Annotated in this window: 58 protein-coding genes, 1 other RNA gene and 1 riboswitch (2 of these 60 cut by a window edge); of the genes, 33 read left to right on the top strand and 26 right to left on the bottom strand. The window is 59.9% G+C overall.

The genetic code is table 11. The features are described from left to right. On the top strand, positions 1-390 hold the 3' portion of the coding sequence (gene dapA / locus ACR0JW_RS09980) for a 4-hydroxy-tetrahydrodipicolinate synthase (protein ID WP_170679499.1). The gene continues 483 nt to the left of window position 1, outside the view; the window shows 390 of its 873 coding nt (coding positions 484-873); the start codon falls outside the window, past its left edge; its stop codon occupies positions 388-390. 139 nt (positions 391-529) lie between these two features. Here dapA and ACR0JW_RS09975 read toward each other — a convergent pair whose 3' ends face one another. The 6 genes from ACR0JW_RS09975 to pdxR form a co-directional block, all read right to left on the bottom strand. Further along, positions 530-1,402 carry a DmsC/YnfH family molybdoenzyme membrane anchor subunit gene (locus ACR0JW_RS09975; RefSeq protein WP_170679501.1) on the bottom strand — a complete coding sequence of 291 codons (873 nt, stop codon included), beginning with the start codon at positions 1,400-1,402 and terminating at the stop codon, positions 530-532. Further along, a complete protein-coding gene (locus ACR0JW_RS09970; RefSeq protein WP_170679503.1) occupies positions 1,402-2,151 on the bottom strand; it encodes a 4Fe-4S dicluster domain-containing protein in 750 nt (249 codons plus the stop codon). The genes ACR0JW_RS09975 and ACR0JW_RS09970 overlap by 1 nt, the downstream gene beginning before the upstream one ends. A gap of 102 nt (positions 2,152-2,253) precedes the next feature. Then, positions 2,254-5,076: a molybdopterin oxidoreductase family protein gene (locus ACR0JW_RS09965; RefSeq protein ID WP_170679505.1), complete on the bottom strand. Its 2,823-nt coding sequence runs from the start codon at positions 5,074-5,076 to the stop codon at positions 2,254-2,256. A gap of 89 nt (positions 5,077-5,165) precedes the next feature. Continuing rightward, positions 5,166-6,173 (bottom strand): phosphate acetyltransferase, encoded by a 1,008-nt coding sequence (gene pta, locus ACR0JW_RS09960; RefSeq protein WP_170679507.1) that lies wholly within the window; start codon positions 6,171-6,173, stop codon positions 5,166-5,168. Between the two features lie 22 nt (positions 6,174-6,195). Continuing rightward, positions 6,196-7,971, bottom strand: coding sequence for a sulfoacetaldehyde acetyltransferase (xsc, locus tag ACR0JW_RS09955; RefSeq protein ID WP_170614289.1), 1,776 nt, complete (start codon positions 7,969-7,971; stop codon positions 6,196-6,198). Positions 7,972-8,200: 229 nt separating this feature from the next. After that, positions 8,201-9,661: a MocR-like pyridoxine biosynthesis transcription factor PdxR gene (pdxR, locus tag ACR0JW_RS09950; protein ID WP_170679509.1), complete on the bottom strand. Its 1,461-nt coding sequence runs from the start codon at positions 9,659-9,661 to the stop codon at positions 8,201-8,203. Positions 9,662-9,797: 136 nt separating this feature from the next. On the opposite strand from pdxR, the gene ACR0JW_RS09945 reads away from it, so the two are divergent. After that, positions 9,798-10,106, top strand: coding sequence for an ArsR/SmtB family transcription factor (locus ACR0JW_RS09945; protein ID WP_480713891.1), 309 nt, complete (start codon positions 9,798-9,800; stop codon positions 10,104-10,106). Next, a complete protein-coding gene (locus tag ACR0JW_RS09940) occupies positions 10,099-11,130 on the top strand; it encodes a permease (RefSeq protein ID WP_480713861.1) in 1,032 nt (343 codons plus the stop codon). Before ACR0JW_RS09945 ends, ACR0JW_RS09940 begins: the two co-directional genes overlap by 8 nt. A 55-nt stretch (positions 11,131-11,185) precedes the next feature. On the opposite strand, the gene ACR0JW_RS09935 is transcribed toward ACR0JW_RS09940, so the two are convergent. Together ACR0JW_RS09935 and ACR0JW_RS09930 are read right to left on the bottom strand one after the other, a co-directional pair. Further along, positions 11,186-11,575 carry a hypothetical protein gene (locus tag ACR0JW_RS09935; protein WP_170824899.1) on the bottom strand — a complete coding sequence of 130 codons (390 nt, stop codon included), beginning with the start codon at positions 11,573-11,575 and terminating at the stop codon, positions 11,186-11,188. Between the two features lie 52 nt (positions 11,576-11,627). Next, positions 11,628-12,389, bottom strand: coding sequence for a DUF1013 domain-containing protein (locus ACR0JW_RS09930; protein WP_480713860.1), 762 nt, complete (start codon positions 12,387-12,389; stop codon positions 11,628-11,630). Between the two features lie 129 nt (positions 12,390-12,518). Here ACR0JW_RS09930 and ACR0JW_RS09925 point away from each other — a divergent pair, with 129 nt between their 5' ends. Continuing rightward, a complete protein-coding gene (locus tag ACR0JW_RS09925; RefSeq protein ID WP_480713859.1) occupies positions 12,519-13,160 on the top strand; it encodes a ribonuclease T2 family protein in 642 nt (213 codons plus the stop codon). On the opposite strand, the gene ACR0JW_RS09920 is transcribed toward ACR0JW_RS09925, so the two are convergent. The 5 genes from ACR0JW_RS09920 to ACR0JW_RS09900 form a co-directional block, all read right to left on the bottom strand. Further along, positions 13,157-13,645, bottom strand: a complete 489-nt coding sequence (locus tag ACR0JW_RS09920) for a hypothetical protein (protein WP_170679519.1) — start codon at positions 13,643-13,645, stop codon at positions 13,157-13,159. The two genes, ACR0JW_RS09925 and ACR0JW_RS09920, sit on opposite strands and share 4 nt — an antisense overlap. Before the next feature lie 121 nt (positions 13,646-13,766). After that, complete coding sequence (locus tag ACR0JW_RS09915) at positions 13,767-14,330, bottom strand: histidine phosphatase family protein (protein ID WP_170679521.1); 564 nt, start codon at positions 14,328-14,330, stop codon at positions 13,767-13,769. Between the two features lie 66 nt (positions 14,331-14,396). Further along, positions 14,397-14,990: a recombination mediator RecR gene (gene recR, locus ACR0JW_RS09910; RefSeq protein WP_170614298.1), complete on the bottom strand. Its 594-nt coding sequence runs from the start codon at positions 14,988-14,990 to the stop codon at positions 14,397-14,399. 61 nt (positions 14,991-15,051) lie between these two features. Next, entirely contained in the window at positions 15,052-15,396 is a 345-nt protein-coding gene (locus tag ACR0JW_RS09905; protein ID WP_170328851.1) for a YbaB/EbfC family nucleoid-associated protein, read from the bottom strand. 95 nt (positions 15,397-15,491) lie between these two features. Next, positions 15,492-17,252, bottom strand: coding sequence for a DNA polymerase III subunit gamma/tau (locus tag ACR0JW_RS09900; RefSeq protein ID WP_170679522.1), 1,761 nt, complete (start codon positions 17,250-17,252; stop codon positions 15,492-15,494). Between the two features lie 170 nt (positions 17,253-17,422). On the opposite strand from ACR0JW_RS09900, the gene ACR0JW_RS09895 reads away from it, so the two are divergent. Beyond that, positions 17,423-17,926, top strand: a complete 504-nt coding sequence (locus ACR0JW_RS09895; RefSeq protein ID WP_170679524.1) for a phosphatase domain-containing protein — start codon at positions 17,423-17,425, stop codon at positions 17,924-17,926. Position 17,927: 1 nt separating this feature from the next. On the opposite strand, the gene ACR0JW_RS09890 is transcribed toward ACR0JW_RS09895, so the two are convergent. Continuing rightward, positions 17,928-18,254 (bottom strand): hypothetical protein, encoded by a 327-nt coding sequence (locus tag ACR0JW_RS09890; protein ID WP_480713858.1) that lies wholly within the window; start codon positions 18,252-18,254, stop codon positions 17,928-17,930. Further along, complete coding sequence (locus tag ACR0JW_RS09885; RefSeq protein WP_480713857.1) at positions 18,187-18,465, bottom strand: hypothetical protein; 279 nt, start codon at positions 18,463-18,465, stop codon at positions 18,187-18,189. The genes ACR0JW_RS09890 and ACR0JW_RS09885 overlap by 68 nt, the downstream gene beginning before the upstream one ends. Then, positions 18,423-18,643: riboswitch (cobalamin riboswitch) on the bottom strand. Its footprint overlaps the gene before it by 43 nt. 165 nt (positions 18,644-18,808) lie before the next feature. Between ACR0JW_RS09885 and ACR0JW_RS09880 the strand changes: the two genes are divergently transcribed. Next, the gene (locus ACR0JW_RS09880) at positions 18,809-19,717 is read left to right on the top strand and encodes an alpha/beta fold hydrolase (protein WP_170679528.1); all 909 of its coding nucleotides are present in this window, start codon (positions 18,809-18,811) and stop codon (positions 19,715-19,717) included. Here ACR0JW_RS09880 and ffs read toward each other — a convergent pair. Continuing rightward, positions 19,717-19,815, bottom strand: an RNA gene (gene ffs / locus ACR0JW_RS09875) — signal recognition particle sRNA small type. The two genes, ACR0JW_RS09880 and ffs, sit on opposite strands and share 1 nt — an antisense overlap. Before the next feature lie 39 nt (positions 19,816-19,854). Then, positions 19,855-21,735: a bifunctional 2',3'-cyclic-nucleotide 2'-phosphodiesterase/3'-nucleotidase gene (locus ACR0JW_RS09870; RefSeq protein ID WP_480713856.1), complete on the bottom strand. Its 1,881-nt coding sequence runs from the start codon at positions 21,733-21,735 to the stop codon at positions 19,855-19,857. Positions 21,736-21,912: 177 nt separating this feature from the next. Here ACR0JW_RS09870 and nudC point away from each other — a divergent pair, with 177 nt between their 5' ends. Genes nudC through ACR0JW_RS09855 form a run of 3 tightly spaced genes read left to right on the top strand, consistent with a single transcriptional unit; the run spans position 21,913 to position 23,912 of the window. Beyond that, positions 21,913-22,896 carry an NAD(+) diphosphatase gene (gene nudC, locus ACR0JW_RS09865; protein WP_170679532.1) on the top strand — a complete coding sequence of 328 codons (984 nt, stop codon included), beginning with the start codon at positions 21,913-21,915 and terminating at the stop codon, positions 22,894-22,896. Positions 22,897-22,934: 38 nt separating this feature from the next. Beyond that, positions 22,935-23,402, top strand: coding sequence for an SRPBCC family protein (locus tag ACR0JW_RS09860; RefSeq protein ID WP_170679533.1), 468 nt, complete (start codon positions 22,935-22,937; stop codon positions 23,400-23,402). Positions 23,403-23,423: 21 nt separating this feature from the next. Then, positions 23,424-23,912 carry a GNAT family N-acetyltransferase gene (locus tag ACR0JW_RS09855; protein WP_170679535.1) on the top strand — a complete coding sequence of 163 codons (489 nt, stop codon included), beginning with the start codon at positions 23,424-23,426 and terminating at the stop codon, positions 23,910-23,912. A gap of 248 nt (positions 23,913-24,160) precedes the next feature. Here ACR0JW_RS09855 and hemC read toward each other — a convergent pair whose 3' ends face one another. Beyond that, positions 24,161-25,120, bottom strand: coding sequence for a hydroxymethylbilane synthase (gene hemC, locus ACR0JW_RS09850; RefSeq protein ID WP_170614306.1), 960 nt, complete (start codon positions 25,118-25,120; stop codon positions 24,161-24,163). A 107-nt stretch (positions 25,121-25,227) separates the two neighbouring features. Between hemC and hemE the strand changes: the two genes are divergently transcribed. Continuing rightward, the gene (hemE, locus tag ACR0JW_RS09845) at positions 25,228-26,262 is read left to right on the top strand and encodes a uroporphyrinogen decarboxylase (protein WP_170679537.1); all 1,035 of its coding nucleotides are present in this window, start codon (positions 25,228-25,230) and stop codon (positions 26,260-26,262) included. 83 nt (positions 26,263-26,345) lie between these two features. Here hemE and ACR0JW_RS09840 read toward each other — a convergent pair whose 3' ends face one another. Further along, entirely contained in the window at positions 26,346-27,434 is a 1,089-nt protein-coding gene (locus ACR0JW_RS09840; protein WP_170679539.1) for a CaiB/BaiF CoA transferase family protein, read from the bottom strand. A gap of 160 nt (positions 27,435-27,594) precedes the next feature. On the opposite strand from ACR0JW_RS09840, the gene ACR0JW_RS09835 reads away from it, so the two are divergent. The 7 genes from ACR0JW_RS09835 to uvrC all read left to right on the top strand — a co-directional run bounded on the left by ACR0JW_RS09835 (position 27,595) and on the right by uvrC (position 34,869). Then, positions 27,595-28,113 (top strand): SRPBCC family protein, encoded by a 519-nt coding sequence (locus tag ACR0JW_RS09835; RefSeq protein WP_170679541.1) that lies wholly within the window; start codon positions 27,595-27,597, stop codon positions 28,111-28,113. A 69-nt stretch (positions 28,114-28,182) separates the two neighbouring features. After that, positions 28,183-29,112: an ABC transporter ATP-binding protein gene (locus tag ACR0JW_RS09830; protein ID WP_170679543.1), complete on the top strand. Its 930-nt coding sequence runs from the start codon at positions 28,183-28,185 to the stop codon at positions 29,110-29,112. Next, on the top strand, positions 29,109-29,870 hold the full coding sequence (locus ACR0JW_RS09825; RefSeq protein WP_170614311.1) for an ABC transporter permease: 762 nt from the start codon (positions 29,109-29,111) through the stop codon (positions 29,868-29,870). The genes ACR0JW_RS09830 and ACR0JW_RS09825 overlap by 4 nt, the downstream gene beginning before the upstream one ends. A 104-nt stretch (positions 29,871-29,974) precedes the next feature. Continuing rightward, entirely contained in the window at positions 29,975-30,772 is a 798-nt protein-coding gene (locus ACR0JW_RS09820; protein WP_170679545.1) for a S49 family peptidase, read from the top strand. A 168-nt stretch (positions 30,773-30,940) separates the two neighbouring features. Further along, the gene (locus tag ACR0JW_RS09815; RefSeq protein WP_170679547.1) at positions 30,941-31,903 is read left to right on the top strand and encodes a calcium/sodium antiporter; all 963 of its coding nucleotides are present in this window, start codon (positions 30,941-30,943) and stop codon (positions 31,901-31,903) included. A 21-nt stretch (positions 31,904-31,924) separates the two neighbouring features. Continuing rightward, positions 31,925-32,704 carry an SDR family oxidoreductase gene (locus tag ACR0JW_RS09810; RefSeq protein ID WP_170679549.1) on the top strand — a complete coding sequence of 260 codons (780 nt, stop codon included), beginning with the start codon at positions 31,925-31,927 and terminating at the stop codon, positions 32,702-32,704. Between the two features lie 290 nt (positions 32,705-32,994). After that, entirely contained in the window at positions 32,995-34,869 is a 1,875-nt protein-coding gene (gene uvrC / locus ACR0JW_RS09805) for an excinuclease ABC subunit UvrC (RefSeq protein WP_170679551.1), read from the top strand. Here the strand turns inward: uvrC and ACR0JW_RS09800 are convergent. Together ACR0JW_RS09800 and ACR0JW_RS09795 are read right to left on the bottom strand one after the other, a co-directional pair. After that, positions 34,866-35,750: a DMT family transporter gene (locus ACR0JW_RS09800; protein ID WP_170824902.1), complete on the bottom strand. Its 885-nt coding sequence runs from the start codon at positions 35,748-35,750 to the stop codon at positions 34,866-34,868. The genes uvrC and ACR0JW_RS09800 overlap by 4 nt on opposite strands. Continuing rightward, a complete protein-coding gene (locus ACR0JW_RS09795; protein WP_170679554.1) occupies positions 35,747-35,938 on the bottom strand; it encodes a hypothetical protein in 192 nt (63 codons plus the stop codon). The genes ACR0JW_RS09800 and ACR0JW_RS09795 overlap by 4 nt, the downstream gene beginning before the upstream one ends. Between ACR0JW_RS09795 and pgsA the strand changes: the two genes are divergently transcribed. Genes pgsA through ACR0JW_RS09780 form a run of 3 tightly spaced genes read left to right on the top strand, consistent with a single transcriptional unit; the run spans position 35,937 to position 37,302 of the window. After that, on the top strand, positions 35,937-36,605 hold the full coding sequence (pgsA, locus tag ACR0JW_RS09790; RefSeq protein ID WP_170679556.1) for a CDP-diacylglycerol--glycerol-3-phosphate 3-phosphatidyltransferase: 669 nt from the start codon (positions 35,937-35,939) through the stop codon (positions 36,603-36,605). The genes ACR0JW_RS09795 and pgsA overlap by 2 nt on opposite strands. A 3-nt stretch (positions 36,606-36,608) precedes the next feature. Then, a complete protein-coding gene (gene moaD / locus ACR0JW_RS09785; protein ID WP_058281820.1) occupies positions 36,609-36,854 on the top strand; it encodes a molybdopterin converting factor subunit 1 in 246 nt (81 codons plus the stop codon). Between the two features lie 4 nt (positions 36,855-36,858). Next, on the top strand, positions 36,859-37,302 hold the full coding sequence (locus ACR0JW_RS09780) for a molybdopterin synthase catalytic subunit (RefSeq protein ID WP_170679558.1): 444 nt from the start codon (positions 36,859-36,861) through the stop codon (positions 37,300-37,302). Positions 37,303-37,351: 49 nt separating this feature from the next. On the opposite strand, the gene ACR0JW_RS09775 is transcribed toward ACR0JW_RS09780, so the two are convergent. From ACR0JW_RS09775 to ubiA, 4 genes are all read right to left on the bottom strand, one after another. Further along, a complete protein-coding gene (locus tag ACR0JW_RS09775; protein WP_480713855.1) occupies positions 37,352-37,882 on the bottom strand; it encodes a hypothetical protein in 531 nt (176 codons plus the stop codon). A 177-nt stretch (positions 37,883-38,059) separates the two neighbouring features. Continuing rightward, the gene (locus ACR0JW_RS09770; RefSeq protein ID WP_170614320.1) at positions 38,060-38,380 is read right to left on the bottom strand and encodes a hypothetical protein; all 321 of its coding nucleotides are present in this window, start codon (positions 38,378-38,380) and stop codon (positions 38,060-38,062) included. Position 38,381: 1 nt separating this feature from the next. Continuing rightward, on the bottom strand, positions 38,382-40,295 hold the full coding sequence (locus ACR0JW_RS09765) for an OmpA family protein (RefSeq protein WP_480713854.1): 1,914 nt from the start codon (positions 40,293-40,295) through the stop codon (positions 38,382-38,384). Between the two features lie 65 nt (positions 40,296-40,360). Beyond that, positions 40,361-41,323 (bottom strand): 4-hydroxybenzoate octaprenyltransferase, encoded by a 963-nt coding sequence (gene ubiA / locus ACR0JW_RS09760; RefSeq protein ID WP_170679566.1) that lies wholly within the window; start codon positions 41,321-41,323, stop codon positions 40,361-40,363. 12 nt (positions 41,324-41,335) lie between these two features. Here ubiA and ACR0JW_RS09755 point away from each other — a divergent pair, with 12 nt between their 5' ends. The 12 genes from ACR0JW_RS09755 to ACR0JW_RS09700 all read left to right on the top strand — a co-directional run bounded on the left by ACR0JW_RS09755 (position 41,336) and on the right by ACR0JW_RS09700 (position 53,487). Continuing rightward, complete coding sequence (locus tag ACR0JW_RS09755) at positions 41,336-42,061, top strand: 16S rRNA (uracil(1498)-N(3))-methyltransferase (protein ID WP_170679568.1); 726 nt, start codon at positions 41,336-41,338, stop codon at positions 42,059-42,061. After that, positions 42,058-42,909, top strand: a complete 852-nt coding sequence (locus ACR0JW_RS09750) for a GNAT family N-acetyltransferase (protein ID WP_170679570.1) — start codon at positions 42,058-42,060, stop codon at positions 42,907-42,909. The genes ACR0JW_RS09755 and ACR0JW_RS09750 overlap by 4 nt, the downstream gene beginning before the upstream one ends. Next, the gene (locus ACR0JW_RS09745) at positions 42,906-43,433 is read left to right on the top strand and encodes a hypothetical protein (RefSeq protein WP_170679572.1); all 528 of its coding nucleotides are present in this window, start codon (positions 42,906-42,908) and stop codon (positions 43,431-43,433) included. Before ACR0JW_RS09750 ends, ACR0JW_RS09745 begins: the two co-directional genes overlap by 4 nt. 64 nt (positions 43,434-43,497) lie before the next feature. Further along, positions 43,498-44,868: a glutamate--cysteine ligase gene (locus ACR0JW_RS09740; protein ID WP_170679574.1), complete on the top strand. Its 1,371-nt coding sequence runs from the start codon at positions 43,498-43,500 to the stop codon at positions 44,866-44,868. Positions 44,869-44,972: 104 nt separating this feature from the next. Next, positions 44,973-46,040 (top strand): Hint domain-containing protein, encoded by a 1,068-nt coding sequence (locus ACR0JW_RS09735; protein WP_170679576.1) that lies wholly within the window; start codon positions 44,973-44,975, stop codon positions 46,038-46,040. Positions 46,041-46,121: 81 nt separating this feature from the next. Then, positions 46,122-47,195: a phenylalanine--tRNA ligase subunit alpha gene (gene pheS / locus ACR0JW_RS09730; protein ID WP_170415244.1), complete on the top strand. Its 1,074-nt coding sequence runs from the start codon at positions 46,122-46,124 to the stop codon at positions 47,193-47,195. Between the two features lie 8 nt (positions 47,196-47,203). Then, positions 47,204-47,515, top strand: coding sequence for a hypothetical protein (locus ACR0JW_RS09725; RefSeq protein ID WP_170679578.1), 312 nt, complete (start codon positions 47,204-47,206; stop codon positions 47,513-47,515). 361 nt (positions 47,516-47,876) lie between these two features. Continuing rightward, positions 47,877-48,347: a hypothetical protein gene (locus tag ACR0JW_RS09720; RefSeq protein WP_170824905.1), complete on the top strand. Its 471-nt coding sequence runs from the start codon at positions 47,877-47,879 to the stop codon at positions 48,345-48,347. Between the two features lie 61 nt (positions 48,348-48,408). Then, positions 48,409-49,215: an alpha/beta hydrolase family protein gene (locus tag ACR0JW_RS09715; RefSeq protein WP_170824906.1), complete on the top strand. Its 807-nt coding sequence runs from the start codon at positions 48,409-48,411 to the stop codon at positions 49,213-49,215. Positions 49,216-49,293: 78 nt separating this feature from the next. Then, positions 49,294-51,690: a phenylalanine--tRNA ligase subunit beta gene (gene pheT / locus ACR0JW_RS09710; protein ID WP_170679584.1), complete on the top strand. Its 2,397-nt coding sequence runs from the start codon at positions 49,294-49,296 to the stop codon at positions 51,688-51,690. 81 nt (positions 51,691-51,771) lie between these two features. Continuing rightward, complete coding sequence (locus ACR0JW_RS09705) at positions 51,772-52,218, top strand: YtoQ family protein (protein WP_170679586.1); 447 nt, start codon at positions 51,772-51,774, stop codon at positions 52,216-52,218. Positions 52,219-52,680: 462 nt separating this feature from the next. Further along, positions 52,681-53,487, top strand: a complete 807-nt coding sequence (locus ACR0JW_RS09700; protein ID WP_480713853.1) for a mechanosensitive ion channel family protein — start codon at positions 52,681-52,683, stop codon at positions 53,485-53,487. Positions 53,488-53,679: 192 nt separating this feature from the next. Here ACR0JW_RS09700 and ald read toward each other — a convergent pair whose 3' ends face one another. Beyond that, the gene (ald, locus tag ACR0JW_RS09695; protein ID WP_170614334.1) at positions 53,680-54,798 is read right to left on the bottom strand and encodes an alanine dehydrogenase; all 1,119 of its coding nucleotides are present in this window, start codon (positions 54,796-54,798) and stop codon (positions 53,680-53,682) included. A gap of 137 nt (positions 54,799-54,935) precedes the next feature. Between ald and ACR0JW_RS09690 the strand changes: the two genes are divergently transcribed. Then, positions 54,936-55,046, top strand: the start of a protein-coding gene (locus ACR0JW_RS09690; RefSeq protein ID WP_170679588.1) for an Lrp/AsnC family transcriptional regulator. It continues 348 nt past the right edge of the window; only the first 111 of its 459 coding nucleotides appear in the window; its start codon is at positions 54,936-54,938; the stop codon falls past the right edge of the window.

Genomic DNA, 55,046 nt, shown 5'->3' with positions numbered 1-55,046 from the left:
GCAACCGGCGATCTGGCGCGGGTCAGCCAGCAGCGGGCAAGCTGCGGTACCGATTTCTGCCAATTGTCCGGGGAAGATGCGACCGCTCTTGGCTTCAACGCGCATGGCGGGGTCGGATGCATCTCGGTGACGGCAAACGTGGCCCCGCGCCTGTGCGCCGAATTCCAGCAGGCGACCCTTGCCGGTGATTACGCCAAGGCGCTGGCCTATCAGGACCGTCTGATGCCCCTGCACGAAGCGATCTTCATTGAACCCGGCCTTGTCGGCGCCAAATACGCGCTCAGCAAACTGAACCGTTGCAGTGAAGACGTGCGCTCGCCCCTGACCGGGCTGGACAGCAGCACAAAATCCGCCATCGACGCGGCAATGGTCCACGCCGGACTTCTCTGAACGCGTTCGACGCGAAAAAAGGGCGGCATTCACCGGGTGAAGCCGCCCTGTTTCTTTCCGGTATCCGGACTTCTTTTGTTCGAAATTCCGCCGGTGGTGGACTGAGCCTAAGGTTCAGGAGGGGGCTGACCCCCTCGTTTCAGCGCTTGCCGTAATACAGTCCGACCACATGCTCGGCCTGAGCGAAGAACAGCCAGCGTGATACGGCAACGCCAGCCAGGTGCGACAGCACGGCCAACAGCACAAAGAAATGGCTGAACGGCAATACCAGCAACACAACGGGGACAAGGAAGGCCAGCGTGAACGAAATGATCCGCAGTTTCTCGGCGTGTTTGCGTCCGACCACATGCACGAATTCGCGCAACAGGTAGTTGGTCCCGGTATGCGGTGGTTCAAACGCCCGGACGGCCCCCCTCGACCCAAGCCCGGTTGCGGTGCCCAGATCGGTCCCTGAAACCGCAAGGGCTTTGTCGCCCCGCACCCAGTACAGAATCTGAACCAACGCGGCAATCATCAGCAGGGGACGGGCCAATCCCGTCTGTCCGGCCAGCAAGGCGCCGCCGGCCAGGCTGAAGGTAAGAAACATGAGCGGGGTCAGTTTCATGTTCCAGCGTGGAATGGTCTTCAGCTGGGTATAGATCATCGAGGTGGTAAACACGGTCGCCAGTGAAAACAGCGCCCCCAATGCGCCCAGAACGCTCCAGCTTTGGCCCAGAAAGACCGCGCCAAAGGCATAGAGGCCCATAAGAACCAATGCGATGACCGCGCACCAGCCCTCACGCGAAAGCCAGCTTGATCGCCATTGGGTGAACGCCTTCAGCGCGCGTTCGGGGTGGCCCAGATGGAAGGTCGACGCCATCAGGCCGCCAACGGCCAGACCATAAGCGATTGCGTAGAAAGCAAAAGCCACCCAGCCGGTGACGTCCGGGCTGCCGAGGCCAAGAAAGAACAGCAGGCCAAAACCAAGGCCGGACAGCGTGGTGAAGATGATAACGGAAGGTGCCGGATGCATCAGAGCTTCTCCAGTGTTTTGTCGAGCCAGCCCAGAAAGCCCTTAGGTTCTTCGGCGACGGGTGCCAGAAGCGGTGCAAGGATGTCGATCTGGTCTTCGACGGTGTCCTTCGGGCGCGGCGGCAGGTATTTGTTGACGGGCTTGGTGCCCATTTCCGGCATCAGATCCATGCCATCCCGTTCGGCGACCAGTTTTGATACATCGCTGTTTGGGTCGCCCAGATCGCCGAAATGCCGGGCCCCGGCGGGGCAGGTACGCACACATGACGGGATGCGATCCACCTCGGGCAGGTTGTCGTTGTAAATCCGGTCGACGCAGAGGGTGCATTTTTTCATCACGCCTTCTGCCTGATCCAGTTCGCGGGCACCGTAAGGGCAGGACCACGCACAGAGGCCGCAACCGATGCAGTCGCTTTCATTGACCAGGACGATTCCGTCCTCGACCCGCTTGTAGCTGGCTCCGGTCGGGCAGACGGTGACACAGGGCGCGTCTTCGCAGTGCAGGCAGGATTTGGGGAAGTGGATCAACTGGGCGTGCCCTTCGGTCGGCTGCACCTCGTAGGAATGCACGCGGTTCAGGAAAGTGCCCGACGGGTTGCCGCCGTAAGCGTCCTGATCCGACAAAGGCGCGCCATAGTTTTCGGTGTTCCAGCCTTTGCAGGAAATCACGCAGGCGTGGCAGCCGACACAGGTGTCCAGGTCGATCACCAGACCCATCTTGCGCTCGGTTGACGGAGGGAGTTGGGTCATGTCATTGGATCTCCGCTGCCGGGAAGGGGGCCAGCCCCCTCTTGAGCCTGTGGCTCAATTCACCCCCGGGATATTTCTGGCCAGATGAAGTTTGGATCCCGGTCATTTGCCCACCTTCCATGCCAGATTGGTCGGGCCGGTTCCGACAGGTGACTTGATCGGTGGGAAGGCCGGCTGGCTTTCCGTCATTTCCTGCGGCGCGGCTGCTTTTTCGATTTTGACTTTCAGATCGAACCATGCGGCCTGTCCGGTGATCGGATCGGAGTTTGCCCAACGCAGCCCGTCACCTTTCGGGGGCAAAAGCTCGTGGATCAGGTGGTTCAGCAGGAAGCCCTTGGTGGCCTCGGGGGCGTCCTCCTGCAGGGCCCACGCGCCTTTGCGTTTGCCAATGGCGTTCCAGGTCCAGACAGTATTGTCGTTCAGCGCCGCCATTTCCATCACAGGCACGGTGATTTCACCATGCGGAGACGTGACTTTGGCCCAGTCGCCGTCCGACAGGTTGTGTTCCCGCATCAGTTTGGTCGGCACATAGAGCGGGTTGCGTCCGTGCAACTGGCGCAGCCACGCATTCTGGGTGCCCCAGCTGTGATACATTGCCATGGGCCGCTGGGTCAGGGCGTTGACGGTGAACCCCTCGTTCCCGGTCTGATCGGTTTCGTACCAGATCGGCAAAGGATCCATCGTGTCCTTGATGCGCTGGCGCAGATGATCGGGCGGTTGGCGCTCGCCATGCCCTTCGGCTGCCAGTTGGAATTTCCGCATCGGCTCGGAGTAGAGCTGGAACAGGTATGGTTGCGGACTGTCATAGAGGCCCAGATTGACGGCCCAGTCCTGATAGGCGCTGTTCCAGGGTTTGTAGTACAGCGCCTCATCCGGGACATGTTCGACGTAGAACCCGCCATTTTCAATGTAGCGGTTCAACTGATCCGGGTTCACCTCGCCGCGCCCGGCCTGATCGCCGTTCTCGCCGCGGAAGCCGGCCAGTGGGCCAATGCCCGGCTTGCGCTGGTGATTGACCATATAGTCGGCGTAATCGGTGTACTTGGCGGCGCCGTCTTCGTTCGTAAAGCCGGGCAGGCCCAGCTTGTTGGCAAGCTGGATCAGAACCGTCTGGAACCCGCGCACATCCCTGTCAGGCTCGATCACCGGCCAGCGGATGGCGTCTGCGGCGCCGTCCGCCTCGCAGATCGGGCGGTCAAGCAGCGAAATGCAATCGTGCCGCTCCAGATACGTGGTGTCGGGCAGGATAAGATCGGCATAGGCGACCATTTCCGAGGAATAGGCGTCGGAATAGATGATATGCGGGATCACATAGTCGCCGTTTTCATCCTTGTCCGTCAGCATGTCCATGACACCCTTGGTGTTCATGGTCGAGTTCCAGGACATGTTGGCCATGTACATGAACAGCGTGTCGATCTTGTAGGGATCGCCGGCATGTGCGTTTGAGATCACCATATGCATCAGACCATGGCTGGACATCGGGTTTTCCCAGGTGAACGCCTTGTCGATCCGCGCTGCGCTGCCGTCGGCCTTGAGCGCCAGATCATCCGGACCGCGTACAAAGCCCAGATGCGGGCCGTCCAGCGGTGAGTTCGGTGTGACCTTGCAGTGTGGCGTCGGGTGTGCCTCGACCGGTTTGGGGTAGGGCGGTTTGAACCGGAAACCGCCGGGAACCTCGACCGTGCCCAGAATGATCTGCAGCACATGCAGCGCCCGGCAGGTCTGGAATCCGTTGGCATGGGCCGAGACGCCGCGCATCGAGTGCATGGCGACGGGGCGGCCGATCATCTTGTCATGTTTCTCGCCCCGGAAATCGGTCCATTCCTGATCGATCTCGAAGGCCTCGTCAAAGGCGACGCGGGCGAGTTCCGCTGCAATGGCGCGGATGCGCTTGGCGGGGATGCCGCACTTTTCGGCGATGGCTTCGGGGGCGTATTCCTCGCTGAGGTATTTCTCGGCCATCAGGTGGAAGACCGGGCGGTGGGTGACGCCGTCTTTTTCGTAGGTGGCCGACAGGTCTGGGCGCACGCCGGGTTTGTCAAAAGCGGTCAGTTCGCCGGTTGCACGATCAATGACCAGCGGTTTGCCGTCTGTATCGCGCAGGAACAGGCCCTGTTCCGGCCCGTCCGAGGCGTTTACCAGCACAGGCGCGTTGGTGTAGCGGCTGAGATAGTCCAGATCGATCTTGCCGGCCTTCATCAGCACATGGATCATCGACAGGATGAACAGGCCATCGGTGCCGGGCGTGATCCCGACCCAGTCATCGGCCACTGCATTATACCCCGAACGGATCGGGTTCACGCCGATCACCCGCGCGCCACGCGCCTTGATTTTGCCGATGCCCATCTTGATCGGGTTGCTGTCATGGTCTTCAGCCACGCCGAACAGCATGAACAGCTTGGTGTGATCCCAGTCGGGCTGTCCGAATTCCCAGAATGCGCCGCCCATCGTGTAGATGCCGCCAGCCGCCATGTTGACCGAGCAGAACCCGCCATGGGCCGCATAGTTACAGGTGCCGAAATTCTGCGCCCAGAAGCTGGTGAAGGATTGCGACTGGTCGCGGCCGGTGAAGAACGCCAGCTTCTCGGGGTTGTCTTCACGCAGGGGCTTCAGCCAGCCGACGGCGATGTCCAGCGCTTCGTCCCAGCTAATTTCTTCGAATTCGCCCGAGCCGCGCGGCCCAACCCGTTTCAACGGTGCGCGCAGCCGTGACGGCGCGTTGACTTGCATGATCCCGGCACTGCCCTTGGCGCACAGGACGCCCTTGTTCACCGGGTGATCGCGGTTGCCTTCGATATAGGCGACCTTGCCGTCTTTCATGTGCACATTAATGCCGCAACGGCAGGCGCACATATAGCAGGTGGTCCGCCTGATCTCGTCCGAGACCTTGGGAGAAGTGTCTAGGATCGGCTGCTGATGCGTCATTGGCGGGTCCTGTCGGTTGTGTCGGGATGAACTTGTCACTTTCATTCCGAATTGAGAACACCGTTCTGCGAACGGCGCAAATATAAGTTCTATGTTCCGGCGGCCTGCAGGGCGGTCACGGCGATCATCTGAGTCACATCCTCGGCGCTGCAGCCGCGTGACAGGTCGTTGGCCGGCTGGGCCAGCCCCTGCAAAACCGGGCCGATGGCAGAATATCCGCCAAGGCGCTGGGTGATTTTGTAGCCGATATTGCCGGCGTCGAGATTGGGGAAGATCATGACGTTGGCCTGACCGGCCACAGACGATCCGGGGGATTTGCGATCTCCGACCGATGGTACGAAGGCCGCATCGAACTGCAATTCGCCGTCGACCTCAAGATCTGGTGCCGTCTGCCACAGGGTTTCAGTGGCTTCGATGACCTTGTCCACAGCGGCGTGTTTCGCACTGCCCTTGGTTGAAAAGCTGAGCATGGCGATTTTGGGATCAACACACAGCAATGCCCGCGCGGAGTTGGATGATGCGAGTGCGATCCTACCCAGCTCTGAAGCGCTGGGGTCGATCACAAGGCCGCAATCGGAATACAGCATTGCCCGCGCGCCCGGCATTGCGTTTTCTGGCGGGTACATCAGGAAGAATGAGGACACCATTCCCGCGTCCGGCGCCATGCCGATCACCTGAATGGCCGTCCGCACGATATCACCGGTGGTATGGATGGCGCCGCCGACCGTTCCGGTGGCGCGCCCGCTGCGAACCAGCATGGCGGCATAGACCAGAGGAGATTCGGCGGCTTTTCGGGCTTTGGCCTGATCCACGCCCTTGTGCTGGCGCAGTTCGAAATAGGCTTGGGCAAACTCTTCAGTCAGATCCGAAGTTGCAGGGTCGTGTATCGTCACGCCAACTGATGCGGAAGCGCCCAGGTCTTTCAGAGTGCCTTCGACGTCGGCGTGTACGCCGACCAGAATGATATCGGCCAGTTCAGCCGCATGGGCGGCAAGCGCCCCCGCAACAATGCGGGGGTCACTGCCTTCGCATAAGGAAATTACAGGTCGGGTTGCCGGGGCGCGCTGACGCAACAGCTCGATGGGTGTCAGGGTCATGCGCTCCGGCTCCGTCCTGCAATTACACGATCTGTTCGCGCATGTCGTCCGCGGACACACCGGCAACGGCTACGGGTTTCTTCATCGCGTCACGGCGGAACGGTTCGCCCAGTTCCTGGTTGATCAAGGCTTCGATCAGGGTGGTGATGCCGTTCTTCTGATCTTCGATCGCCTGGTTCAACGCTGCGGTCAGCTCGTCCTGGGTGCGGGCAACGACGCCCTTCAGACCACAGGCCTGTGCGATTCCGGCATAGGAGACCTTGGTGTCCAGCTCGGTGCCGACGAAGTTGTCGTCGAACCACAGGGTCGAGTTCCGCTTTTCCGCACCCCACTGGTAGTTGCGGAAGACGATCTGGGTCACGGCGGGCCATTCGTCACGACCGATGGCGGTCAGTTCGGTCACGGCAATGCCGAAGGCACCGTCGCCCGAGAAGCCAACGACCGGAGTGTCCGGGCAGCCGATTTTGGCGCCGATCACCGATGGCAGGCCATAGCCGCAGGGGCCGAACAGGCCGGGGGCCAGGTATTTGCGGCCTGCCTCAAACGACGGGTAGGCGTTGCCGATGGCGCAGTTGTTGCCGATGTCGGACGAGATGATCGCCTCTTTCGGCAGTGCGGCCTGAATGGCGCGCCACGCCATGCGGGGGCTCATCCAGTCGGGCTTGGCAGCACGGGCGCGTTCGTTCCAGGTGGTGCCCGGATCGTCCTGCTCGTGATCCATCGAGGTCAGTTCCTGTGCCCAGCGGGACTTGGTTTCCGCGATTTTCGCCTTGCGCGCATCGCGTCCTTCGTCGCCTGCGGTGTCCGACAGCTGCGCCAGGATGTTGGTTGCAACGGTGGCCGCGTCGCCCACGATGCCGACCGAGACCTTCTTGGTCAGGCCAATACGGTCGGGGTTGATGTCAACCTGGATGATCTTGGCGTTTGTGGGCCAGTACTCCATGCCATAGCCGGGCAGAGTCGAGAACGGGTTCAGACGGGTGCCAAGGCACAGAACGACGTCAGCTTCTTTGATCAGCTCCATACCCGCTTTCGAACCGTTGTAGCCCAGAGGGCCGGCAAACAGCGGATGGGAGCCGGGGAAAGCGTCATTGTGCTGGTAGCCAACGCAAACCGGCGCGTCCAGACGCTCGGCCAATGCCTTGGATGCCTCGATTCCGCCCTTGGACAGAACAGTACCGGCGCCGTTCAGAATGACCGGGTTCTTGGCCTCCGACAGCAGGGCGGCCGCTTCGGTGACGGCAGATGCGCCGCCCGACGGCAGTTCGAATTCGACGACGGCGGGCAGGTCGATATCAACAACCTGGGTGAAGAAGTCGCGCGGTACGTTGATCTGTGCCGGTGCCGAGGCGCGCTTGGCTTTGGTGATCACGCGGCTCAGGACTTCGGCCATCCGCGAGGGGTCGCGCACTTCTTCCTGATAGCAGACGCAGTCCGCGAACATGCGCATTTGTTCCATTTCCTGGAAGCCGCCCTGACCCATGGTCTTGTTCGCGGCCTGCGGGGTGACCAGCAGCAGCGGGGTGTGGTTCCAGTAGGCGGTTTTGACGGCGGTGACAAAGTTGGTGATGCCGGGGCCGTTCTGCGCGATCATCATCGACATCTTGCCGGTGGCGCGGGTGTAGCCGTCGGCCATCATGCCGCCCGAGCCTTCGTGTGCGCAATCCCAGAAAGTGATGCCAGCTTTTCCAAAAATGTCGGAGATCGGCATCATAGCCGACCCGATGATCCCGAACGCGTGTTCGATTCCGTGCATTTGCAGGACCTTAACAAAGGCCTCTTCCGTGGTCATTTTCATGTGTGCGCTCTCCAAGCAAAGGTGGAACGGGCCAGGCACCTTGCCTTGCCTTTGCATATGGTTTTGGCGCAAGGGTGGCAGCTGCGTTAGGGCCAGAACGCGCGGCGGAATATGTCCAGAGTCGGGCCGGATCACTCGCCAATAAATGTTACCGCCGGTCCCCTGTCGCGCCGTTGGCGTCCTTGGGACGTTGGAGGTACAGGGGGATTCTGCTTGAAAACCCGGCGTTCTAATACGCGCGGATTGCGTCGGCAATCAGCTTGATGCCCGGGGCTATGCGATCCGATGTGATTGACGAATATCCGAGGCGGTAAAAGTTCCGCGGGCGATCCGGTCCGGAAAAGAATGGCTCGCCCGGTTCGATATGCACGCTCTGGCTTTGCAGGTTGCGCGCAAGCTGTGTCGCATCCACATGATCGGGTGCCGACATCCATATCGATGATCCGCCCAACATACCGCGACCGGCGACCGTCAGGCCGTATTGTTCAACGGCTTTTTCAAGGGCATCCCGCCTTTGGGCAAGCGCGTTCGACATGCGCCGGATCTGCGCGTCATAGTGCCCGAGCGACAAGAAATAGGCGGCCGTGCGCTGGATATGGCCGGGCGGGTGGCGCAGAACCAGCGATCTCAGGGCGCGGGCTTCGCGAATGAAGGGCTCGGACCCGACCATGTAGCCCAGGCGTAAGCCGGGAAACAAAGATTTCGAGAAGCTGCCGACATAGATTACGCGCCCGTCCCGGTCCATGGATTTCAAAGCGGGTGAAGGTGCGCCCAGAAAGGACATCTCGAATTCGTAATCGTCTTCGACGATCATCGCGTTTAGGTGGCGCGCCCTGTTCAGCAGTTCGCCCCTTCGGGACACCGGCATGGTCGCGGTGGTCGGGCTTTGGTGACTTGGCGTAGTGAAGATGACGTCCGTATCGTCGGGGATGATGTCCGGCGAAAGGCCGTCCCGGTCGACCTTCAGCGGTGTGAGCTGACACTCGGAGTGGCTCAAAAGTTCGCGGAGGGCGTAATAGCAGGGGTCCTCGATCGCGGCCTTGCGAGTTTTGTTCAGCAGTATACGCGAGGCCAGCCAAAGCGCGTTCTGGGCGCCCAGCGTGATCAGAATCTCTTCTGGCCGCGCCGCGATTCCCCGGCGCGGCAAGGTATGGCGAGCGATGAACTCGATCAGCAGCGGATCATCCTGATCCACATAGTCGCCGGTCAGCGAGGCAAAATCCTTGTGACCCAGCGCCCGCACGGCGCACAGACGCCAGTTTGCGTGATCGAACAGGGTTCGGTCTGCCTGGCCGTAGATGAAAGGATACCGGTAATCGCGCCAGTCGCTGGGCTTGGGAAGGACATCGCCTTCGGAGAACCGGCGCGCCAGCGCGGTATTCCAGTCAACATTTTCAGCCCCACGCTGAACCGGAGTGTATTTTGGCGGCACCGGCGCGTTGTTTGAGACGTAATACCCGGACCGCCCTTTGGCAGTCAGGTAGTCATTTGCCAGAAGTTCGGTGTAGGCCAAAGTCACCGTGATCCGGCTGACCCCCAGATGCGCGGCCAGTTTGCGGGACGAGGGCAGTTTTTCCCCGACGTGAAACCGCCCTGACAAGATGCCTTCGGCTATCATCTGCTGGATTTGCGCCTGCAGCGTGCCCTGTCCGTTCAGCTCAAGAAAGAATGTGTCGACCGATATCCCCATAGGGCCTTATAGAGTGGACTTAATCGCGGGGCAATCTGGACTTAACCTCTTGTGGCGCGATTTGGCAAAAAACTGTTGACACGATGAAACCATAAACCTAAATAGCTAGAAAATTAGTTTAATAGAGGTGATGAAAATGTGGGAAACCGCTGCTGCAGGGTTTTCAGCCATGGGGTCCGAGGCCCGGCTGAAAGTTCTTAAGACCCTGGTCCGCGCTGGGCAGGCGGGGCTGACCGTGGGCGAAATCCAAAGTCGCACGGGCATTGCGCCATCGACGTTGGCCCATCATCTGCGGTTCCTTGCCGCCGGTGGTGTCGTGGAACAGGAAAAAGTCGGGCGCACCACGATTAACCGTGCCTGTTTCGATGAGCTTCGGGATCTTGCCCAGTTCATTCTGAGTGAGTGTTGCATGGACGAAGTGGGAAAGGCCGCGAACGATGGCTGAGCTGACACAAAATCCGAAGGTATCGACCAGATCCGTCGCCGATCTGATTAAAACGCCCTGGGCAGTGATCGTGGCGCTTCTTGCAGCCATCGCTGTTCTGGATCCCGGAAACTGGACCGAGGTGGTAACGTTTGCCGGCACGGCGCTGGCCCATACCGGTCAATACATCCTGTTTGCCGTGTTGCTGCTGTCCTATCTCAAGGCAACAGGGGCCGAGGTCATGGTGGCACGGGCCTTTGAGGGGCGCGAGACCCGAATGATCTTTCTGGCCGCCTTGTTTGGTGGTCTGGCTCCGTTCTGCTCGTGCGAGGTCATCCCGTTTATCGCCGGACTTCTGGCCCTGGGCGCGCCTTTGTCGGCCGTTATGGCCTTCTGGCTCAGCTCACCCCTGATCGATCCGCCAACGCTGTTGATTACGGCCGCGGCACTGGGGTGGCCGTTCGCTGTAGGCAAAGCCGTTGCGGCAGTGGCGCTTGGGCTGTTCGGCGGGTTCGTAGTGCGCGCCCTGATGCGCAACGGCGCCTTCTCGCAGCCTCTGCGCGAATACAAACCCGCCGGTTGCTGCGGCTGCGGCCCGAAGAAAGACGACAAACCGGTCTGGCGTTTCTGGCAGGACCCGGATCGCCGCGTGCGCTTCCGGTCCGAGTTTGTGTATAATGGTGTGTTCCTGCTCAAATGGCTTGCGCTGGCCTATGTGCTCGAGGCGCTTCTGGTCAGCTATGTACCGGCTGACATGATCGCCCGGGTTGTCGGTGGTGACGGTGTTCTGCCGATCGTGATCGCGGCGCTGGTTGGCATGCCTGCCTATCTGAATTCCTACGTCGCACCGCCGTTGCTGGCCGGCCTGACCGAACAGGGGATGAGCGCGGGTGCCGCCATGTCCTTCATGGTCGCAGGCGCAGTCAGCTCGATCCCGGCAATGGCCGCGGTCTGGTCGTTGGTCAAACCCCGTGTCTTTGCCACCTATCTGGGTCTGGGGATCAGCGGTGCAATCATCGCCGGAATACTGTTCCAGATGATCTGAAAATGAAAAACCGCCCGGCGTTCAGGCCGGGCGGTTTCAATTAGGTCGAGGCGGCTCAGCCAGCCTCGCAATATCGCGGCAGTTTGAACCGGTACCGCGCCTCGCCGCTTTCCACGTAAACCCGCTTTTCGACGCAAGCGCTGGTGCCAACGGATTGTGCAATCGGAGCTTCGGTCGACGTTATCGATGCCGCTGAACCATCCGGCAGGCGCACCGACGCCACGACGCCGTTCTTCAGGTCGCCATTGATCGGCGAAGCGGTCAAAACATCGGCGACAAAAAACGAGTCGTGTTCGTGCACGCCGTCGTCATTCAGGATCAGCAAACCTGCCGTTACGGCGATGAGGGCCAGCACACCAGCAATGGCCAGACCCTTCGTCTGGACAAAAGCATAGATGGATACAGCGCGATGCGGGCCAAAAATGGCTGACAGTACGTTCAGCATGGTTTTTCCAAAAAGCAAAACCCCGACCAGTCGGGCCGGGGTCACACGTCAATTATGGGCGCAGGTCGTCTTCATCCTCTTCCTCGCCGCCGCCCTTGGGCAGGTTGAAGAAGCTGTCGGCGTCCACGATCGGTTCGTTCTCTTCCTTGTCATCGCCGTCATCGGACAACGAGAAGGTCTCGAGACCCTCGATGGCAGTCGGGATCTTGGGCGCGGCGTCCATTTCCAGCGACTGCTCGGTCGAAACCAGCCTGCGGCGTTCGTCATCGCTCATGACGCCGCCTTCGGCGGCTTTCTTGGCGGCCGCCTTCTGAACGATCGCGTCCAGCTCGGACTGTTTGCACAGGCCCAGTGCGACCGGGTCGATCGGCTGCATGTTGGCGATGTTCCAGTGGGTACGCTCGCGGATCGACTGGATGGTCGGCTTGGTGGTGCCGACCAGCTTGGCGATCTGACCGTCGCTGAGTTCGGGATGGAACTTGACCAGCCACAGGATCGAGTTCGGGCGGTCCTGACGCTTGGACAGCGGGGTATAGCGCGGACCACGGCGCTTTTCTTCGCCCGAGGCGGCCGGGTTGAACTTGAGCTTCAGCTCGTGCAGTGGATTGTTCTGCGCCGCGTCGATTTCGTCCTGGGTAAGCTGGTTGTTGGCGATGGGGTCGAACCCTTTGACGCCAGCAGCAACATCGCCATCCGCGATGCCCTGCACTTCAAGCTCGTGCATGCCTACGAAATCCGCGATCTGCTTGAAGCTGATCGTGGTGTTGTCCACCAGCCATACGGCTGTTGCCTTGGCCATAAGCGGTTTTGCCATCAGCCCATCTCCTATAAATACATCTTTCCCGTCGCCGGAATTCGGCGGCCCCTTGGTGTTGGGTAGGTTTCCGTTGTCGGGGAACTTGGCCCGTATATAGTCGCGGGAAGGCAAGAAGGGAAGAGGCGAATGCGTCAAGGAATTGCGGGGCTGGTTTTGTGGGTGTTCGGTTCAATGGCGGCGCTGGCCGACGGCGAAAAGGCGGGTGAGTTCGACTATTACGTACTGGCGCTCAGTTGGTCGCCCAATTGGTGCGCCCGCGAAGGCGATGCGCGCGGATCGGAGCAATGCGATGCGCGGCATGATCACGGCTGGATTTTGCATGGTCTCTGGCCGCAATACCATCAGGGCTGGCCAGCCTACTGCCGCACGCCAGAGTCACCGCCAACGCGCCGCATGACCCGGGAAATGGAAGACATTCAGGGCAGTTCCGGTCTCGCGTGGCATCAATGGAAAAAGCATGGCACCTGTTCGGGTCTCCGCGCGACTGACTATTTCGCATTGTCCCGCCAAGCCTATGAGCGCGTTGAACGCCCACCGGTGTTTCGTAAACTGGATGCGTCGGTGAAACTGCCCGCCTCGGTCGTTGAAGACGCGTTTGTGAAAGCAAACCCGGGTCTTGAACGCGATATGGTCACTGTGACCTGCAAACAGGGCTATATAGAAGAGGTCCGCCTGTGTCTGTCGCGTGATCTGAAACCAGTGCCCTGCGGACGGGATGTGATCCACGACTGCACCGCCAAGGACGCCCTTTTCGATCCGATTCGCTAGAGCTTCTTGTTCTGGCAGTCCCGCGCATATTCCAGCGCCTTGGCCGTGCCTTTGAGGTCGATTGCCATCACACGCTCACCTGCCGGGTTGTAGACGGTCATGGTTCTGTTCTGCGCAATCGCGCTTACGAAGTTGCGGTCGGTGAAAAACACCGTCCCTCCAGGAACGCGATCCTGCCTGAACCCGATGGCGGTGGCGTCAAAGCTCTTGCCGTCCAGATCGAACCGGATCGGATAGGTTTTCCCGGGTTCGATATCGCCCCATGCCTTGTTGTAGACGGTGAAGTATCCGCGATCACCCAACGCGTCATAGCCCAGCCGCACGACCGACAGATCCTGATAGATCGTCTGGATCAGGCACCCGTTGCCAAGTGCGGGGTCCATCATGACGTTCCAGCCCTCGACAAAGCCTTTGTCGACAAGTTGTTGTGCCATAGCGGAGGTTGCGGTGAAAGCTGCAAAGGTGAAGGCGAGAAGGCGGGTCATCGAGGAATGCTCCAGCTAAAATGGTAGTGTTTGGATATCCTTAGCGCAGTTTTGCGCATAACCAAAGGCTGTGATCAGAAAGCGTGCAGCAGGCACGTGTCGGATAATAATGCGGCCGCCTCTACTGAAGTATCGTTTCCGTACCGTTGGAAAGATGGAAGACACACCCCTGTGTGCGAGGCAGCTTAAGCAGGCCTTCCTGATCTAGACCCAGCCAGATCCCCCTTAGCACCAAAGAAGTTACACCGTGGGTCACAATGATTGAGGGTTCTTCTTGCTCATCCAGAAAGGATCGGACTCTTGTCGATATCTCCTCAAAGCTCTCACCGCCAGGGCTGCGAAAAAACCACAAATAGCTTTCGTAGGCGTAGTCGATCTGCGACCTGATGACGTTCTTGGATACACCTTCCCATTGGCCAAATGCGATTTCCTGAAGGCGGTGGTCAGTTTCCAGTTGCAGATGGGGTGCAATCGCGAGCCGAGCCGTGTGCTGCGCGCGCTCCTGCGGGCTGACGACGACCCGAGACGGTGTGTTCGGAATGCGGCTCAGAATTTGGTTTTGAGTGCGCGCCTGCGCCTTGCCCGTTTCGGTCAGCGGAGAGTCCTTGCGGCCTTGAAATCTGCCAAGAGTATTCCACTCGGTTTCACCGTGTCGCAGTATGAATAGATCGGGATATCTGCTCATAAGTCACGTACAACTCTGGAAAATCAAAGCATGATTTCAGTTTGTTCTCTGACAGGTTCTGTGACCTTACAGTTCTTTCCGCGCCCTCAGCGCCGCCGTGATCGTCCCGTCGTCCAGATAATCCAGCTCACCCCCAATTGGCACACCCTGCGCAAGTGAGGTCAGGCGGACCTGTCCCTCCAACTGGTCGGCAATGTAGTGGGCGGTGGTCTGTCCGTCGACTGTGGCGTTCAGGGCAAGGATGATCTCGGTGATGCCCTCGGCCGTCACGCGGTCTTTGAGGCGGGGAATGCGCAACTCGTCCGGACCGACACCGTCCAAGGCCGAAAGTGTACCACCCAGAACGTGATAGCGGCCTTTGAATACTCCGGCACGTTCCATCGCCCAAAGATCAGCGACATCCTCGACGACACAAAGCTCTCCGGTGGCGCGGGCCTCGCTGTCGCAGATGTCACAGATATCAGCGGTACAGACATTGCCGCAATTCAGGCATTCGCGGGCGGTGGCGGCGACCTGCTGCATTGCGTCCGACAGCGGTGTCAGCAGCAGGGCGCGCTTTCGGATCAGGTGCAGAACCGCGCGACGGGCCGAGCGCGGCCCAAGGCCCGGCAGCTTGGCCATCAGGTCGATCAGGTTGTCGATGTCGCTGTTCGAACTCACGGCCTGTCCTGTTTGGCACCGAAGGGAGCCTCCGGCGGGAGTATTTGGGAAAAGATGAAGATCAGAACGGCAGCTTGATGTCTGCCGGCAGCCCCATGCTTTCGGTCAGCTTGGCCATTTCCGCCTGGGATCGCTCGGCGGCCTTGGTCTGCGCGTCCTTGATGGCGGCCAGGATCAGGTCCTCGACCACTTCCTTGTCGTCGCCGTTGAAGATCGACGGGTCGATGTCCAGACCCTTGAGTTCGCCCTTGGCGGTGGCGGTGGCTTTGACCAGACCGGCGCCGGATTCGCCGACAACCATGAGGTTGTTCAGTTCTTCCTGCATTTCGGTCATTTTGGTCTGCAGGTCCTGCGCGGATTTCATCATCTTGGCCATATCGCCCAGACCGCCTAAACCTTTGAGCATCGGGTTTCTCCTGTAAATCGATTTGACGCCTAAATACGAAGGGTGACTGCGTGACACAAGGGGCATGGGCATCCTCCTGTATTCCAGGCAGATGTTCAGTCCTCTTCGAACGGGTCCCATTCGTCTTCGACCTCGGGAAGAGCCTCGGTTTCGACCTTGGCGGCGCGCTGTTCCGGGGTTTCGATCCGTTTGATGCGCGCCTTGGGAAACTGCATGAGTACCGCCTGAACCAGCGGGTGCTGCTCGGCCTGTGACCTTAGCGCGAGGTCGGCCGCATCGCGGATCTCGGCGATCGTGGCGGCTTCGCCATCTGCCACGATGGATACGGCCCACCGATTGCCTGTCCAGCGCTGCAGCGCCGTACCCAGCCGTTGGGCAAGGTCTGTCGGGGCATGATCGGTCGGTGTAAATTCGATCCGGCCCGGTGAGTAGGACATCAGCCGCACACCGTTTTCGACCTCGACCAGCAGCTTTACGTCCCGGTTTGTCCGGATCAGTTCGACCACATGTTCGAAGGTCGGATAGCGCGCCAGAGCAGTTTGGACGTCCTGTGCCAAGGCAGTAGTCGGCGCGCCGGCGGGACCGTGTGGAGCGGAAACGTAGGAAGACCTTGCCGATGCCTGAGGTTGTACCGGGGCGTGCGAGGGTACGGCCATGCCGCCACCGGGGCCTCCGTTCGGCGTGGGTGGAGGTGCGTCCTGCAAACGTTTGATCAGTTCTTCCGGGCTTGGCAGGTCGGCCACATGGGTCAGCCGAATGACGGCCATTTCTGCCGCCATCATGGCGTTTGGCGCAGCTGAGACCTCTTCGAGCGCTTTCAGCAGCATTTGCCACATGCGGGTCAGGACACGCATCGGCAGGGCTTCGGCCATTTGCTGGCCACGAGCGCGTTCGTCCGGTGAAACGGTCGGGTCCTCGGCGGCGTCCGGCGTGATTTTGACCACGGACACCCAATGGGTGATTTCGGCCAGATCGCGCAGCACGGCAAGCGGATCGGCGCCCTCGGCGTACTGAGCGCTTAGCTCTGTCAGAGCCCCCGACGCGTCGCCCCGCAGGATCATGTCCATCAGGTCCAGGACGCGGCCCCGGTCCGCCAGACCCAACATCGCCCGGACCTGATCGGCACTGGTTTCACCGGCCCCGTGCGAGATCGCCTGATCCAGCAGCGAAGTTGCATCACGCGCCGAACCCTCGGCCGCTCGGGTGATCAACGCCAGTGCGTCTTCTGCGATCTGGGCCCCCTCGGCGGCGGCGATCTTGTTCAGAAGACCGATCATGTCCTCGGGTTCGATCCTGCGCAGGTCGAAGCGTTGGCAGCGCGACAGGACCGTCACCGGAACCTTGCGGATTTCGGTAGTCGCGAAGATGAATTTCACATGCTCGGGCGGTTCCTCAAGTGTCTTGAGCAGCGCGTTGAACGCGCTGGTCGAGAGCATGTGAACCTCGTCGATGATATAGATCTTGTAGCGCGCGCTGGCGGCACGATAGCGGACGCTGTCTATGATTTCGCGAATATCGTTCACGCCGGTGCGGCTGGCGGCGTCCATTTCCATTACGTCGACATGGCGGCCTTCCATGATCGCCACGCAATGTTCGCATTGGCCGCAGGGTTCGGTCGTCGGTTTGCCGTCGCCATCGGGGCCGATGCAGTTCATGCCCTTGGCGATGATCCGCGCCGTTGTCGTTTTGCCGGTGCCGCGGATGCCGGTCATGATGAAGGCCTGCGCGATCCGGTCTGCCTCGAACGCGTTTTTCAGGGTGCGCACCATGGCATCCTGACCAACCAGGTCGGCAAAGGTTTCCGGGCGGTATTTGCGGGCAAGAACCTGATAAGCGGGGCTTGGCGTGTCGGTCATTTCTGCTCTGTCGGATTCGTATCAGAAGTGCAGCGTAGAGTGCGCCGCCGCCTGCGTCCACAGCCGGTTCGCGAAATTCATTTGGGAATGCTTCGGGATGCGCGTAAAAATGAAGGCGGAAGCATTTTTGACCGGATTCTTGTGCGTAACGATTAAGGAGGGCGCGTTGCATGTCTCAGATGATTATTCATGCGCTGCAGGTCGGAGGAGGTACTCTGGCCCTGACATCAATGCCAGGGCGTGGGGGTAATTATGCCCAGGACCTGAATGCGATTTCCGATTGGAAGCCCGGTCTTGTCATTTCAATGACGACCGAAGTCGAGATGCTGCAGGACGGCGCGCGTGACTTCGGAACCGACATTCAGGCGCGCGCCTGCCGCTGGGTCCATCTGCCGGTCGAAGATTTCGGTGCACCCCCCGACGCCGTGACCGCGCGCTGGCCCGATGTAAGCGCGGCCGTCCGCCATGCCCTGTCAGGGGGCGGGCGCATTCTGGTGCATTGCCGGGGCGGCTGTGGCCGGTCCGGAATGGTGGTGTTGCGCCTGATGGTCGAATGTGGCGAGCAACCGGGTGCAGCCCTGAAACGGTTGAGGGCGGTGCGGCCCTGTGCGGTTGAAACAGATGCACAACTGGCATGGGCCACGCAATTGATTCCGGCCAGCGCGGACCCGTAGCTTAGGCCGACAAATGTCCGGCCTGGGCCGCCACTTGGCGACCTGCCAGGGCCGAAGCTTCAAGCATGGCGCAGGGCGGGTCCGACAGAATTGCGGACGGCAGCGCACGGAACTCTGCGCAGAACATCATGTCTGCATAATCCTCCAACCTGTCGCCCGGAGTTTCCTCATTCGTTCCGCAAAACACCCGGATTTTGTCTGGCCGCGCGTGGAACCGGGCCATGCACCCTTCGGGGCAATGGGCAAGCTCGCTGCTGCCTTCAATGGCGAATTGCGGGGTTGCGGCCGGGCCGGCGCTTGCCACGGCGCGCGTCAGAGCCCGCGCCATTTGCGCCAGTGCCGGACAGGGTTTGCCGGTGCGCTGGCACACAGTGGCAGAAAATTCGTGTGTCCTTGTCTTCCAGATCATAATGCGCCCTCCGCGCGCGGCGCGGGGCAAGGATCAGGTGTGACGGGGCTATGCCATCAGGACCTGCCCGGACACCCCGCCCGAGTTTCGGTTTCAGTATCGATGGCAGGTCTCCTGACTTGCGGGTCATCGCTTTGCCGACCTTCCCAGCCTTTCGGCCAGTGGTGTTTCGGCATTGCTCACCGCTTACAGTTGCGGGGGCAGTCTCGGCCTTGGTTCCTTCCGGCAATGCCAGACAGAACCGCACCGTGTTCCCTTTTCATCCCGGCCCCTTAAAGGGCGCGGAAACCATCTCCTCATCGCTAGCGGTTGCCGGGTCCCCGAGTCAAGCGCATTGCGCGGGCCGAGGCATTTGGTCCGATGCGTGGTCGGGAAAGCGGACGTTTGGTCATGTTTGCACCGGGTTGACTTGAGCGGGCGACTGGCCTGACAGATAGGTGAACTGAACTGTTCAGTTGAGAGCGGAGCATGATATGTTGGACATACAGGAACAGGTCTTGACCGAAGACATACGATTTCCCTCCGGGACGGCTATGCTGTCGGGTCGCCTGTACCTGCCTGTTGCAGCGCCTGATATCGTAGTTGTTCTGAACAGCGCGACCGGCGTTCCCCAGGACTATTATCAGCATTTTGCCCGGTGGCTGGCGGAAGAGCAGCGCATTGCCTGTCTGACCTATGATTACCGCGATTTCGGAAAATCGTTATCGGGGCGTCTGAAGGATTCGCGTGTCACCATGTCCGATTGGGCGCTGATCGATATTCCCGCGGCCCGGGCCGAGATGCGACGGCGATTCCCAAGTGCGCGGCAGTGGACCATTGGTCATTCGCTGGGGGGTATGCTTGAGCCATTGCAATCGGATGTGGATCAGATCGACCGGATGATTTGTGTGTGTTCAGGCCTGGTTACGTTGTCGGATCATCCCTGGCCCTACAGGGGGCTGGCCGGAATCTTCTGGTACGGGCATGCGCCTTTTGCAGTTCATGTGCTGGGGTATCTGCCCGGCAAGGCCATTGGGTTTGGTTCGGACCTGCCGTCAAAGGTCTACTGGCAATGGCGAAAATGGTGCACCTCGCCGAACAGCTATCTGCCTGAAATTGGCCAAAGCCTGCCCGCAGCGACCTGGCCGCGGGCCGGTGGTCCGGTTGACCTGTTTGCGATTTCGGACGACCAGATGGTGCCTGAAAATGCGGTCTGGAGGCTGGCCGAGCTATACGGCCCGGACGCCAACCGTCATGTGCTTGAGCCAAAGGATTTCGGGCTGAAATCCATTGGCCACATTGGTGTTTTTGCGCGCAAAAACAAAGCGGTCTGGCCGAGGCTGATCGAGTCTGCGGAGCAGCAAGTCCGTTCCGACCGGAAAGATGTGACGATTGCGGGATGAAGTGAGAGGTTGGACATCGACCCAAGCGGGGCTCGTTGTGGCTGCTTCCTTCCGGACCTGACCAGGTTGGCGAGGCGCTCGCCCGCGCCAACCTCTCAATCGTCGATATAGGGAAGTTGCGCCAGGAAGACAACCCGTCAGAGTGACAGTCTGATCCGCAGAAAGCCTTCCGGGTCATGCCCCAGCGCATGCGGATCGTATGCGTCCAGTTCGGAAAGATGCGCCCTTGCTCCCGGCCCGGTTTTCAGAATCGAAGCGTGGCCGGGAAGCCGGATAAGGCTGAAGGGGAAGGGCGCAGATTGCATCGGGTCGCCCGGTAATCCCCCCGAAAGATAGTCGCGCAGGACGTCCCTGATGGGTAAGGTCGGCAGATCGATCTGCCGGGCCTGATGCGCAACTGGGAAGTGTCCGCCGCCGCTGGCCCGGTAACTGTTCAGGGCCACAACGAATTTCTGGGTGGGTTCAACAGGGATTCCACCGCAGCAAATCTCGCGGACACGGTTTGCAGCGGGATTGACCAGCATACCGTGAGAATCAAAACGCGCCGGCTGGGAAAGATCGATCCGATAGGTCAGGCCGAACAGCACATCGAAGTTATGCCCGGCCCGTGTTTCATCGGTCAGAGTGCGGACAGCTCCTGCATCCACCTGATTGAAAATGCCCGCCGACATTTCAAGCCAGTCACGGACCATGTCGCCGGTGACAAGCACGGCGCGCAGTTCATTCGGAAAAGAATGAAGATCCGAAACATTGCGCAAACGAACATTTCCGGGCGGTACATCCGTGTAGGAACGCGGTCCCGCGCGGCCTCCGAACTTGCAGGGCGAAACAGCGGAAAACAGTGGAAGCCCCCGCAGGTCTTCGTCCAGATGGAGGTTCAATGCCGCTGCCTGGGCGCTGGCGACCAGCGCGAGGCCCCGATCTGGTGCGCAAAAGCTGAAATAGCTGTGCAGGCTTTGACCGGTGTGGCCCACGGGTCTTGAGGCCAGTGCACGGGTTTCTTCGTGGCCGTAGCTGAACAGCCGCCGCATTCCGGGGTCTTCGGAAATTGCTGCGTCCCGAAGCGGGGCAATAACAGGCAGCAACTGAATCTGCTGCCCGACAACCTTCCATCGCCCGGCAGAGGTTTTCTGCACATGCAGGTCGATGATGCCAAGATGCGTCCCGGCGACGCCCGGCATGACAACCGGTTTGCCATGTACATGCCCCCGGGTTGCGTCTGTATGATCCAGCCCTTCGTGATCCTTGCCGGGAAGTGTGAGATGCGTATGGCCTGCAACAATGGCGTCGATCCCGTCGATCGCGGCCAACGGTATGACGGCGTTCTCCAATCCGCGCGCGGGTTCCGAAGGTCCAAAGCCCGAATGCGCCAGGGCGATAATCACATCGCTGCCGTCCGTGCGCAGGGCCTCGACCGTCTTTTGCGCGGCCTCCAGAATATCTTCGAACACCACCACATCCTGAACCCGGTGCGCATTCCATTGCGCCGTTTGCGGCGGCAGGATCGACAAAAGACCCAGACGAAACGGGGTTTCGACGCCGTCAACCAGAAGAGAGCGTTCTAGTATTGCGCGGTCATTCCATTTGGCCCCGGTGGTCAATTGCCGGGCATTGCTGCAAATCACCGGGCACGGTGCGCCGTCCAGAACACGATTCAGCGTCGGCAGGCCAAAGTCGAAATCATGGTTGCCCAGTCCGATTGCGTCATAGCCAAGTTCCCGGAAGGCCTGCATCAACACGTGGTTGTCATCAGTCTGCTCTGCCGCCCAATCGCCAAACGGTGTTCCCTGAAGGGCATCTCCGTTGTCGAACAGGAATACCAGTGCTCCGTCTTTCTGCGCTTCTTCTCTGGCAGCGCGGATCAGGCTGGCCGTTCGGGTGAAGCCCCGCGCCGGATCCGGTTCATCGGCGTGATAGTCGAACCCTGTCAGATTCATGTGCAGATCGGTCGTGGCCAAAATCCGAATGCGACCGGCTGAAATATGTTGGCTCTGAGATGAAACAGTGGTCGGGTGCAATTTTCTACTTTGGGCAATTCAATCTAAGCCATGTTCACTAAAAGAATGAGTAAGTGCAAATAACTTGGCGCCGGTGGGACCATTCAGCGGCATTGCCACGTCCCGGTGTTCATGAATTGGCATTGCAACAACTCGGCAGTCGTGGCAGCCCTGTGCGCAACACACTGAGGATATTAAATGAAAAACGCGGAGACAGTGACATTTGGCGGCTCGGGCCTGGATCGCGCAGCGCATCTCCGGGGAGATTCGGACAGGCTGGAACAGATGAAAACTGATCCACGCGCCGAATGCCTGCTGGTCTGGCGTGGCAAGATATTGGTGCAGGGCGAAGATCTGGACCGGCTTGGATTGGTTGCGATGGCACATAGCCTGGTGCGCGAAGGTCCCGGAGGGGTTGTGGAAGCCCCGGTATTTCTGGGCCTTCGTGAAGACGATGCACCGATTTTTGCGGCGGATATATCGGACTGGTCGGCGGATGGGCAGGATTTGTCGGATATCGGTGCTTTTGTAGACCGGTCCGAGCAGCAGCATCCGGACCTGCCGGACGGGTACGTGTTTGCCGAATTGCGCCGGATCATGACGCGGCTGAGCGCCCGCGATGCCGAGCTTGCAGCAGCGGCCAAGGCCGTGATCGGCTGGCATGAAACGCACCGGTTCTGTGCGCGTTGCGGGGCTGCCAGTGAAATTGCACAGGCGGGGTGGCAGCGCAGCTGCCCCACTTGTGGCGGGCAGCATTTTCCGCGCACCGACCCTGTGGTGATCATGCTGATTACCCATGGAAACTCGGTCCTGATGGGCCGGTCTCCGGGTTGGCCCGAAGGCATGTACTCGCTGCTTGCGGGATTTGTCGAACCGGGTGAAACGCTGGAAGCCGCCGTGCGGCGCGAAGTAATGGAAGAGGCAGGCGTGCCGGTTGGTGCCGTTCACTATCTGGCCAGCCAGCCGTGGCCGTTTCCGGCCTCGTTGATGTTCGGCTGCGCGGGTGAGGCCCTGTCCCGCGAACTCAGGATTGATCCGGTCGAGATCGAAGACGCGATGTGGGTCAGCAAATCGGAAATGATGCGCGCCTTTGCCGGAGAACATCCGGTCTTGTTGCCGGCCCGAAAAGGCGCCATTGCGCATTTTCTGCTGCAAAACTGGCTTGCAGACACTCTGGACTGACGAGACACTGAACGAAAGCAAAGGCACCGAGGGCGGACATGCAGTTTTCAGCGCGCGAAGATATCGAGGCCCCGATTGATGCGGTTTTCGACATGGTCGCGGATTTTGAGCGGTTCGAGCGGATGGCCATGCGCCGGGGTGTCGAAGTACGGCGACTGAACGAACAGGCCCCGATAACAACTGGTGCCACATGGCTGACGGATTTCAATCTGCGCGGAAAACCGCGTCGGGTCGAAATACAGATGACCGATTGCGATACCCCGTCCCGCATGTGCTTTGAGATGTCCAGCAAAGGTATGAAAGGGGTGACATCGGTTGACTTTCTTGCCCTGTCACAACGCAAAACCCGGCTGAGTGTCGAAATGTCGCTTGCTGCGAAGTCACTACCGGCCCGCCTGTTGCTTCAGTCTCTGAAGCTGGGACAATCGCGGTTCCGCCGACAGTTTCAGATTCGCCTGAGCGAATTTGCCCGTGAATTGGAAGAGCGGCATGCACACGGTGTATGACGGAAAACTTGCAGGTATAAATTGAGCGGTCACTCCATTCGCCCGGCCGTTGCGGACGATGCCGAGGGGTTGGCCGTCGTTCTGAAGGCCCTTGTTCTTGCCGGACAACGCAGCAAACCATCGGATGCGGCCTTTGCGCTGTCGCATTATCTTTGCCACCCTCAGCAGATCCGGTGTTCGGTCGCCATCGACCCCCGGGGAACAGTATTGGGGTTCCAGTCTTTGAAGCTTGCAACTGCAGGCAATCCGTACAAGGTCGCTGAGGGGCTGGGCATTATTGGCACGCATATCAACCCGTCATCGGCCCGGCAGGGAATCGGACGGGACTTATTCAGATCCACTTTGCGGGCTGCGCAGGAAGTCGGCTTGCCTGCGATAGATGCCACCATTGGGGAAACCAATGTCGGGGGGTTGTCCTACTATGGTGCAATGGGCTTCACCGAATACCGCAGGTTGCCCGGCGCGATTTCGAAGTCGTTCACTCTGTCAGACTGCCAGTCATTGAGCTGACTTTTTCTGATCGTATTAGCTGGTGAGGATCGCAAAACAAAATGGGCCGCTGTCAGGCTATGACAGCGGCCCTTACCGATCAGAGTTCGGGGATCGGTTTCGCCCCCTCGAAAACCACTTAAAACACCAGCAACCAGAAAATCTTTCGATACTTTCGAAACTGACCCGCCTTGCTGATCGGTATGTCACTGTAATGCCGATAAACTTCGAAGCTCACAGTGAAGCAGTTCACATTGCTAAAACTTTTTTCATTTTTTCCAGTCGAAGAAGCCCGGTCCGGCCTGTTGCAGCAGTCTCGCTGCCATCTGGCGACCCATTTCCGCGCCGTCTGCAACATCTCCGGTCACATCCTCGGCGATTGATTCTGACCCGTCTGGGCGCAGGACTTCTCCGCGCAGCCGAAGTTGCCCATTCAGAATTTCGGCTAGGCCGGCGATCGGTGTCTCGCAGGAACCGTCAAGCGCCGCCAGCAGCGTGCGTTCCGCCGACATGCGCTGTCCGGTCTCGGCATGGTGAATGGCTTCGAGCATTTCAGCCGAACGGGTGTCGGACGCCCGGCGTTCGATGCTGATGGTGCCCTGCGCGATGGCGGGCAGCATGTCCTCGGGCGCAATGGCCGTGGCGGGGACGTCGTCCATCTGTAGCCGGCGCAGTCCGGCCATGGCCAGAAAGGTGCAGTCCGCCACCCCGTCGCCCAGCTTTTTCAGCCGGGTCTGAACGTTGCCCCGGAACTCGACAACCTTCAGGTCAGGCCGCCGGTTCAGCAATTGCGCCTTGCGGCGCAGCGACGACGTGCCGACCACGGCGCCATCGGGCAGGTCATGGATGGAACTCAGGTCCGGCGAGATGAAAGCGTCGCGAACATCCTCGCGCGGCAGGAACGTGTCCAGTACCAGTCCCGCGGGCTGTTCGACCGGCATGTCCTTGGTCGAATGCACGGCGATGTCGATATCGCTGCGCAGCATCGCCTCTTCGATTTCCTTGGTGAACAGGCCCTTGTTGCCGATCTCCTTCAGCGGGCGGTCCGCGTCGATCATGGCGCGATTGTCGCCGGTGGTCTTGATGACCACGATCTCGAACGCCTCTTCGGGCAGATCAAACGCATCGCGCAGTCTTTGACGGGTTTCGTAGGCCTGCGCCAGCGCCAGTGGCGAGCCACGGGTTCCAATCTTCAGCGGCGATGCGGGGGTCGGCAGAGTCAATGTCATGCGCACAGCTTTAGTCGCGTCACATTGCCCTGACAATGGGGGCAGAGCTTGACAAATTGCCGCCGAAGGCAGACCCGTTGCGGCAAACCGGACGATTGGGGACAAATATGGCCGAGACAAAGAAACTGCTGCGGGCGCTGGCGGGCGAGGTGCAGGACGTGCCGCCGATCTGGATGATGCGGCAGGCGGGGCGGTATCTGCCGGAGTATCGTGCGACACGGGCGCAGGCAGGGGATTTCCTGTCCTTGTGCTACAACCCCGAACTGGCCGCCGAGGTCACTTTGCAGCCGATCCGCCGCTACGGGTTCGACGCAGCCATTCTGTTTGCCGATATCCTGCTGGTGCCACAGGCTCTGGGTGCCGACCTGTGGTTCGTCACGGGTGAAGGGCCGCGCCTGTCGACCATCACGCGGCAGTCCGATTTTGACGCTCTGAAGCCGGTAGAGGACATCCACGAAACCCTGTCTCCGGTCTACGAAACGGTGCGGATCCTGGCGCGGGAACTGCCCTCCGAAACCACACTGATTGGATTTGCTGGCGCGCCCTGGACCGTGGCAACGTACATGATTGCCGGGCGCGGCACGCCGGATCAGGGCCCAGCCCATGCGCTGCGTGAAGGTGACACTGCCTTGTTCGAAGCGCTGCTGGACCGGATCACTCTGGCCACGATCGAATACCTTTCCACCCAGATCGACGCCGGGGCTGAGGTGGTCAAGATTTTCGATAGCTGGGCCGGGTCGCTGAAGGGTGAAGCGTTCCGCAAATACGCCCTTGAGCCCTGTCGGGTTATCACGAAGGCCATCAAGGAACGTCACCCGGGCATCCCCATCATTGGTTTTCCGCGTGAGGCAGGGGACGGCTATGTCGGTTTTGCCAAGGCCACCGGTGTGGATTGTGTCGCGTTGGATAATTCCGTGTCGCCCGAATGGGCAGCAGAATATGTGCAGGCCGATGGATGCGTTCAGGGAAATCTGGCGTCGTCGCATATGGTGACAGGTGGGCAGGCGCTGGTCGATGAGACGCGGCGGATTGTCGAGGCCTTCTCGAATGGGCCGCACATTTTCAATCTTGGGCATGGGATCACGCCGGACGCAAACCCGGACAACGTGCAACTGATGATCGATACGGTGCGCGGTCGGTAACGACGGGCAAGGGGGCCAGCCCCCTTCTTGGCCTTCGGCCAATTCATCCCCCGGGATATTTTCCGGCCAGATGAAGGGGCGGATCAGCGCAGGTTGTCGAGTTCGGCCAGGATTTCCCCAGTGTGCTCACCGCGAGCAGGGCTGACGCCGGGTTGCCAATTGGCGTCTGAAAACCGCGGCGCGCCGGCAGCCTGCAACGTTCCGTTAACCTCTTGCCAGGTTTGGCGGGCGAGGTTCATCTCGTGGTTCTGTGCCTCTTGCGGACTGAGGACCGGGGCGACGCAGGCGTCGGTGCCATTGAACTGGTCTGCCCAGTGATCGCGGGGCTTGTCGGCAAATATGGCGCTCAGCCGCCGCGTCTGGTCGGGCCAGAGCTGCGGTTTGAATTGTTCCTTGAAAGCCGGATCCCCGGACAGATTCAGAACGCTCAGGAAAATAGCGTAGAATTTCGGTTCGAGGCATTGAACCGAGACAAAGCCACCATCGGCGCAGCGATAAGTGCGGCTCCAGTGCGGACCGTCCAGCAGGCTTTGACCGCGGGTGTCTGACAGGTTGCCGGTCTGGCGCAGGCTCATCAGCAGGTTCATCATATGGGCGGATCCGTCGTAGATCGAGGCATCGACAACGGTGCCTCGTCCGGTTCGTTGCGCATTGATCAGTCCGGCCAGAACGCCGGCGACCAGATACATCGCCCCGCCGCCAATATCGCCGACCAGCGTTGCCGGTGTTTGCGGCGGGTGATCCGGAGCAGAGGCGTACCAGAGCGCGCCCGACAGGGCGATATAATTCAGATCGTGGCCTGCGTCGCCCGACAGCGGGCTGTCCTGTCCCCATCCGGTCATGCGGCCGTAAACCAGCCTGGGGTTCCGGGCCTGGCAGATCTGCGGGCTGAGGCCCAGTTTTTCCATGACACCTGGGCGAAATCCTTCGATCAGCGCATCGGCCGAGGCGATCAGGCGTTTGGCCGTTTCAAGGTCATCGGGATTTTTGAGGTCCAGATCGATAGAGCGCTTTCCACGATCTAGCAGCGAACGTTCCGGCATTCCGGGTGTCACAGCCCCACCCTTGCGGTGAATGGTAATGACGTCCGCCCCAAGGTCCGCCAGCAGCATGGCCGCGAAAGGGCCAGGGCCAAGCGCTTCGATTTCGATGACGCGTATTCCGTGCAGCATGACTGTCCTCCGTTGTCGCGCAAAATTCCGGGAAGGCCGAAAAAATGCAAGGTCGGAGTTGCCGCGCCGGCGCGTTTCGAATCCGGCGTGCTTGCCTGCCACCACTATTCAGCGCTAGGTCTGTGAGAACCGTCAGAGAAACGACAAAGGGTCCGCGACCATGCAGATGAGTGATACCCGTGAAATCAAGGCATCGCCGGCAGAGTTGTACGCCGCGTTGCTTGACCCGGAGGTTCTGAAAGCCTGTGTCAGTGGCGCGCAAGAGGTTTCGGGCAATCCGCAGGACGGTTACGAGGCCACGGTTGTGCAGAAGGTTGGCCCGGTAAAGGCGACGTTCAAAGGCGTCGTCACAATGTCGGACATGGTCGAGGCCGAGCGACTGACCATTGCCGGTGACGGAAAGGGCGGCGCGGCGGGTTTCGCCAAGGGCCGCGCCACGGTGACATTTCAGCCAAACGCCGAGGGCGGCACAGTTCTGAGCTATGACGTTGATGCCAGTGTCGGTGGCAAACTTGCGCAACTGGGCAGCCGTCTGATCGACGGGTTTGCCAAGAAAATGGCAGATCAATTCTTCGTAAACCTGCAAGCGCATTTCGAAGGCCCGGCAGAAGAAACAGCGGATGACGGGGATGGTGAAAGCGGCAAAGGATGGCTGGGGCGCTTGACGGGCCGGGACTGATCCGTTTGTAAATGGTCTGTTCGGTAACGGCGCGGCGCGGATGGGTCGCTGTCACCACAGGGAATATGCATGACCACCATTCTGTCCATCAGGGATCTGCGAAAATCGTATGCGGATGGCTTTGAGGCGCTGAAAGGCGTGTCTCTGGATATCGAGCAGGGCGAAATACTGGCGCTGCTGGGGCCGAACGGCGCCGGAAAGACGACCCTGATTTCAACGATTTGCGGGATCACCACGCCCAGTTCCGGGTCCGTCACGGTGGGTGGTCACGATATTCAGACAGAGTTTCGCGCCGCCCGCCGGATGATCGGTCTGGTGCCGCAGGAGATTGCGCTGGAACCGTTTGAGAAGGTCTGGAACACGGTGCGGTTTTCGCGAGGTCTGTTCGGGCTGGGCCGTGACAACGCTCGGCTTGAGGAGATTCTGCGCAAGCTCTCGCTGTGGGAAAAGCGCAGAAATGCCATCCGGGAACTGTCGGGCGGCATGAAGCGGCGGGTGCTGATTGCCAAGGCGCTGGCTCATGAGCCGCGCGTGCTGTTTCTGGATGAACCCACCGCCGGTGTTGATGTCGAATTGCGCAAGGACATGTGGGAGATCGTGGCCGAGTTGAAGCGGGCCGGTGTCACCATCATCCTGACCACCCACTACATCGAAGAGGCCGAGGCCATCGCGGACCGTGTAGGCGTCATCGACAAGGGTGAGTTGTTGCTGGTGCAGGACAAGGACACCCTGATGGCGCAGATGGGGAAAAAGCAGATCGAGGTCATGCTGACCGAGCCGATCCCGACCATCCCGGACAGTCTGGCCGCGCACAATCTGGTTCTGAACGGAAGCGGGGACACCTTGGTCTACACCTACGACACGCATGCCGACAGGACGGGTATCACCACGTTGCTGAACGATGTGGCACAGGCCGGTCTGGTGTTGCGTGACGTTCAGACCCGGCAGTCGAGCCTTGAGGAAATTTTCGTCAATCTGGTGTCGGGAGAACCCGCATGAACTGGTCTGCCATCGCCGCCATCTATCGGTTCGAGATGCAGCGCTTTTTCCGCACTCTGGCGCAAAGCTTTCTGTCGCCGGTGTTGTCGACTTCGTTGTATTTCGTGGTCTTCGGCACGGCCATCGGCAGCCGCATTCAGGAGGTTGAAGGCGTGTCGTATGGCGCCTTCATCGTACCGGGGCTGATTATGCTGTCGGTGGTGATGCTTTCGATCTCGAACGCATCTTTCGGCATCTATTTCCCGAAATTCCTTGGCACGATCTACGAGCTGCTGTCGGCCCCGGTCAATTTCATCGAAATCGTGATCGGTTACGTTGGCGCGGCAGCGACAAAGGCGTTGTTCGTGGGCGTGGTGATTTTGATTACCGCTACCTTCTTTGTGGATCTCAGGATTGAACACCCATTGGCGATGATGGCCTTTCTGGTGCTGACTTGCCTCAGTTTTTCCTTGCTGGGCTTCATCATTGGTATCTGGGCCAGCAATTTCGAGCAGATGTCGCTGGTGCCGCAACTTGTGGTCACGCCACTGATCTTTTTGGGCGGCACGTTCTATTCGATCTCGATGCTGCCGCCGGTGTGGCAGACAATCACACTGTTCAATCCGGTCGTCTATCTGATTTCGGGGTTCCGGTGGTCCTTCTATGGGCTTGCGGATGTGCCTATCGTGTTTAGCCTGCTGGCCATTCTGGCCTTTACCGGGATTTGCCTGGGCATCATCGGCTGGATCTTCAAAACCGGCTGGCGCATTCGCAGCTAGGGCGTTGCATTTTTGCCCATCGGATGTGTTTATTTGGTTCACGTCGCGTTTATGGCCGCGTCCGTCTCTTGTTTACCGTCAGGCGGCACTCTACATCGGCATCCATGAAACTCAGCCTTCCGTTTGTCAAAAAGCAGCCGCTTGTGGCCGTTGTGCGTTTGTCCGGCGCGATTGGGATGGCCGGTCGTGGGTCGCTGAACGACACCACGCTGGCCCCGATTCTGGAAAAGGCATTTCGCAAGGGCAAGCCTGCTGCCGTCGCGCTTGAGATCAACTCGCCCGGCGGTTCCCCGGTGCAAAGTTCCTTGATCGGCGCACGTATCCGGCGGCTGGCGGAGGAACTTAAAATCCCTGTTTTCGCCTTTGTCGAGGATGTCGCGGCCTCGGGAGGCTACTGGCTGGCGGCGTCTGCGGATGAGATATTTGCCGATGACAGTTCCGTGCTGGGTTCGATTGGCGTGATATCCTCGGGCTTTGGTGCGCATGTGTTTCTGAAACGCCAGGGGCTCGAACGGCGCGTACACACAGCGGGTCAGTCGAAATCCATGCTGGACCCCTTCGCGCCGGAAAAGAAAGAGGATGTGGCACGACTGCAGGGTTTGCTGGGCGATATCCACGATAACTTCATCACCCATGTCGTCACACGGCGCGGTGACAAGCTGGATGACGCGGCGGACCTTTTCAGTGGCGAAATCTGGCTGGCCAAACGCGCGCAGGAGCTGGGGCTGATCGATGGTATCGCGCATCTCAAACCGAAGATGCAGGAGCGGTTTGGCGATAAGGTGAAATTCCGCCGCTATGGCGTCCGCAAACCGATCTGGTCCCGTTTTGGGGCCGCTGTGGCGCAGGATGCCATCGCCGGGCTGGAGGAGCGGGCGGCTTACGCGCGCTTCGGTTTGTAACGTGATCATCAAGGCCGTCACTCTTTTTCTGATCGCCATGGGTGTATTGGCGATGTTCGGGAAGCTGCGCTTTCCGGGGCAGAAGCGGCTGCAGTCCTCAAGATGTCCCCGCTGCAGGCGGTTCAGGATCGGTAAAGGCCCTTGCGCCTGCGAAAAAGGAGGGCGGACATGACGGCATGGCTGCTATCCGGCCTCGGATTGCTGATCCTTTTGCTGGCCGGTGATGCGCTGGTTCGGGGGGCGGTCAACCTGAGCCTGCGTCTGGGCGTGCCTGCTCTGATTGTCAGTCTGACGATTGTTGCCTTTGGCACATCGGCGCCGGAACTTCTGATTTCCATCAGCGCCATATTGGAAAACGCGCCCGGTATCGCACTGGGGAACGTGGTCGGGTCGAACACGGCGAATATCCTGTTGGTGCTGGGCCTTCCCGCGCTGCTTGCCACGCTTCACACCAGTGAATGCGACAGCCGCAAGAACTATGTTTTCATGTTGCTGGCCTCGGTTCTGTTCATCGGGCTGGCCTTCTGCGGCACGTTCACCGTGATCAGTGGCCTCATATTGCTGGCTGCGTTGGCCCTGATGCTGTGGAACGCGTTCCGGGAAGCCCGCGCCCATCGCAAGGCCTGCGGCGAAGCCTGCGCCGACGATGAGGAACTGGAAGGACTGGAAGAAGCCGACCCCGACATGCCCTATTGGAAAGTTTCGATCTTTTTGGTTCTGGGTCTGGTCGGCCTGCCAATGGGTGCGCATTTGTTGGTCGAAAACGCAACAGTAATTGCGCGGCATTACGGTGTCAGTGAAACCGTGATCGGATTGACGCTGGTGGCCGTCGGAACATCTTTGCCCGAGCTGGCGACAACGGTCATGGCGGCGCTGCGTCGGCAGGCAGATGTGGCGCTGGGGAACGTCATCGGTTCGAACATGTTCAATCTGCTGGCGATTGTGGGGATTGCAACGCTGGTCGGACCGATTCCGGTTGATCCCGAATTCCTGCACTTCGATCTTTGGGTCATGCTGGGCGCATCGCTTCTGCTGATCCCGTTTGTTTTCCTCAAGCAAGACATCACACGGACCTGGGGTTTTGTCCTGTCCATCCTTTACGTGATTTATGTCATCATCCTGCTGGCGTGATCTGACGAAGAAAGGTGATCCATGACCCGAGCTCTAGTTACCGGTTCAGGCATTCGTCTTGGCCGGGCCATGGCGCTTTATCTTGCGCGGCGGGGATATGACGTCGCGGTTCACTACGCCAGTTCGCGGGCCCCGGCAGAGGAGACCGTCGCCGAGGTTCAGGCGATGGGGTGCAAATCCGTTGCACTACAGGCCGACCTGCTGGACGAAGCCCAGGTCCAGGCGCTGCTGCCTCGCGCGGTCGAGGCGCTGGGAGGGCCGATCACCTGTCTGGTCAACAATGCTTCGGTCTTTGAGTACGACAATATCCGGACGGCCACCCGGCAAAGCTGGGACCGCCATCTCGACAGCAATCTGCGCGCGCCGTTTGTGCTGACGCAGGCAATGGCCGCGCAGGGGCTGGAGCCTGAAACGGACGAGGCGGGCGAACCGGTTGCCACCGGACTGATCGTCAACATGGTTGACATGCGGGTGCGCAAGCTGACGCCGGAATTCATGTCCTACACCATTGCCAAGATGGGTCTTTGGGCGCTGACACGCACCGCGGCGCAGGCGCTGACGCCCGCGATCCGCGTTAATGCGATCGGGCCGGGTCCGACCTTGCAGGGCCATCGGCAGAGCGAAGGGCACTTCAAAGCGCAACGCGCCAATACTGTTCTGGAACGCGGCGCGAACCCCTCCGATATCACCGCGGCGCTGGGGTATTTTCTGGATGCACATGCCGTAACCGGACAGTTGCTTTGCGTCGACGGTGGCCAGCACCTTGGCTGGCGGACGCCTGACGTGCTGGGACTGGAATAGGCAATTTTGCTGTAAGTTTTGCACCGCTCTCATTTGTGTTACCGGCACGTTACAAAAATGTCTTTTTTTTCATACACTTGTCACGCGCGAGAAAAAATTTATATAAATAACAAGTGGTTATATGATCGCCTAATTATTAGGCAAACAGGGAAATAGGCAATGAAACAAGGGAAAAACGAGGCGATACAAAAGTTATCTGCACAGTTATCCACAGAAACCGTGGACTTGTTTACTCTTGATCTGAGACCGACAAGATTGCAGCCATGGTCAGAGAATCATATCTCAGGCCAATGACCACCCAAGACGACCCTTCATCAGACACGCAGCCCACCGGCTATGCCTGCATTCAGCGTTACGTGAAAACATTGGACAGCTCACCTGGTGTTTATCGCATGCTGGATGGCGACAGCCGCGTTCTTTATGTGGGAAAGGCGCGGAACCTCAGGGCGCGGGTGTCGAACTATGCGCGTCCGGGCCATTCGGGGCGGATTGAGCGGATGATCGCGGCAACCGCTTCTATGATGTTCCTGACCACCCGGACCGAGACCGAAGCGCTGCTGCTGGAACAGAACCTGATCAAGCAGCTCAAGCCGAAATACAACGTGCTGCTGCGCGACGACAAAAGCTTTCCGAATATCCTCGTGGCCAAGGATCATTCTTTTCCGCAGATAAAAAAACATCGCGGGGCGAAAAAGGAAAAGGGGGCCTATTTCGGCCCATTTGCCAGTGCGGGTGCGGTGAACCGGACCCTGAATCAGCTGCAAAAGGCGTTCCTGCTGCGCAACTGCTCGGATTCCATGTTCGACAGCCGAACACGACCTTGTCTGCTTTATCAGATCAAGCGCTGTTCCGGACCGTGCGTCGGCCTGATCTCCGAGGCTGACTATGGCGCAAGCGTCAAGGATGCGGAACGGTTCCTGTCAGGGCGCTCCACTCGGGTGCAGGAAGAATTGGCCGAACAGATGATGGCCGCCTCCGAGGCGATGGAGTTCGAACGCGCCGCCGGTCTGCGTGATCGCATCCGGGCGCTGACGCAGGTACAGACCTCGCAGGGCATTAATCCGCGAGGGGTGGCCGAGGCAGATGTCATCGGTCTTTACATGGACAGCGGGCAGGCCTGCGTTCAGGTGTTTTTCATCCGGGCCAACCAGAATTGGGGCAACAAGGATTTCTATCCGCGTGTGGGGCCAGACGTCTCGGCGGCCGAGGTCATGGAAGCTTTTCTGGGTCAGTTTTACGACAACAAGGAACCGCCCCGGCAATTGATCCTGTCAGACGGGATTGAAAACGCCGATCTGATGCAGGAGGCGCTGTCTGAGAAGGCTGGCCGAAAGGTCGAAATCCTTGTGCCCCAGCGCGGTGAAAAGCAGGAGCTGGTGGCTGGCACCTTGCGCAATGCACGTGAATCTCTGGCCCGGCGCATGTCGGAAAGCGCAACACAGGCCAAGCTGTTGCGCGGCGTGGCCGAGGCGTTTGATCTGGACAGTCAGCCGAACCGGATCGAGGTTTACGACAACAGCCACATTCAGGGCACCAACGCGGTGGGCGGCATGATTGTTGCGGGCCCGGAAGGGTTCATGAAAAATGCCTATCGCAAGTTCAATATTCGTGGCGATGATCTGACACCGGGCGACGATTTCGGCATGATGAAAGAGGTTCTGACCCGCCGGTTCACCCGCCTGCAAAAGGAGGACCCAGACCGGGACAAGGGGCTTTGGCCCGATTTGCTGTTGATCGATGGCGGCGCCGGTCAGGTGAGTGCCGTGCACGAAATCATGGTCGAACACGGTGTCGAAGACATCCCGATGGTGGGTGTCGCCAAGGGCGTTGATCGAGATCACGGCAAAGAAGAATTTCACCGCATCGGTCAGCGCCCCTTTGCGCTGAAACGCAACGATCCGGTGCTGTATTTCATTCAGCGACTAAGGGACGAGGCGCATCGGTTTGCCATCGGTACACATCGCGCAAAACGGGCCAAGGCGGTGGGCGCGACACCTCTGGACGAAATCCCGGGGGTGGGTGCCGCGCGCAAAAGGGCGTTGCTGGCGCATTTCGGCAGTGCCAAGGCCGTCAGCCGAGCCAATCTGGCAGACCTGAAGGCGGTCGAGGGGATCTCAGCCGGGCTGGCGCAGAAGGTTTACGATTACTTCCACGACAAGGGCTAGACCTTCCGCCCGCGCCACAGGATGTACAGCCCCGAGGCAACGATCAGCGCGCTGCCGGTCCACATGGTCCGGTCCAATTGCTCGCCGAACATGACGACTCCCAGTCCGATACCGAACAACAGCCGGGAATAGCGGAAAGGCGTGACAGCCGAGACCTCGCCCGTGCGCATCGCCTTCATCAGCGATGCATAGGCGATTGTGCCCATCAGTGTGGCACCAACCAGGTGCAGGCTTGTGTGCAGGGTCAAAGCCGCCATCGGCACATCTTCCCAGAACCGATAGGCCAAACCGGCAACGACGATGCAAAGAAAGCCATAGAACCCCAGCACTTCGGTTCCCAGTGACGCGGGAGCGGCACGGCTGGCCAGATCGCGTCCGGCAAAGCCCAGCATTCCCAACACGGCGAGGATGGAGAGGGCCGAGAAACTGTCCCCGGTCGGCTGGATGATGATCACGACGCCGATCAGCCCGATCAGGATTGCGCTCCACCGCCGCCAGCCGACAGTTTCACCAAAAAACAGGGCCGCTCCGGCGACCACGACAAGGGGCGTGGCCTGCAGAATTACCGTGGCCGAAGACAGCGGTGTCAGCGCAATGGCCAGCACATAGAACAAACGCCCAAGGATTTCGAAGACCACGCGCACTTTCATCGGGCGCGATAGCACGTCAGGCTGAAACAGCCGCGTGCCACGCAGCAAGGCGGCAATTCCAAACACAAGCGCACCGCCCGCGCCGAACAGAATCAGGACCTGCCAGATCGGCAACGCGGCCGAGGCGCTTTTCAGCAGCGCGTCCTCGAGCGCAAACAGCGCCATTGCCGAGATCATCCATAAACTGCCGATCAGGTTTGACCGGGGGTCCGTTTGAATATGCGGTGTCATGCTGCTGTCGTTCCCCAACCGGTCCGCGCGCCAATCTGACGGCAAAGCGCGTGCGCGCCAAGCTGTATCTGGTTGAGATGTCCGGCTTGCGACCCTTTGACCACCAGTGCCGCAACCGCCTGTGATCGGGTCAGTTTTTTGCATGGCCGTCTTTTCTGTCCCGAAGCGGCGATGTAGTGTCGATCCATGAAGTGGAACCTGCCCAATATCCTGACCGTCCTGCGCCTGTTGGCGGCACCCGGTCTGGCCGTGATGTTTCTGTATTTCACCCGCCCCTGGGCGGACTGGTTTGCTTTGATCCTGTTTCTGACGGCCGCCATCACCGACTGGTTCGACGGATATCTGGCGCGTGCGTGGAAACAGGAAACCAAGATCGGGGCCATGCTGGACCCGATTGCCGACAAGGCGATGGTGGTGATCGCCCTGATGATTCTGGTCGGCTATTCCGCCGAGCACTGGACGCCCTGGCTGGTGCTGCCCGCGACTGTCATCCTGTTTCGCGAGGTTTTCGTCTCGGGCTTGCGTGAATATCTGGGTGACGTGGCCGGGACGCTGAAAGTCACGAAGCTGGCCAAATGGAAAACCACTGCGCAGATGGTGGCGATTGCCATCCTGTTCTCGCAAGGGATATTCGAGCACCATTTTGTGATGGGGTCATTTGGCATGGATGCCGAAACACTCGATCGGGTCCTGATGGGTGAGATCGAGGACCTGAACGGCCTGCGCTGGCATCTTGAGGGGATGTTCTGGTCCGGGCGGATCGGGCTTTGGCTGTTGTGGATCGCGGCCACTCTGACATTGATCACGGGCTACGACTACCTACGTAAAGCCATGCCGTATCTGAAGGAGAGCTGAGCGATGGATGTGCTGTATTTTGCATGGGTGCGCGAACGCATCGGCCTGCCGAAAGAAAGGGTCGAGACCGAGGCCGCAACGGTATCCGATCTTGTGGCCGAGCTGAGCGCGCGAGAAGACCGCTATGCCGCCGCCTTTGCGGACCTGTCCGCATTGCGGGTAGCGCTGGATCAGGAACTTTCGGACTTTGACGCCTCGCTGGCCGGTGTGCGTGAAGTGGCGTTCTTTCCGCCCATGACCGGCGGCTGACGCGATGCGTATTGCCGTTCAGGAAGAAGCGTTTGACCTTGGTGCCGAAGCCAACGCTTTTGCGTCCGGGGATGCAGTCAACGGCGCCATCGTGACCTTTACCGGAATCGTGCGCGATCTGGCCACGGGTGACCTGGATGTGATGGAGATCGAGCATTACCCGGGCATGACCGAGCGCGCGCTGACAAAGATCGCCGAAGAGGCTCAGGAACGCTGGTCTTTGGGGGATGTTCTGGTAATCCACCGCCACGGGCGGCTGGCCCCGGGGGACCGGATCATGATGGTTGCCACGGCTGCGCGGCATCGCAAGGATGCATTCGAGGCGGCAGAGTACTTGATGGACTATCTGAAATCCCGCGCGCCCTTCTGGAAGAAAGAGATCACCTCGGGCGGGGCGGAGTGGGTGGCCGCGAAAGATGAAGACGAAGACGCGTTGACCCGCTGGTAATACGCGAACCGGCACCCGCTGGGCAGGTGCCGGCGCGTGTCAGGGCAGATCAGCCGGATTGTTCCGCATTGCAGGTCCGCGCTGCCTCAATGGCTTTCTTTGTGCCATCCAGGTTGACGGTGAATGCAAATTCCTTTTCCGGGAACACGATCATTTCGCTTTTATTGATGACGTCGTCAACGAATTGAGCGTTGTTCGCCAGGATGTATCCGCCGGTGTATCCGTCGGCCAGGTGCTTGGTTTTCTTATGCGCTTCGGCCTCATAAACGTTGCCGTCCAGTGACAGGAAGATCTTTTCCTTCTTACCTTTCAGGCCGATGTCATTCTTCGTGAAAACCCCCAGATAGCCCATCTCATGGTCTTTGGTCAGGCCCATTTGAACGACGTTCTGGTTTTCGTCCATGCGCTCGATCAGGCAGGACCCGCGCGTATCATCTACAAAGATGGTCCATCCGGATTCTTCCCCCCAATTTGAAAACGTATCGTTTTCCGAGGGGATGACATCGCCGGAAGCCAGGGCTGAGGTTGCGGAAAATGCGCAAAGCACTGTGGCGGTTTTCAAAGTATCTTGGAAATTCATAGTACACTCCAATTTTCTGGATAGTGGACAGTGATGTGTGTAGGCAAAAACACACCAATTCGTAGTATTGAATTTGTCGCCAATATTGAAGGCGAAAGAAACAGACCGGCCAAAACACGCCGATCTTGTTTACTGTTGTCCTGAGGCAAGCTCAGGTTGTGCAGTCGACGCCAAGGTTCAGTCGGCGTTGTTTATCCGCCCGCGCAGTTCTTCCGCCTCTTGCCGCGCCGCGCGCAGGCCGTCCATCGCGGCGGCAAGTTCGGCTTCGGTCTGGGTCAGCTGGTTGGACAGTTCGGCCTCGCGTTGTTGCAGGTAGGTAATCGCCTGATCGCGGGTTTCTTCGGCTTCATGCAACTCCTGGCTCATACGGTCCAGATCAGCGACGTCGCTTTGGCGTACGCGGGACAGACGATGGGCCAGCCAGTTGGCGAACCAGCCCATGCAGAATGCCGCAAACAGGATGACGGCAGTGGCGATGATGAATTCGGTTCTGTTCACTTTACTGATCCCCTGCATCCGCATCAGATGCGCTGTTTTCCGGTACTTCAGGCTCGGATGGCGTTGCCTCCAGCGCATCTAACCCGGTTTCCCTGTCCGCAACCGGTTCGGGCCGGATAAGGCGAAACTCGATGCGGCGGTTTTCTTCCCGGCCTTCTTCGCTGTCGTTGTCCGCGATGGGTTGCGTTTCACCATAGCCGACGGCCGAGTAGCTTGCCGTCGGGATCCGGCGCGCGCGCAGCTCACTCAGAACGGACTGGGCGCGGGACTGGCTCAGCTGCTGGTTCATCTCTTCGCGGCCCTGGCTGTCCGTGTGGCCCTGAATTTCAAGCCGGATGGGGCCACATTCCCGCAGGATCTCTGCGATCTGGTTCAGCGTATCCCGCGATTCGGTGGCAACGGTGGCCGAGCCGGGTTCGAACGCGATCTTGCCTGCCGCCTGAATCTCGGCAATCTGGGACTCGCAAAGTTCCGGATCGGGCAGGGCATCTTCGGGTTCGGGCGGTTCCTGATAGGTGATCGACAGGGTGAAATCCTGCGCTTCGCCCAGTTTGTCAGACAAATGCCCGGCTATGCGGGCCTTTGCATCTTCCTCATGGCTGACACCGGACAGTTCCACCACCTCGGGCGTGACGGTCAGAACACCATTGTGCAGTTCCGACAACGCCTCAAGCCCGGCCAGCACCCGCAGCGGCCAGTCGGCGGGCAGATCGGGAACAATGCGGGTTGCCACGTGCACCTGTTCCGAGCCGAAGGCCGCGCGGGCAAAGCTGTCGACCATGTCCCGCAAGGTTTCATCCCCGACACGCCCACGCAGTTGCACCAGGCCTTCCGGGCTGCGGGTTGCGGAAAACTCGGGCGGGCCGGCCTGGTCTTGGGTGTCGGGTTCGGGCAAAACGGCGTGTAGGGCAAACACTTCCGGCAATGCGTTTTCCAATTCACCCACGACCCGGTCGAATGTGGCGGGGTCCGCGCCTTGCGCCGCGATCAGCGTGATGTCGGCATCGGACATGGTCACCGAACCCTGCCCGATATCGGCCAGCGCCCCGATGCTGAGCTCGGCTGCGCGGGCCCAGCGAGGCGAGGGGACACCCAGCCCGATGGTGCAACTGTAAGGACCGGACAATCCTGCTGCTTGCGCGGCGGCCACGATTGTCTGACGGGCCTCGTCATCCTGCGCCGAACAGGCGTCGAAACGCCCCCCTTCTTCGGTGATCAGGTAGCGCAACGTAAAAGGTGTGATCACCGGGCGCGGTGCTGAAATCGACAGGCCGATCCGAAGGCTTGGGGGTGCAGCGCGCGTCAGGTCGCGCTCCAGCATCTCTTTTTCCTTCTGGCTGTCGGTGATGGCCGTGATCCGCACCAGCCCGGGGCTGGCCGAGATCTTGGCCCGGGGCAGCTTCGCCAGCGCGCTCAGCGCGTAAGTAAATGCGTCGTCCCAGCCCTTCGGCTTGGGATAGTCAGCCGTTTCCAGCAGATCTGACACGGGGGTGTTTGGAACCAGTTTTTCCAACTGTCTGATCATGGCGTCACGATCCACGCTGGCCGGGATCAGACCGATGACCGAGATGCCACTGTCGTTGCGCAGGATTTCGGTCGAAAACCGCGGTGCCGCCAACGTTGTGGTGGGCGCAACTTCCATCTCATCGATGACACGCGATGTATCGACTTCGGTTCCGGCAGCGGTCAGCGCGTTGAAACGCGTTGCCTCGTCCGAAGCGGTGCCGGTCAGAACCACGCGCAGCCCGTCTGAATGCACTTCGGCCCAGTCGTGCCCCTTGAGATCCAGCGCCCGGCGCACGGCAAATTCCGAAGCTTCTTCGACCTTTGTCACGGCATAACTGGCCGCCAGCAGCGACAAACCGCCCGACACGAGAAAGATCAGGACAACAGCGATGGAAAAAGGCAAACGCATGTGCGGTTTCAGGACTCCTCGGGCGATTGGTCGGGACTCTTACAGAGGCGTGGCCTGGGGTGCAATCAGAGCAGAAGCGCGACGCAGAGGAAGATCAGCGGAATCAAGCCGGTGTCGCGGTTGGCCCGGAACAGTTGCAACAGTTTGGCGTTGTCTTCGATATCCAGCCCGCGCAATTGCCAGGCCATGTGCCAGCCCATCGCCCATGGCCCGGTCAGGGCAACGACCAGTGCCATGATGGACGCCTGCTGGGCCGCACCATCGATGATGGCAAGTCCCATAAGCGCGACGGTTGCGACCAGAAAATACTTGAGCCATTTCACCGTATCCGTCCCGAACAGCCGCGCGGTGGATTTGATGCCGATCAGTTCGTCATCCTCGGCATCCTGATGGGCATAGATGGTATCGTAAAACAGCGTCCAGGCGATGCCCGACAGGTACAGGGTAACTGCGGGCCAGCCTACCGTGCCGCTATGGGCGGCCCAGGCCAGCAGCGCGCCCCAATTGAAGGCCAGGCCCAGAAAGACCTGCGGCCACCATGTGAACCGCTTGGCGTAAGGGTAGATGGTCACGGGCAACAGGGACAGAACGCCCATGGCGATGGCCGCCTGATTGAACGTCAGAAGAATCCCCAGCGCCAGCATGCATTGCAGGCCCATCCAGACAACGGCCTGCCGAACGCTGACCTGACCGGACGGGATCGGCCGGGACCGTGTGCGCTCCACCTGCCCGTCAAATTCGCGGTCGGTGATATCGTTCCAGGTACAGCCTGCACCACGCATAAGAAAGGCTCCGATGGCGCAGCCGATCGCGATCCACAGATCTTCCCAGCGTGGGTTCCCATCGCTGAGAATCGCCAGCGCAAGGCCCCACCAGCAGGGAATCAGCAGCAGCCACGTGCCGATGGGCCGGTCCGCGCGGCTGAGGCGCAGGTAGGGCCGCGCAAAGGCGGGCGCATGGGTGTCGACCCAGTTGCCGCTGACGGCATCGGCGACCTGACCATCTGGTGTTGGGACATTGCCTTGCATATGTAAGGTCTCATGAGTGCAAAAATCAGACTGTATGTAGAGCACCCTCTGGGTCGGGGGCAATCCGTTGAATTGACGCGCGAGCAGGCACATTACCTGTTCGGCGTCATGCGTCTGGCTGTCGGGGGGCACGTCGCACTGTTCAACAGCCGGGACGGAGAGTGGCTGGCCGAGGTGGCCGAGGCAGGCAAACGCGGCGGCACGCTGGCCTGTGTCGAACAGACCAGACCGTTGCAGATGCCGCCTGACCTTTGGTTTCTGTTCGCGCCGATCAAAAAGGCACGCACCGACTTCATCGTTGAAAAGGCGGCGGAAATGGGTGCCGCGCGGATCATTCCGGTGCAGACCGAATTCACCAATTCCGAACGCATCCGACAGGACCGTTTGCAGGCCCATGCGGTTGAGGCCGCCGAACAGTGCGGCGGAACCTTCGTGCCCGAAGTTTGCGAGCTGCAGCGCCTGGACCGTGTGCTGGATGCCTGGCCCGATGGGCGGCAACTTATGTTCTGCAACGAGGCGGAAGTAGGCTCGGCTCTGCGTCTGGCCGAACAGGAAAAGGGCGGGCCGTGGGCCATTCTGATCGGTCCCGAGGGCGGGTTTTCCGAGCGTGAGCGCAAGCGCCTGACCGCATTGCCTTATGCGCATGTGGTCAGTCTGGGCCCGCGCATTCTGCGCGCGGATACTGCGACTGTGGCGGCCCTGACCATGTGGCAGCAGGCGCTGGGGGATTGGTCGTGACCTGGTGTTTGGCGCAGGCAACCGACCTGCCCGCGATCGAGGAATTCCTGCGCCGTCACCTGCAATCTTCAATGTTTCCGCTGGCCAACCTGCGGGACTTCGGACTGAACGGATCGGAACCCCGGTCCCTGAAAATCTGGATGCTGGGCGAGCCGCTACGCGCCGTTCTGGCCATCACGAACGAAGGAATGTTGTTGCCGCAGTGCCCGGATTGCACCGATGCCGATTTTGAAGCGGTACTAAAGATGCTGAAAAGCCGCCCGGTCATCGGCGTGATCGGTGAGGCCGCCCAAGCCCGGCGCATTTTGCAACTGGCTGGCTGGCAAAACAGACCCGCTATCCTCAGCCGGGATGAGCCTGCCTTTTCGCTGGAACTGGAACAGCTGATTATTCCAGACCTGCCGGGAGCGCGCGTTGTCCCCTTGTCGGCAATTGACCGGGCGCTGGCCGTTCACTGGCGGCACAGCTACCATCTGGAATCCTTGGGAAAGGACTCGGATCAGGCGCTACATCAGGCAGAACGCGACATTGACGGGTATCTGAACCGGGACAGCCACCGGGCGTTGTTGTTGAACAACCAACCTGTCTGCATGACCGGTTTCAACGCCATTTTGCCAGACGTGGTTCAGATCGGCGGGGTTTATACGCCGCCTGAACTGCGCCGCCGCGGCTATGCCCGAACCGCCGTCGCGCTGCATCTGGCCGAGACGTGCGCAAAGGGTGTGTCACGTGCCGTACTTTTTGCCGCTTCTGATTTTGCGGCGCGGGCCTATATCGCGGTAGGATTTGTTCGGGCAGGTCAGTTCTCGGTGAACCTGTTCAAGACGGAAAAGGAGGCCGCCGCATGAGTTTCATCCGCCCGGAAGCGAAACTGGCCCTTTGGCGTTGGCGCGAAGTGCTGGTGGCCGTTGCCGTTTTTCTGGTGGGCCTCAGTTGGGTTAGCGGGCCCGGCGGGCTGCTGGGCTGGATGGGATGGATTCTGGTCGCCGTGGCGGTGGCGCTGGCGGTGATCGGGGTGCAGCGGGTGCGATTCCGCATGGGTGCGGGTGGTCCCGGTGTTGTGACAATAGACGAGGGGCAGATCACCTATCTCGGGCCTCTGGATGGCGGCATTGTCGCTGCGCGCGAAATCGAGAGGCTGGCGCTGGACCCGACCTCGGACCCGGCGCATTGGGTGCTGGACCAGCCGGGACAGCCCGCACTTCACATTCCTGTGAACGCCGAAGGCGCCGAGGCGCTGTTTGATGTGTTCTCGGCCCTGCCGGGGCTGAAAACCGAACAGATGTTGTCGGAACTCAACGGCGGATCGCCGCATCCGGTGGTAATCTGGGAACGCACGCCCTCGCGCCCGTCGCATATGCGCCTGCATTGACACTGGCCGCGTTTGCGACCACGACTGACCCAGCAACAGACACTTCAGGAGCGGAGCGCGGTTCATGTCCATTCCCCAGTCCGGCGGCGGGCCGATCGAACGCCACGAGCAACTGGCCGAATATCTGGAATCGGGCTGCAAGCCCAAGGCCGATTGGCGTATCGGTACCGAGCATGAGAAGTTCGGGTATTGCAAGGACACGCTGAAACCGCTGCCGTTTGAAGGCACCCGGTCCATCGTTGCGGTGCTTGAAGGCTTGCGCGACCGTCACGGCTGGAGCGAGGTACGCGAAGCCGGGCATCTGATCGGTCTGGAAAAGGACGGCGCGAATGTCAGCCTGGAACCGGGCGGCGCGCTGGAATTATCGGGTGCTCCGCTGGAGACGATCCACGAAACCTGTGACGAAGTGAACACTCACCTGCGCGAGGTGAAGGATATCGCCGACGAGATTGGTGTCGGTTTCATTGGTTTGGGGGCGGCTCCGATCTGGACCCATGACCAGATGCCGCTGATGCCCAAGGGCCGTTATCGGCTGATGAACGACTATATGGAAGAAGTCGGCACCATGGGCCGCGCCATGATGCGGCGCACATGCACGGTACAGGTCAATATCGACTTCGGCTCCGAGGCCGACATGGTTCAGAAACTGCGCGTGGCACTGGCGTTGCAGCCGGTGGCAACGGCGCTGTTTGCAAACTCTCCGTTCTTCGAAGGCAAGGTCAACGGACAGAAAAGCTGGCGCAGCCACATCTGGCGACATCTGGACGATGCCCGCACCGGGATGTTGCCCTTCGTGTTCGAGGACGGATTCGGGTTCGAGCGTTACGTTCAGTATGCGCTCGATGTGCCGATGTATTTCGTCTATCGCGACGGACAGTATATCAACGCTCTGGGCATGTCCTTCCGTGATTTCCTGCAGGGCAAACTTCCGGCGCTGCCGGGGGAAACCCCGACCCTGTCCGACTGGGCCGACCACCTGACCACCGCCTTCCCCGAAGCGCGGATCAAGAAGTTCATGGAAATGCGCGGTGCCGATGGCGGCCCGTGGCGCCGCCTGTGCGCGCTGCCTGCCTTCTGGGTCGGGCTGACCTACGATCAGGGCGCGCTGGATGCGGCGTGGGATCTGGTCAAAGACTGGGACGCGGAAACCCGCGAGGCGCTGCGGGTTGAGGCCGCCAAAGACGGGCTGCAGGCGCGGGTTGGCAACATCAGCATGCATGATCTGGCACGCGAAGTGGTGGCCATTTCCGAGGCCGGCCTGAAATCCCGTGCCCGCCCCGGCGCCGGAGGTCTGGTCCCCGATGAGACCCATTTCCTGAATGCGCTGAAGGACAGTATCGAAACTGGTAAGATTCCGGCAGACGAGTTGCTGGATCACTTCTATGGAGACTGGAACGGCGATCTGACCCGGATCTATCCTGAATACAGCTATTGAGACCATCGGGCGCGTTAAGGCATGATTTGCCAAAACGGGCCTAATGTCTTGCACTTCTTGCGGGCCGTCAGATACTAGCAAGCATTCCGTCGCGCGAGTGATCCATGGCCCGTATCAGCGAACTTCATTATTCCAACGCCTACGCCGCAACCTCGGGTGTAAACGAATTTCTTGAAGTCGCACTGCGCCCGGATGAGATTCCAGCAGATTTCACGGTCTCGTTCTATCAGGCAAACGGGCAGGTCGGGATCGAAATTCCGCTGGATCATCCCTCAGTTCAGATGTCGGTCGATGCCGACAACAACGAGCTTGTTTTTGTCATATCGGCGGATGACTTCCCGATCCTTCTGACGGATCCCAACGGTGGCGGGCCGACCAACTACGAAGCCTATGCACTGACCAATACGAACACTGGTCAGGTCATCGATTTTTACGATATCGGTGGCGGCACAACGAACATCGTGGCGCAAAACGGGCTTGCGGCGGGGCAGACTTCGGTCAACCTGCCGGTTCTGGTCGGACCGAACCAGACCACGACAACGTTGCAATTCAATCAGCCCGATCCGGATACCCTGACCTACGGGTCAGTGGCCCCAGGCGACAGTGGTGCGGCCTGTTTCACGGCGGGCACGATGGTGGAGACGCCCGACGGACGTCGCGCTGTCGAAAATCTGCGTCCAGGCGATCTGGTGCACACAATCGACGACGGGCCACTGCCGGTTCGCTGGGTTGGCGGGCGCACGGTGTCAGGTCGTGGCCGCTTTGCACCGATCCGGATCCACGCGGGTACACTTGGCGCCGAGGTCGAAATTCTGGTGTCTCCCCAGCATCGTATCCTGATCACCGGCTGGCAGGCCGAATTGTTGTTTGGCGAAGACGAGGTTCTGGTTCCCGCGATATCTCTGGTCAACGGCACGACCGTGACACAAGACCCTTGCGACATTGTCAGGTACATCCATCTGCTGTTTGACCGCCATCAGCTTGTCACCACCTCTGGCCTGATCTCCGAGAGCTTTTTTCCGGGGCAGGAGGGGCTTGCGGGTTTGGGATCGGACACCCAGGACGAGTTGCTGGCGCTATTTCCCCAGCTGCGCAATCACCCCGAGGCATATGGCCTTGCAGCGCGCCCGGTGCGGCAGGACAGAACCACCGCGCTGTTACGTTCCGCCTGAATGTGCGCGCCCTCTTGCTTTCGCGGGCTGCTGTGATAGCAGGTCCGCAACAGCATTCAGGGGCCAAAGTCAGGAAGCGTCATGGACGATCTTAAGGCAAAATATCTGGGTCAGATCGCAGACGCGGGCGACGAGAACGCACTCGAAGCGATCCGCGTGGCCGCCGTGGGAAAAAAGGGCGAAGTCGCGCTGAAGATGCGCGAGCTGGGCAAAATGACGCCCGAGGAACGTCAGGTTGCAGGCCCGGCGCTGAACGCCCTGAAGGATGAGATCAACTCGGCCCTCTCCGCCAAAAAAGCCGCTCTGGCCGACGCCGCGCTGGATGAGCGTCTGCGCACCGAATGGCTGGACGTCACGCTGCCGACCCGCGCCCGCCGTCAGGGCTCGATCCACCCGGTCAGCCAGGCGACCGAGGAACTGACCGCGATTTTTGCCGAACTGGGTTTCTCGGTGGCCGAAGGGCCGCGGATCGAGACCGACTGGCATAACTTCGACGCGCTGAACATCCCCGGCCACCACCCCGCGCGGGCCGAGATGGACACGTTCTATATGCACCGCGCCGAGGGCGACAATCGCCCGCCGCATGTGCTGCGCACCCACACCTCGCCGGTGCAAATCCGCTCGATGGAGAAACAGGGCGCGCCGATCCGCGTGATCTGTCCCGGCGGCGTCTACCGCGCCGACTATGACCAGACCCACACGCCGATGTTCCATCAGGTCGAGGGGCTTGCCATCGACAAAGACATCTCGATGGCGAACCTGAAATGGGTTCTGGAAGAGTTCGTGAAAGCGTTCTTCGAGGTTGACGACGTCGAACTGCGCTTCCGCGCTTCGCACTTCCCCTTCACCGAACCGTCGGCCGAGGTCGATATCCGCTGTTCCTGGGATAACGGCCAGTTGAAGATCGGCGAGGGCGACGACTGGATGGAGATTCTGGGCTCAGGCATGGTCCACCCCAAGGTGATCGCCGCCGGTGGGATTGATCCTGAGGTCTATCAGGGCTTTGCGTTCGGGATCGGCATCGACCGTCTGGCGATGCTGAAATACGGCATCCCTGATCTGCGGGCGTTCTTTGACTCCGACCTGCGCTGGCTGCGCCATTACGGTTTCGCAGCGCTGGATATGCCGAACTTGCATGGTGGTTTGTCTCGCTAGGGAACATTTTGGACGACTGGCTGGCTGCATATCGCAATTGGTGGAAGCGCCAGGTTTCTAAACACCCGATGCTTTGGCTTGTGAGCCTATTTCTCGCTATGTTTGCGCCGCCTGCTCTTGCATTGTGGGTTTGGAAAAGTGTCTCGGCTTCTGTCTTGATCATCTTTTTCGGGTCGGCGCTTCTGTTTTTGCCTGGCGTTCTAATCGCTGGTTTTGAGTTCTTGCGGGTCGGGGCATTCCAGATGCGAGACAGGCTGCAAAACGAGAAGACCCGAGATTTGATAAAGAAACAGAAATCGGGGTTCTGGAGCTGGTGGTGACTAGTTCGCTTTTCTGATTAGCGCGGGGCAAAGGCCTATACTGCCGCGCAGTCAGTCGTTCATTGCGGCGCCATTGCTTCAAGCCCAATGGACGACCCCGCCCGCACAGGCTGGCGAATTGTCTCCACTAGCACCCTGTGTGAACGGCACGCGGATTTTGCCATCATCAATTGCTCATCACTCCCCGAGGACCGCCATCGCATGGTCTGGCATTGGCGTGGCTCGTCGGCAGATTGCAGCGTCGTCGTTACCGGTTTGCCACAATCAACTTCGAACAGATGTCCTGGAAATATCCATCATATACAGCGTGATAGCGGGAAAATAGGCTCGGGGATATTTCAACGGCCAGACAAGGTTTCTCATGAAGGTATTTCGCGACCGACCCCCGAAGCAGTTATTTCTGACCCTTCTTGCCGGAGTTGCCGCGATATTGGCGCTGTGGGGTGGTTTGATCAGTGTCGGGCTGCTGGACCCGATCTCGAAAGGCACCCCTCAGGCCAGCCCCGAACAGAGGCAGGCCGTTCTGGGCCGCTGGTGCGCCACCGATGAAAACGTGATCGACAGAAATTCGACGCTCACATTTGCCGGACAGGGGCTGGATCTTACACTGACCGCGGACCTCAGGGTGTTTACCGAAGTTGTGGATGCGCCGGTGAAGTTGTTCAGCGAAAGCGACAGCATCCTGTTCACCATCGATCAGCGGCCGGGATCTGTCTATGTGGCCGATCTTACCGGGGATGCGCTGGCTTTGGAGATTTACCGCAAGCAGCCGGCCAGCGATTTCGGAACCGGTGAATTCCTGCACCGGCAGTTTTATCGGCGATGTGCCTAACGCGCGCTCAATAACAGCTATTTGACGTGACACGGCAATCGCGGCAGCTAGGCTCGGGTCCATGATGTACCGATTGATTTGCCTGCTTCTGCTCTCTGTCACTCCGGCCTTTGCGATGGGGCCTTGGAAAACCGACTGCCACGGCGATGCCGCCTGCCCGTTGGGCGACCGCTCGTATCATGTGCTGGAACCGGATGGATGGGATGGCGAAACGCCTCTGCCGGTGCTGTTGCATTTCCATGGCTGGGCGCGGCAGGGCGATGTGGTGGTAAATCATGAACGCATCGCCGGGGCAACCAAGCTGCGCGATGTATTATTGGTGGCTCCGAACGGGTTGGGCAAAAGCTGGAATTTCTGGACCGCTGACACCGCAGACGTGTCGTTCGCTGATCGGGTGCTTGAGGATGTGGCCAAACACTATCCCATTGATCCTGAACGCATCTATGTCTCGGGCTACTCCTATGGCGGCGCGATGGCGTGGCGCTTTGTCTGCCAGTCCGGCAATGACGTGACCGCTTTGTTGGCTGTGGCGGGCAGTATCCCGCAGACCGAGGATTGCCCGGAAGCCCCGCGCCAGGCGCGCCATGTTCACGGAACTGATGACTCGGTGATGAGCTTCCCCTTTGGTCCTGGTGGCGATACGACCTATTCGGTGGCGCTGTGGCGGGAAAAATACGGTTGTGCAACTGCAACCCCGCGCGGCGACTGGAGTGTCGAGCCTTTCCTGACGCTCAGCCGAGTGGAATGGATCGATTGCGCGCGGGGAAAGGTGGTGCTGGACACCCATCCCGGCGGACATTTCATCCCTCATGGCTGGATCGGCTGGCAACTGGATGAGCTTTTGGGCCGCACCCCAGCCTATCCGTGACGCGCGGCGCTTGCACCCCGGCGCAATCTTTGCCATTGCCTTTGCCGACTGGATGTTTGCCAAAAAAGGCCCCGTGCAATGAAATTCACTCTGTCCTGGCTGAAAGACCACCTCGACACTGACGCTTCGGTTGATGAGATCGCCGAGGCGCTGACCGATCTCGGGCTGGAGGTCGAAGAGATCGTGAACCCGGCGGACCGGCTGAAAGACTTTAGGCTCGGCTATGTGAAACATGCCGAGAAACACCCCGACGCGGACAAACTGCGCGTCTGCAAGGTCGAAACGGATGAGGGTGAGCTGCAGATCATCTGCGGTGCCCCGAATGCGCGTGAAGGGATCACGGTCGTGGTTTGCAAACCCGGCATGTATATCCCCGGTCTGGACCTGACGATCAGCGTGGGCAAGATCCGTGGCGTCGAAAGCTTCGGCATGATGGCGTCTGAACGCGAGCTTGAGTTGTCGGATGAACATGATGGCATCATTGAACTGCCTTCAGGCGAAGTCGGCGATAAGTTCGTCGATTGGCTAGCCGAGAATGACCCCTCGAAAGTCGATCCGATGATCGAGATTGCGATCACTCCGAACCGTCCGGACGCGCTGGGTGTCGAAGGGATTGCCCGCGATCTGGCCGCGCGTGGAATCGGCACCCTGAAACAACGTGACTACGTGCCGGTCCCGGGAGACTACGAAAGCCCGATCAAGGTGACGATTGACGAGGACACGCTGGATGGCTGCCCGCATTTCACCGGCCGCCTGATCCGGGGCGTGAAGAATGGCCCCAGCCCGCAATGGCTGCAGGATCAGCTGAAAGCGATCGGTCTGCGCCCGATTTCGGCCTTGGTGGACATCACCAACTACATGACTTTTGACCACAACCGCCCTCTGCACGTTTTCGACGCGGACAAGGTGCAGGGCAACCTGCGCGTTCACCTTGCCAAAGGCGGTGAAAAGCTGGTGGCACTGGACGAGAAGGAATACATTATCCAGCCCGGCATGATGGTGATTTCGGATGACAAGGGCCCGGAATCGATTGCGGGCATCATGGGCGGGCAGGAAACCGGCTGCACCGAAGAGACCGTTAACGTTTTCCTCGAAAGCGCTTTCTGGGATCACGTTCAAATTGCTTTGACCGGCCGGGCGCTCAGGATCAATTCCGATGCCCGTTACCGTTTTGAACGTGGCGTCGATCCGGAATACACCCGTGAAGGGCTTGAGCATGCGACGCAGATGATCCTTGATATCTGTGGCGGTGAAGTTTCGAACGTGGTCGAGGCAGGCAAGGCGCCGAACCACGCGCGCGCCTACAAGTTGGACGCGGCGCGGGTTCGGTCCCTGGTCGGCATGGACATCCCCGAAAGCGAGCAGCGCCAGACCCTGACCCGACTGGGCTTTCGTCTGGAAGGCGAGATGGCTCATGTTCCCAGCTGGCGCCCCGATGTCATGGGTGAGGCCGATCTGGTTGAAGAAGTCGCGCGGATTGCGTCCCTGACCAAGCTGCAGGGAAAGCCATTGCCGCGGGTCACAGACGGCATTCCGAAGCCGGTGATGACCCCGGCGCAGCGGCGGCAGTCGATGGCGCGACGCACCTGTGCGGCGCTTGGGTACAACGAATGCGTCAGCTACACGTTCATCGATCAGGCCTCGGCCGCGCTGTTTGGCGGGGGCGACGATGCGACGAAGCTGGAAAATCCGATCTCGTCCGAGATGAGCCATATGCGCCCGGACCTCTTGCCGGGGCTGCTGCAGGCTGCGGCCCGCAATCAGGCGCGTGGGTACGCGGATGTGGCTTTGTTCGAGGTCGGTCCGGTTTTTCATGATGGCGAACCCGGCGATCAGAAGACCCAGATCACCGGCCTGCTTGTCGGTCGAAATGGCCCCAAGGATGTGCATGGCGCGTCGCGCCCGGTCGACGTGTTCGACGCCAAGGCGGATGCCGAAGCCGTTCTGGCCGCGATCGGCGCACCTGCCAAGGTTCAGGTCCTGCGTGACGGTGACACCTGGTGGCATCCGGGTCGTCACGGTCGGATTTGTCTGGGCCCGAAGAAGCTGCTGGGTGTATTTGGCGAACTGCACCCGCGCGTCCTGCAGGCGATGGATATCAAGGGACCGGCAATGGCCTTCACGATCTGGCCGGAAGAGGTGCCTTTACCCCGAAAATCCGGCGCCACCCGCGCGGCGCTGGAACTTCGTGACCTGCAGGCGGTCGAGCGCGATTTTGCCTTTGTTGTCGATGCCGGGGTCGAGGCCCTGACACTGGTCAATGCTGCGGCAGGTGCCGACAAGGCGCTGATTGAGGACGTGCGTGTGTTCGACGAATTTATCGGTGGAAGTGTGGGTGAAGGCAAAAAGTCCCTGGCCATTACCGTGCGACTTCAGCCGACGGACAAGACACTGAAGGAAAAAGACATCGAAGCCGTCAGCGCCAAGATCGTTGAAAAGGTCGCCAAGGCCACGGGCGGTACGCTGCGGGGCTGATGGAGTCCGCCTCCGGCGGGAGTATTTTCAAAAAGATGAAGGGGCGGTTGCGCCCCTTTGTTGTCTGGAGAGGAGAAAGCCATGCTGAACGTTTATCTGTCCGGGGAAATCCATACGGACTGGCGTGAACAGATCATCGAAGGTGCCAAGGGGCTGAGCATCGGGTTCAACAGCCCGGTGACGGATCATGCGGCCAGTGACGACTGCGGCGTTGCCATTCTGGGCGCCGAGACGGACAAATACTGGCATGACCACAAGGGCGCGATGGTCAACGCCATCAGAACGCGCAAGGGCATCGCCGACGCGGATGTGGTCGTGGTTCGGTTTGGCGACAAATACAAGCAATGGAACGCCGCCTTTGATGCCGGTTACGCGGCGGCTTTGGGTAAGTCTCTGATCGTGATGCACGGGCCAGATCATCAGCACGCGCTGAAAGAGGTGGACGCTGCCGCACTGGCCGTAACCGAGACACCGGAACAGGTTGTCGGTGTCCTGCGCTATGTGTTGACCGGCGCGCTGCCGAAGTGATCTGCGGATCGAACGCAGGTCATTTTCCTCGGATTTACCGTCTGAATGCAGGCCTGCTTGCAAACGGCCCTGGTCCGCGCTGATTGCTGCCGACTGGCGTCTTCGGCGTGGCCGATCGGATCCCAACCACTGGCATCACTGGGGAAAAACATGCCGCCTTTCCCATGAAAATGATTGCGCGTTTGTGAGAATGGCGCAGTCATCCTATACGAAATCACAACACTTGGGGTTTGCCCCTGCCGGAAAAACTGGTGAATCGTGCGAAGGAACGCGCGAAAAGGCAGAAGGAACAGACCGAAAAATCGCGGGCAGGCCAGAGGGAGCCGGATAAACATAAGGAGACTTGCGGCATGCTGAAAAAGTGACTGCTGCTGCATCAATTGTTTGGGATCTGCGCAGATGCATAGGTATCTGTTTTAATAATAGCGAAAACTGCGGCTTAGGGAGTGATCGGGAATGGAAATGGACCAGATTGTAGAAATGACAAACGGCTATCTGCCGGTTGTGCTGAAAGCAGGCAAGGCGCTGATTGTTCTGATTTTGGGTTGGATCGCAGCGGGTGCAATCAGCGGTATGGTCCGTCGCCGGATCAACAGAACACCTCAGATCGATCCAACATTGGGCAACTTTGCCGCCAGCATCATCAAATGGGTCATTCTCGCGATGGTTGTCGTTGCCGTACTTGGGATCTTTGGGATCCAGGCGACCAGTATCGTGGCCATTCTGGGTGCCGCATCGCTGGCCATCGGCCTGGCCCTGCAGGGAACGCTGAGCGATCTGGCCGCTGGTGTCATGCTGGTCGTGTTCCGCCCCTACAAGCTGGGCCAGTATGTCGATATCGGCGGGACGGCGGGGACCGTAAAAGACCTCAATCTGTTCACGACGGAACTGGTGACGCCGGACAACGTGCAGATCATCGTTCCGAATGGCCAGTCATGGGGATCGATCATAACCAACTACTCTGCGCATGATACACGCCGAGTCGATCTGGTGTTTGGCATTGACTATGGCGACAGCGCAGATGAGGCGATGAATATTATTCTGGATGTGGCCAAGGCGGATGAACGTATTCACAGCGATCCGGAGCCATGGGTGCGTGTGACCAACCTGGGTGACAGCTCGGTCGATCTGACTGCGCGCCTGTGGTGTGCGGCGGCGGATTACTGGGACGTCAGGTTTGAACTCACAAAGACGATCAAGGAAGCCTTTGACGCCAAGGGCGTATCGATCCCCTATCCGCATTCGGTGGAGATCCAGAAACAGGGCTGATGGCTCCCGCCTGTCGGGCGGGCAATGGAAATGCCCTTCTCCTGTTGGGTCCGGCGCCGCGCGAAAACGCGCGGCGCTTTTTTTTGCGGCCACGCTGGTGCTTGAGACGACAGCGCCGCGCCCGAAGGCGCGGCGCTATGCCTAAGGCTGTAAAGCACCCGCATCAGCGGGCGCTTTCAACGGCGGGAGGGCTTAGGATTTGACGATAACGTTGGGAGAAACGACATCGATGCCTAGCGCCTTGCCGACCGCGAAATAGGTCAACTGCCCGGCGTGAACGTTCAGACCGTTCAGCAGGTGCGGGTCATCCTGACATGCCTGTTTCCAACCCTTGTCCGCAAGTGCCAGCATGAACGGCATGGTCGCGTTGCCCAATGCAATGGTCGAGGTGCGCGCAACAGCGCCCGGCATGTTGGCCACGCAATAGTGCATGATGCCATCGACCTCGTAGATCGGCTCCGCATGGGTGGTGGCTTTCGAGGTTTCAAAGCAGCCGCCCTGGTCGATGGCCACGTCCACCAGCACCGCACCCGGCTTCATTGTGGACAATTGCGCGCGCGAGACCAGCTTGGGGGCTTCTGCACCGGGGATCAGAACGGCGCCGATCACCATGTCTGCAGTCTGGATCAGTTCGGCCGTTGCGCCAGCGGTCGAGTACTGGTTCTTGAACGTGCCGCCATAGACGTCGTCCAGATACCGCAGACGTGGCAGCGAACGGTCCAGAACGGTGACGTCCGCGCCCATGCCGGCTGCGATCTTGGCAGCGTGGGTACCAACAACACCACCGCCGATCACGACGACCTTTGCCGGGCCAACACCGGGAACACCGCCCATCAGAACTCCACGGCCACCATTGGCCTTTTGCAGCGTCCACGAGCCGACCTGAGGGGCCAGACGGCCAGCGACTTCGGACATCGGGGCCAGCAACGGCAGGCCGCCATTGGCGTCGGTCACGGTTTCATAGGCAATGGCGGTGCAGCCGGAGTCCAGCAGGTCGCGGGTCTGATCCGGATCGGGGGCCAGGTGAAGGTAGGTGAACAGCAGCTGGCCTTCGCGCAGCATCTTGCGCTCGACCGCCTGCGGTTCCTTGACTTTCACGATCATATCCGCCGTCGCGAACACCTCGGCCGCGGTGTCGACGATGCTGGCACCGGCAGCGGTATAGGCGTCATTGTCAAAGCCGGATCCCAGGCCGGCTCCGGTTTCGATGATGACCTCATGGCCGCGCGCGACAGCTTCCTGTGCGGCGTTGGGCGTCATACCGACACGGAATTCCTGAGGTTTGATTTCCTTTGGGCAACCGATTTTCATTTTGGGCTCTCCATCCATAAACTGCCTAAATTATGGGCACTCACAGCCGCAATTTCTGTGAAACTTTGCCCGGAAACTAAGTTTGTTTCGGTGGATTCTTCGATATACTGTCAGAATCTTGCAAAGGATTTGCGTGAATGAGCATAGATTCGACTGATCGAAAGATTCTGGCCGCCCTGCAGCACAACGGCAGAATGTCCAATGCCGAGCTTTCAGAGCAGGTGAATCTGTCGCCTTCCGCCTGCCAC

This window comes from Ruegeria sp. BG6, assembly GCF_056538465.1.
This window is presented reverse-complemented; position numbering and strand designations above follow the sequence as displayed.

Bases quoted from the DNA above. Each gene is read 5' to 3' on its own strand.
- ACR0JW_RS09915 (WP_170679521.1), bottom strand. From the start codon at position 14,330: ATGAGCAGATATCCCGATCTATTCATACTGCGACACGGTGAAACCGAG.
- ACR0JW_RS09815 (WP_170679547.1), top strand. From the start codon at position 30,941: ATGACGGCATGGCTGCTATCCGGCCTCGGATTGCTGATCCTTTTGCTG.
- ACR0JW_RS09920 (WP_170679519.1), bottom strand. From the start codon at position 13,645: ATGACCCGCCTTCTCGCCTTCACCTTTGCAGCTTTCACCGCAACCTCC.
- ACR0JW_RS09705 (WP_170679586.1), top strand. From the start codon at position 51,772: ATGCTGAACGTTTATCTGTCCGGGGAAATCCATACGGACTGGCGTGAA.
- ACR0JW_RS09775 (WP_480713855.1), bottom strand. From the start codon at position 37,882: ATGAATTTCCAAGATACTTTGAAAACCGCCACAGTGCTTTGCGCATTT.
- uvrC (WP_170679551.1), top strand. From the start codon at position 32,995: ATGACCACCCAAGACGACCCTTCATCAGACACGCAGCCCACCGGCTAT.
- pta (WP_170679507.1), bottom strand. From the start codon at position 6,173: ATGACCCTGACACCCATCGAGCTGTTGCGTCAGCGCGCCCCGGCAACC.
- ACR0JW_RS09765 (WP_480713854.1), bottom strand. From the start codon at position 40,295: ATGCGTTTGCCTTTTTCCATCGCTGTTGTCCTGATCTTTCTCGTGTCG.
- ACR0JW_RS09970 (WP_170679503.1), bottom strand. From the start codon at position 2,151: ATGACCCAACTCCCTCCGTCAACCGAGCGCAAGATGGGTCTGGTGATC.
- ACR0JW_RS09840 (WP_170679539.1), bottom strand. From the start codon at position 27,434: ATGCTGCACGGAATACGCGTCATCGAAATCGAAGCGCTTGGCCCTGGC.
- pgsA (WP_170679556.1), top strand. From the start codon at position 35,937: ATGAAGTGGAACCTGCCCAATATCCTGACCGTCCTGCGCCTGTTGGCG.
- ACR0JW_RS09860 (WP_170679533.1), top strand. From the start codon at position 22,935: ATGCAGTTTTCAGCGCGCGAAGATATCGAGGCCCCGATTGATGCGGTT.
- ACR0JW_RS09720 (WP_170824905.1), top strand. From the start codon at position 47,877: ATGAAGGTATTTCGCGACCGACCCCCGAAGCAGTTATTTCTGACCCTT.
- ACR0JW_RS09700 (WP_480713853.1), top strand. From the start codon at position 52,681: ATGGACCAGATTGTAGAAATGACAAACGGCTATCTGCCGGTTGTGCTG.
- ACR0JW_RS09940 (WP_480713861.1), top strand. From the start codon at position 10,099: ATGGCTGAGCTGACACAAAATCCGAAGGTATCGACCAGATCCGTCGCC.
- ubiA (WP_170679566.1), bottom strand. From the start codon at position 41,323: ATGCAAGGCAATGTCCCAACACCAGATGGTCAGGTCGCCGATGCCGTC.
- ACR0JW_RS09715 (WP_170824906.1), top strand. From the start codon at position 48,409: ATGATGTACCGATTGATTTGCCTGCTTCTGCTCTCTGTCACTCCGGCC.
- ACR0JW_RS09820 (WP_170679545.1), top strand. From the start codon at position 29,975: ATGAAACTCAGCCTTCCGTTTGTCAAAAAGCAGCCGCTTGTGGCCGTT.
- pheT (WP_170679584.1), top strand. From the start codon at position 49,294: ATGAAATTCACTCTGTCCTGGCTGAAAGACCACCTCGACACTGACGCT.
- ACR0JW_RS09745 (WP_170679572.1), top strand. From the start codon at position 42,906: ATGAGTTTCATCCGCCCGGAAGCGAAACTGGCCCTTTGGCGTTGGCGC.
- ACR0JW_RS09935 (WP_170824899.1), bottom strand. From the start codon at position 11,575: ATGCTGAACGTACTGTCAGCCATTTTTGGCCCGCATCGCGCTGTATCC.
- ACR0JW_RS09810 (WP_170679549.1), top strand. From the start codon at position 31,925: ATGACCCGAGCTCTAGTTACCGGTTCAGGCATTCGTCTTGGCCGGGCC.
- ACR0JW_RS09835 (WP_170679541.1), top strand. From the start codon at position 27,595: ATGCAGATGAGTGATACCCGTGAAATCAAGGCATCGCCGGCAGAGTTG.
- ACR0JW_RS09880 (WP_170679528.1), top strand. From the start codon at position 18,809: ATGTTGGACATACAGGAACAGGTCTTGACCGAAGACATACGATTTCCC.
- ACR0JW_RS09825 (WP_170614311.1), top strand. From the start codon at position 29,109: ATGAACTGGTCTGCCATCGCCGCCATCTATCGGTTCGAGATGCAGCGC.
- ACR0JW_RS09945 (WP_480713891.1), top strand. From the start codon at position 9,798: ATGTGGGAAACCGCTGCTGCAGGGTTTTCAGCCATGGGGTCCGAGGCC.
- pheS (WP_170415244.1), top strand. From the start codon at position 46,122: ATGGACGATCTTAAGGCAAAATATCTGGGTCAGATCGCAGACGCGGGC.
- ald (WP_170614334.1), bottom strand. From the start codon at position 54,798: ATGAAAATCGGTTGCCCAAAGGAAATCAAACCTCAGGAATTCCGTGTC.
- ACR0JW_RS09735 (WP_170679576.1), top strand. From the start codon at position 44,973: ATGGCCCGTATCAGCGAACTTCATTATTCCAACGCCTACGCCGCAACC.
- ACR0JW_RS09975 (WP_170679501.1), bottom strand. From the start codon at position 1,402: ATGCATCCGGCACCTTCCGTTATCATCTTCACCACGCTGTCCGGCCTT.
- ACR0JW_RS09890 (WP_480713858.1), bottom strand. From the start codon at position 18,254: ATGGCGCGGGCTCTGACGCGCGCCGTGGCAAGCGCCGGCCCGGCCGCA.
- ACR0JW_RS09885 (WP_480713857.1), bottom strand. From the start codon at position 18,465: ATGACCCGCAAGTCAGGAGACCTGCCATCGATACTGAAACCGAAACTC.
- ACR0JW_RS09900 (WP_170679522.1), bottom strand. From the start codon at position 17,252: ATGACCGACACGCCAAGCCCCGCTTATCAGGTTCTTGCCCGCAAATAC.
- hemE (WP_170679537.1), top strand. From the start codon at position 25,228: ATGGCCGAGACAAAGAAACTGCTGCGGGCGCTGGCGGGCGAGGTGCAG.
- ACR0JW_RS09740 (WP_170679574.1), top strand. From the start codon at position 43,498: ATGTCCATTCCCCAGTCCGGCGGCGGGCCGATCGAACGCCACGAGCAA.
- ACR0JW_RS09800 (WP_170824902.1), bottom strand. From the start codon at position 35,750: ATGACACCGCATATTCAAACGGACCCCCGGTCAAACCTGATCGGCAGT.
- ACR0JW_RS09905 (WP_170328851.1), bottom strand. From the start codon at position 15,396: ATGCTCAAAGGTTTAGGCGGTCTGGGCGATATGGCCAAGATGATGAAA.
- ACR0JW_RS09895 (WP_170679524.1), top strand. From the start codon at position 17,423: ATGTCTCAGATGATTATTCATGCGCTGCAGGTCGGAGGAGGTACTCTG.
- ACR0JW_RS09965 (WP_170679505.1), bottom strand. From the start codon at position 5,076: ATGACGCATCAGCAGCCGATCCTAGACACTTCTCCCAAGGTCTCGGAC.
- ACR0JW_RS09930 (WP_480713860.1), bottom strand. From the start codon at position 12,389: ATGGCAAAACCGCTTATGGCCAAGGCAACAGCCGTATGGCTGGTGGAC.
- ACR0JW_RS09830 (WP_170679543.1), top strand. From the start codon at position 28,183: ATGACCACCATTCTGTCCATCAGGGATCTGCGAAAATCGTATGCGGAT.
- ACR0JW_RS09755 (WP_170679568.1), top strand. From the start codon at position 41,336: ATGAGTGCAAAAATCAGACTGTATGTAGAGCACCCTCTGGGTCGGGGG.
- xsc (WP_170614289.1), bottom strand. From the start codon at position 7,971: ATGAAAATGACCACGGAAGAGGCCTTTGTTAAGGTCCTGCAAATGCAC.
- nudC (WP_170679532.1), top strand. From the start codon at position 21,913: ATGAAAAACGCGGAGACAGTGACATTTGGCGGCTCGGGCCTGGATCGC.
- moaD (WP_058281820.1), top strand. From the start codon at position 36,609: ATGGATGTGCTGTATTTTGCATGGGTGCGCGAACGCATCGGCCTGCCG.
- hemC (WP_170614306.1), bottom strand. From the start codon at position 25,120: ATGACATTGACTCTGCCGACCCCCGCATCGCCGCTGAAGATTGGAACC.
- ACR0JW_RS09780 (WP_170679558.1), top strand. From the start codon at position 36,859: ATGCGTATTGCCGTTCAGGAAGAAGCGTTTGACCTTGGTGCCGAAGCC.
- ACR0JW_RS09925 (WP_480713859.1), top strand. From the start codon at position 12,519: ATGCGTCAAGGAATTGCGGGGCTGGTTTTGTGGGTGTTCGGTTCAATG.
- ACR0JW_RS09795 (WP_170679554.1), bottom strand. From the start codon at position 35,938: ATGGATCGACACTACATCGCCGCTTCGGGACAGAAAAGACGGCCATGC.
- pdxR (WP_170679509.1), bottom strand. From the start codon at position 9,661: ATGGGGATATCGGTCGACACATTCTTTCTTGAGCTGAACGGACAGGGC.